Source organism: Streptomyces sp. CBMA29 (assembly GCF_014596445.1).
Taxonomy (GTDB): domain Bacteria; phylum Actinomycetota; class Actinomycetes; order Streptomycetales; family Streptomycetaceae; genus Actinacidiphila.
In genome coordinates this window covers 1-47,062 of record NZ_MECL01000217.1, presented here as the reverse complement: position 1 = coordinate 47,062, position 47,062 = coordinate 1, and the positions used below count along the sequence as shown (strand labels likewise).

Annotated in this window: 37 protein-coding genes; 26 read left to right on the top strand and 11 right to left on the bottom strand. The window is 72.4% G+C overall.

The window, feature by feature from the left end; all coding sequences use genetic code 11:
* Positions 1-75: 75 nt before the first annotated feature.
* From BGM09_RS29285 to BGM09_RS29270, 4 genes are all read right to left on the bottom strand, one after another.
* The gene (locus BGM09_RS29285; protein ID WP_188284733.1) at positions 76-372 is read right to left on the bottom strand and encodes a (2Fe-2S)-binding protein; all 297 of its coding nucleotides are present in this window, start codon (positions 370-372) and stop codon (positions 76-78) included.
* Positions 356-1,597 carry an NAD(P)/FAD-dependent oxidoreductase gene (locus BGM09_RS29280; RefSeq protein WP_188284732.1) on the bottom strand — a complete coding sequence of 414 codons (1,242 nt, stop codon included), beginning with the start codon at positions 1,595-1,597 and terminating at the stop codon, positions 356-358. The genes BGM09_RS29285 and BGM09_RS29280 overlap by 17 nt, the downstream gene beginning before the upstream one ends.
* Before the next feature lie 80 nt (positions 1,598-1,677).
* The gene (locus tag BGM09_RS29275) at positions 1,678-2,679 is read right to left on the bottom strand and encodes a proline racemase family protein (protein ID WP_188284731.1); all 1,002 of its coding nucleotides are present in this window, start codon (positions 2,677-2,679) and stop codon (positions 1,678-1,680) included.
* Positions 2,676-3,584, bottom strand: coding sequence for a dihydrodipicolinate synthase family protein (locus BGM09_RS29270; protein WP_188284730.1), 909 nt, complete (start codon positions 3,582-3,584; stop codon positions 2,676-2,678). Before BGM09_RS29270 ends, BGM09_RS29275 begins: the two co-directional genes overlap by 4 nt.
* Positions 3,585-3,930: 346 nt before the next feature.
* Here BGM09_RS29270 and BGM09_RS29265 point away from each other — a divergent pair, with 346 nt between their 5' ends.
* The 10 genes from BGM09_RS29265 (at position 3,931) to BGM09_RS29220 (ending at position 16,702) form a co-directional block, all read left to right on the top strand.
* Positions 3,931-4,584 carry a GntR family transcriptional regulator gene (locus BGM09_RS29265; protein WP_317452940.1) on the top strand — a complete coding sequence of 218 codons (654 nt, stop codon included), beginning with the start codon at positions 3,931-3,933 and terminating at the stop codon, positions 4,582-4,584.
* Between the two features lie 313 nt (positions 4,585-4,897).
* On the top strand, positions 4,898-5,974 hold the full coding sequence (locus BGM09_RS29260) for an ABC transporter ATP-binding protein (protein WP_317452939.1): 1,077 nt from the start codon (positions 4,898-4,900) through the stop codon (positions 5,972-5,974).
* A gap of 99 nt (positions 5,975-6,073) precedes the next feature.
* On the top strand, positions 6,074-7,255 hold the full coding sequence (locus tag BGM09_RS29255) for a PotD/PotF family extracellular solute-binding protein (protein WP_188284727.1): 1,182 nt from the start codon (positions 6,074-6,076) through the stop codon (positions 7,253-7,255).
* Between the two features lie 103 nt (positions 7,256-7,358).
* The gene (locus tag BGM09_RS29250; RefSeq protein WP_188284726.1) at positions 7,359-9,152 is read left to right on the top strand and encodes an ABC transporter permease; all 1,794 of its coding nucleotides are present in this window, start codon (positions 7,359-7,361) and stop codon (positions 9,150-9,152) included.
* Positions 9,153-9,239: 87 nt separating this feature from the next.
* Positions 9,240-10,835 carry a DUF885 family protein gene (locus BGM09_RS29245; protein WP_188284725.1) on the top strand — a complete coding sequence of 532 codons (1,596 nt, stop codon included), beginning with the start codon at positions 9,240-9,242 and terminating at the stop codon, positions 10,833-10,835.
* Positions 10,832-12,481, top strand: a complete 1,650-nt coding sequence (locus tag BGM09_RS29240) for a gamma-glutamyltransferase family protein (RefSeq protein ID WP_188284724.1) — start codon at positions 10,832-10,834, stop codon at positions 12,479-12,481. Before BGM09_RS29245 ends, BGM09_RS29240 begins: the two co-directional genes overlap by 4 nt.
* A gap of 62 nt (positions 12,482-12,543) precedes the next feature.
* Entirely contained in the window at positions 12,544-13,323 is a 780-nt protein-coding gene (locus BGM09_RS29235; protein ID WP_188284723.1) for an IclR family transcriptional regulator, read from the top strand.
* 142 nt (positions 13,324-13,465) lie between these two features.
* A complete protein-coding gene (locus tag BGM09_RS29230) occupies positions 13,466-14,452 on the top strand; it encodes a succinylglutamate desuccinylase/aspartoacylase family protein (protein WP_188284722.1) in 987 nt (328 codons plus the stop codon).
* 62 nt (positions 14,453-14,514) lie between these two features.
* The gene (locus BGM09_RS29225) at positions 14,515-15,729 is read left to right on the top strand and encodes a metal-dependent hydrolase family protein (protein ID WP_188284721.1); all 1,215 of its coding nucleotides are present in this window, start codon (positions 14,515-14,517) and stop codon (positions 15,727-15,729) included.
* A gap of 73 nt (positions 15,730-15,802) precedes the next feature.
* Positions 15,803-16,702, top strand: coding sequence for an aldo/keto reductase (locus BGM09_RS29220; RefSeq protein ID WP_188284720.1), 900 nt, complete (start codon positions 15,803-15,805; stop codon positions 16,700-16,702).
* Positions 16,703-16,730: 28 nt separating this feature from the next.
* Here BGM09_RS29220 and BGM09_RS29215 read toward each other — a convergent pair whose 3' ends face one another.
* Complete coding sequence (locus BGM09_RS29215; protein ID WP_188284719.1) at positions 16,731-17,051, bottom strand: DUF6191 domain-containing protein; 321 nt, start codon at positions 17,049-17,051, stop codon at positions 16,731-16,733.
* Positions 17,052-17,281: 230 nt separating this feature from the next.
* Here BGM09_RS29215 and BGM09_RS29210 point away from each other — a divergent pair, with 230 nt between their 5' ends.
* Complete coding sequence (locus BGM09_RS29210) at positions 17,282-17,890, top strand: malectin domain-containing carbohydrate-binding protein (protein WP_188284718.1); 609 nt, start codon at positions 17,282-17,284, stop codon at positions 17,888-17,890.
* Positions 17,891-18,004: 114 nt separating this feature from the next.
* Here the strand turns inward: BGM09_RS29210 and BGM09_RS29205 are convergent, their stop codons facing one another.
* Positions 18,005-18,787: a LysR substrate-binding domain-containing protein gene (locus tag BGM09_RS29205; protein ID WP_188284717.1), complete on the bottom strand. Its 783-nt coding sequence runs from the start codon at positions 18,785-18,787 to the stop codon at positions 18,005-18,007.
* Between the two features lie 59 nt (positions 18,788-18,846).
* Here BGM09_RS29205 and BGM09_RS29200 point away from each other — a divergent pair, with 59 nt between their 5' ends.
* The 4 genes from BGM09_RS29200 (at position 18,847) to BGM09_RS29185 (ending at position 23,874) form a co-directional block, all read left to right on the top strand.
* Positions 18,847-19,239: a DUF5997 family protein gene (locus BGM09_RS29200; RefSeq protein WP_188284716.1), complete on the top strand. Its 393-nt coding sequence runs from the start codon at positions 18,847-18,849 to the stop codon at positions 19,237-19,239.
* A 242-nt stretch (positions 19,240-19,481) separates the two neighbouring features.
* Complete coding sequence (locus BGM09_RS29195) at positions 19,482-20,315, top strand: GntR family transcriptional regulator (RefSeq protein ID WP_188284715.1); 834 nt, start codon at positions 19,482-19,484, stop codon at positions 20,313-20,315.
* A 96-nt stretch (positions 20,316-20,411) separates the two neighbouring features.
* On the top strand, positions 20,412-21,563 hold the full coding sequence (locus BGM09_RS29190) for a glycosyl hydrolase family 18 protein (RefSeq protein ID WP_223187762.1): 1,152 nt from the start codon (positions 20,412-20,414) through the stop codon (positions 21,561-21,563).
* 154 nt (positions 21,564-21,717) lie between these two features.
* Positions 21,718-23,874 carry an ATP-binding protein gene (locus BGM09_RS29185; protein WP_188284714.1) on the top strand — a complete coding sequence of 719 codons (2,157 nt, stop codon included), beginning with the start codon at positions 21,718-21,720 and terminating at the stop codon, positions 23,872-23,874.
* Positions 23,875-23,926: 52 nt separating this feature from the next.
* Here BGM09_RS29185 and BGM09_RS29180 read toward each other — a convergent pair whose 3' ends face one another.
* Complete coding sequence (locus BGM09_RS29180) at positions 23,927-25,912, bottom strand: alpha/beta hydrolase family protein (protein WP_188284713.1); 1,986 nt, start codon at positions 25,910-25,912, stop codon at positions 23,927-23,929.
* Between the two features lie 267 nt (positions 25,913-26,179).
* Here BGM09_RS29180 and BGM09_RS29175 point away from each other — a divergent pair, with 267 nt between their 5' ends.
* From BGM09_RS29175 to BGM09_RS29165, 3 genes are read left to right on the top strand one after another with little or no spacing between them, the layout of a single operon-like run.
* Entirely contained in the window at positions 26,180-27,415 is a 1,236-nt protein-coding gene (locus tag BGM09_RS29175) for an ABC transporter substrate-binding protein (protein ID WP_188284712.1), read from the top strand.
* Positions 27,416-27,421: 6 nt separating this feature from the next.
* Complete coding sequence (locus BGM09_RS39000) at positions 27,422-30,187, top strand: ABC transporter permease subunit (protein WP_188284711.1); 2,766 nt, start codon at positions 27,422-27,424, stop codon at positions 30,185-30,187.
* On the top strand, positions 30,184-30,939 hold the full coding sequence (locus tag BGM09_RS29165) for an ABC transporter ATP-binding protein (protein WP_188284710.1): 756 nt from the start codon (positions 30,184-30,186) through the stop codon (positions 30,937-30,939). Before BGM09_RS39000 ends, BGM09_RS29165 begins: the two co-directional genes overlap by 4 nt.
* Here the strand turns inward: BGM09_RS29165 and BGM09_RS29160 are convergent.
* Complete coding sequence (locus tag BGM09_RS29160; RefSeq protein ID WP_188284709.1) at positions 30,901-32,160, bottom strand: helix-turn-helix domain-containing protein; 1,260 nt, start codon at positions 32,158-32,160, stop codon at positions 30,901-30,903. The two genes, BGM09_RS29165 and BGM09_RS29160, sit on opposite strands and share 39 nt — an antisense overlap.
* Positions 32,161-32,308: 148 nt before the next feature.
* Between BGM09_RS29160 and BGM09_RS29155 the strand changes: the two genes are divergently transcribed.
* From BGM09_RS29155 to BGM09_RS29140, 4 genes are all read left to right on the top strand, one after another.
* Positions 32,309-33,916 (top strand): DUF885 domain-containing protein, encoded by a 1,608-nt coding sequence (locus BGM09_RS29155; RefSeq protein WP_188284708.1) that lies wholly within the window; start codon positions 32,309-32,311, stop codon positions 33,914-33,916.
* Positions 33,909-35,213 carry an NAD(P)/FAD-dependent oxidoreductase gene (locus tag BGM09_RS29150; RefSeq protein ID WP_188284707.1) on the top strand — a complete coding sequence of 435 codons (1,305 nt, stop codon included), beginning with the start codon at positions 33,909-33,911 and terminating at the stop codon, positions 35,211-35,213. Before BGM09_RS29155 ends, BGM09_RS29150 begins: the two co-directional genes overlap by 8 nt.
* 144 nt (positions 35,214-35,357) lie before the next feature.
* The gene (locus BGM09_RS29145; protein ID WP_188284706.1) at positions 35,358-37,319 is read left to right on the top strand and encodes a prolyl oligopeptidase family serine peptidase; all 1,962 of its coding nucleotides are present in this window, start codon (positions 35,358-35,360) and stop codon (positions 37,317-37,319) included.
* A gap of 28 nt (positions 37,320-37,347) precedes the next feature.
* Positions 37,348-39,657, top strand: a complete 2,310-nt coding sequence (locus BGM09_RS29140) for a S9 family peptidase (RefSeq protein ID WP_188284705.1) — start codon at positions 37,348-37,350, stop codon at positions 39,655-39,657.
* A 107-nt stretch (positions 39,658-39,764) separates the two neighbouring features.
* Here the strand turns inward: BGM09_RS29140 and BGM09_RS29135 are convergent, their stop codons facing one another.
* Both BGM09_RS29135 and BGM09_RS38075 read right to left on the bottom strand, forming a co-directional pair.
* Positions 39,765-40,619: a CAP domain-containing protein gene (locus BGM09_RS29135; RefSeq protein WP_188284704.1), complete on the bottom strand. Its 855-nt coding sequence runs from the start codon at positions 40,617-40,619 to the stop codon at positions 39,765-39,767.
* A gap of 220 nt (positions 40,620-40,839) precedes the next feature.
* Positions 40,840-41,415, bottom strand: coding sequence for a hypothetical protein (locus BGM09_RS38075; protein ID WP_223187761.1), 576 nt, complete (start codon positions 41,413-41,415; stop codon positions 40,840-40,842).
* 35 nt (positions 41,416-41,450) lie between these two features.
* Here BGM09_RS38075 and BGM09_RS29125 point away from each other — a divergent pair, with 35 nt between their 5' ends.
* From BGM09_RS29125 to BGM09_RS29115, 3 genes are read left to right on the top strand one after another with little or no spacing between them, the layout of a single operon-like run.
* Complete coding sequence (locus BGM09_RS29125; RefSeq protein WP_188284703.1) at positions 41,451-42,149, top strand: response regulator transcription factor; 699 nt, start codon at positions 41,451-41,453, stop codon at positions 42,147-42,149.
* On the top strand, positions 42,146-43,513 hold the full coding sequence (locus BGM09_RS29120) for a HAMP domain-containing protein (RefSeq protein WP_188284702.1): 1,368 nt from the start codon (positions 42,146-42,148) through the stop codon (positions 43,511-43,513). Before BGM09_RS29125 ends, BGM09_RS29120 begins: the two co-directional genes overlap by 4 nt.
* Positions 43,514-43,539: 26 nt before the next feature.
* Positions 43,540-43,914 (top strand): hypothetical protein, encoded by a 375-nt coding sequence (locus tag BGM09_RS29115; protein ID WP_188284701.1) that lies wholly within the window; start codon positions 43,540-43,542, stop codon positions 43,912-43,914.
* A gap of 102 nt (positions 43,915-44,016) precedes the next feature.
* Here the strand turns inward: BGM09_RS29115 and BGM09_RS29110 are convergent, their stop codons facing one another.
* Entirely contained in the window at positions 44,017-45,321 is a 1,305-nt protein-coding gene (locus BGM09_RS29110; RefSeq protein ID WP_188284700.1) for a glycoside hydrolase family 16 protein, read from the bottom strand.
* Between the two features lie 422 nt (positions 45,322-45,743).
* Between BGM09_RS29110 and BGM09_RS38995 the strand changes: the two genes are divergently transcribed.
* Positions 45,744-47,062, top strand: a 1,319-nt coding sequence (locus BGM09_RS38995; protein WP_188284699.1) for a DUF4139 domain-containing protein, incomplete at its 3' end; no start/stop codon positions are given.

Sequence of the window (47,062 nt, the reverse complement as noted above, 5' to 3'; positions counted from 1 at the left end):
GCCCCGCGGGGCCGGCGCCGACCACCGCGACCTCGGCCCGCGCGCCCCCGGCTTGCGCCGTCATGGCCGCTCCCGTCATCGGTCGGCTCCTTCGTACGTGGCAGGCGTCGTCTCCAGCCGCATACCGTCGGCCGCGGGCACCTGGCAGGCGCGCTGGTCGCGGTGGCCGTCCACGGTGATCAGGCAGTCGAAGCAGACGCCGATCCCGCAGAACAGGCCGCGCGGTCGGCCCTCGACCCGGGTCGACCGCCAGGCGACGATGCCCGCCGCCATCAGGGCGGAGCCGACGCTCCGGCCCTCGCGCGCCGGGACCGGCCGGCCGTCGAGGAACACGGTGCAGGGCGCCGCGAGGTCGTCAGCGTGAGGGGGCACGGGGTTCCTCCTGCGGTTCCTCGGTGGGCGGGCTCGTGTCGAAGCGCTCCGGGGCGAAGGGCGCGAGGTCCAGCGGTACGGCCTGACCGGTCATCGCACCGACGAGCAGGCTGGCCGTACCCGCCGACAGACCGATCCCTGCGCCCTCGTGCCCGCAGGCGTGCCACAGCCCCGGAGCCCGCGGGTCGGGCCCGATCACCGGCACGTGGTCGGGGCAGTAGGGGCGGAAGCCGACGTAGGAGCGCAGCGCCGGGACCGAGGCCAGGAACGGGAAGAGCGCGATGGCCTTGCGGGCCAGCGCCGCGGGGACGCCGGGGGAGAGTCGCCGGTCGAAGCCGACGCGTTCGCGCGAGGAGCCGATCAGGACGGTGCCCGCGCGGGTGCCCTCCACCACGGGCGAGGTCTGGAGGGCGGCGTCACCGCTGGCCACATCGGCGACGTACTCGGCGGCGTAGACCTTGTGCCGGATGACGAGGGGGAGCGGCCGGGTGACCAGGACGGCGCCGCGCCGGGGGAGCACCGGCACCCGTACTCCGGCCAGCGCTGCCACGTCGCCCGCCCACGGTCCCGCCGCGTTGAGCACGGCCGGGGCGTGCACGGGACCGCGGTCGGTGTCGACGCCGGTGATCCGTTCCCCGGCCTTGCGGAAACCGGTGACCTCCGTGCCGGTCCTGACCCGCGCGCCCGCCTCACGGGCCAGGCGCAGCAGGTGCGCGACGACGAGCACGGGCTGCACCTGGGCGTCCTGCGGGTAGAACGCGCCGGAGACCAGCGCCCGTGACAGCAGCGGTTCGTAGCCGGGCAGTTCGTCGCCGGACACCTCGACCGCCTCGACGCCGAGGGTGCGCTGATGCCGGACGAGCGCGGCCAGGGTCCCCGAACCCTCCGCGGTGGCCGCCACGACCAGACCGCCCTTCGGTTCGTACTCCCACAGGCCGGCGTGCTCCGCGAGGTCCTCACGCCACACGCGCAGCGAGAGCAGGGCCAGATCGAGTTCGGGGCCTGGCTCCTTGTCGGAGACCAGCAGATTGCCCTCGCCCGCGCTGGAGGTGCCGCCCGCCAGCGGACCGCGGTCCAGGACCGTGACGTCGAGACCGGCGCGCGCCGCGAAGTACGCGGCGGCGGCCCCGATCACGCCCGCGCCGATGACGACGAGGTCCGCGGTGTCGGACGCCGTTGCCGGGCGCGGCGCCGTTCGCGACGCGGGCGGGTGCGGTGTGCGCATGGCGGCCTTCCCGGTCGGAGGTCAGGGGTGGGGCGTGGGGTCTACCGGCAGGTGTGGACGCGGGGTCCCCAGGCAGGGAACTACAGGAGGAATCCCGCGGGAAAGGGGTCGTCGGGGTCGAGCATGTACTGGGCGGTACCGGTGATCCATGCCCGCCCGGTGACGGTCGGTACCACCGCGGGGACGCCGCCCACCTCGGTCTCCTCCACCAGACGGCCGACGAAGCGGGTGCCGATGAACGACTCGTTCACGAAGTCGGTGTCCAGCGGAAGCTCCCCGCGGGCGTGCAACTGCGCCATCCGCGCGCTGGTCCCCGTACCGCACGGGGAGCGGTCGAACCAGCCGGGGTGGATGGCCATGGCGTGCCGGGAGTGGCGGGCGGTGGAGCCGGGCGCGGTGAGATAGACGTGGTGGCAGCCGCGGATGTCAGGGCGCTCGGGATGGACCGGCTCGTCAGCCTCGTTGATCGCCGCCATGACGGCCAGGCCCGCCTCCAGCAGCCGTCCGCCCTCCTGCCGGTCGAAGGGCAGGCCGATCCGCTCCAGGTCGACGACGGCGTAGAAGTTGCCGCCGAAGGCGAGGTCGTAGCCCACCTCGCCGAGGCCGGGCACGGTGACGGTCCGGTCCAGCGCGTGCGCGTAGGAGGCGACATTGCGCAGCGTCACCGACCTGGCGGCGCCGTCCTCGACCGCCACCTCCACGGTGACCAGCCCCGCCGGGGTGTCCAGCCGGATCACGGTGACCGGTTCGCGGACCTCCACCATGCCGGTCTCGACCAGCACGGTCGCCACCCCGATGGTGCCGTGGCCGCACATGGGCAGTACCCCGGACACCTCGATGAACAGCACACCCCAGTCGGCGTCGGGCCGGGTCGGGGGCTGGAGGATCGCACCGCTCATCGCGGCGTGCCCGCGCGGCTCGTACATCAGCAGGGTGCGCAGGTCGTCCTTGTTGGCCATGAACCACGTACGGCGCTCGGCCATGGTGCTGCCCGGCAGGACGCCCACGCCGCCGGTGATCACTCGGGTCGGCATGCCCTCGGTGTGGGAGTCGACGGCGTGGAAGACGCGCCGCGCCCTCATCGGTAGCCCTCAGCCACCGCGGCCTTCGTCAGCTCGGTGATCCGCGCGGCGACATCGTCGGGCAGCGGACCGCGCGGCGGACGGCAGGGGCCGCCGTACCGTCCGGCCACGTCCATGGACAGCTTGATGGCCTGGACGAATTCCGTCTTGGAGTCCCAGCGCAGCAGCGCGTGCAGCGAGCGGTAGAGGGCGATTCCGGCCGGTACGTCGGCGGGGTCGTCCGACGTGATCAGACGGAACATCTCGACGGTGGTGGCCGGGAACGCGTTGGTGTAGCCCGCGATCCAGCCGACCGCGCCCGCGAGCCCCAGTTCAAGCACCATGTCGTCGGCGCCGACGATCAGGTCCAGGCCCGGCGCCGACTCGGCCAGCAGATAGCCGCGGCGCGGATCGCCGCTGAACTCCTTGACCGCCACGATCAGATTCTCGGCGTGCAGTTCGGCGAGCAGGTCGGGGGTGAGGTCGACCTTGGTGTCGATGGGGTTGTTGTACGCGACCACGGGCAGCCCGACCCGCGCGGCCTCGCGGTAGTGGGCGACGACGTCGGAGCGCGAGGCCCGGTAGGAGTTGGGCGGCAGCAGCAGGACGGAGGCGGCGCCGGCCTCCGCCGCCCGCTCGATCCACCCGCAGACCTCCCGCGACCCGTACGCGGCCACACCGGGCATCACCCCGAACCCCTCGGGGGCCGCCTCGATCGCGGTCCGCATCACCCGGGTCCGCTCGTCGATTCCGAGGGTCTGGTACTCGCCGAGCGAACCGTTGGGGCACACGCCGCGGCAGCCGCCGTCGGCCAGGAACCGGACGTGCTCGCCGTACGCGTCGAGGTCGACCGAACCGTCGTGGCGGAACGGGAGCGCGGTGGCGACGTAGACCCCGTGCCAGGGTTGCGCCTGGGTGTCGGACATGCGGTTCTCCTCACGGGAAGGGCGGATGCGCCGCCTCGGCGGTGCGAGGACGACGGGGGCGCCGCGGACCGGCCGCCGGGACCGCGGGCGCCGCGCTGTCACAGTAGCTGTGCAATGGCACTGATGCCAGACCCCGACGGATCTTCGGGCGAACAGCACATGGACGTGCGGCTTTGCCCTTTTCGTACCCGGCTCGCGGGTCCGTGGATATCATTGCGTCACACAATGAAACCTCATTGACTCTCTGCCCCGTCGCTCCCGCGCCCCGACCGGCTGTCATCCTGACCCCGGACAGGCGATGCGTCGGCCGGGCGGCGGGGCGCGGGAGAGCCGAAGGGCGGGGCACGTGAGCGGTGGGCAGAGCGCCGACGGCCGGGAGACGCAGCGGGACCGGGTGCGCAACGAACTGCGCGCCGCCGTGGTCTCCGGGGACCTGATCCCGGGCGCGGTCTACTCCGCTCCCAGTCTGGCGGCGCGCTTCGGCGTGTCCTCCACCCCGGTGCGGGAGGCCATGCTCGACCTGGTCAAGGAGGGGCTCGCGGTGGCCCAGCCCAACAAGGGCTTCCGGATCACGGAGGTCTCCGACCAGGACCTGGACCAGATCACCGCGGTCCGTCTGCTGATCGAACCGCCCGCCGTACGCGCCGTCGTCCCGCTGGTCCCGGCCGCCGACCTGCCCCTGCTGCGCACGCTCGCCGAGCACATCGTCGTCGCCGCGCGCGCCGGTGACCTGGTCGGATACGTCGAGGCCGACCGGATCTTCCACCTCACGCTGCTGGGCTACACCGGAAACCAGCACCTGGTGAACGTCGTCGCGGGTCTGCGCGCCCGGACCCGGTTGCTGGGCCTCGCGCCGCTGCTCGCCGACGGCAGCCTCGTCGAGTCGGCGATGGAGCACCACCAGCTCACGGACTTCGTGGAGTACGGCGACGCGGTGGGCGCCGAACTGATGATGCACCGGCACATCGGGCATGTCCGGGGGCTCTGGGCGGCGCGCTGACGTCCCTTCCGTCCGCGTAACACAGGTTTTACCGGGCGGATCGGACGAAATTTTCTCCTCGCCGCGGCGGCGCTCCGCGCGGGCTCGGCCCGGTGCCGCCGGGGGAGTCAACTCGCAGGTGGCGGGCGGGTGTTGAGCGCCGGGTCGACGAGTTCCCGGCCCGCTCGCGAGCCCGGTCGGATGGCTTGAACGGTGCTCTGTGCGTCGTCGCCGATTCAAGAACTTCGTGATCGACCGTTGACCGCACCCTTGTCGCTCACTTAGCGTCCTGCTCACCCCAGTGGAAGCCAAGTTCCAATGAATGGAAGTTCAGGTGAACGCTGTGAACCCGGACGATCCGTCGGCTCTCGACGCCCGATTGACCAATGTCAGCAAGACCTATCCCGGCGGCGAGACCGCGGTGACCAGCATGAACCTCGGTGTCAGGCGCGGTGAGTTCTTCTCGCTCCTGGGACCGTCGGGATGCGGCAAGTCCACCACACTGCGCATACTCGCCGGTCTCGAACAGCCCACGGAAGGCACTGTCGCCATCGCGGGCAAGGACATGACCGGAGTGCCGCCCAACAAGCGGCCGACCAACCTGATCTTCCAGAGACTGGCGCTCTTCCCGCACCTCACCGTGGCCGAAAACATCGCCTTCGGTCCGAAGATCCGCCGCCAGTCACGGGCGGAGATCCGGTCGACCGTCAGCGACATGCTGGACCTGGTCGACCTCGCGGGTTACGCCAACCGCAAGCCCGCCCAGTTGTCCGGCGGCCAGCAGCAGCGGGTGGCGATCGCCCGCGCCCTGGCCAACAAGCCCGCCGTGCTGCTGCTCGACGAACCCCTGGGCGCGCTGGACCTGCGGCTGCGGGTGCAGATGCAGCGCGCCCTGAAGCAGATCCAGCAGGAGTCAGGGACCACCTTCGTCTTCGTCACCCACGACCAGACCGAGGCGTTCACCATCTCCGACCGGATCGCCCTGATGAACCAGGGCCGTGTCGAGCAGGTCGGCCGGCCCGACGAGCTCTACGACCGCCCCGCCACCGAATTCGTCGCCACGTTCCTCGGCGACACCAACATCATCCGCGGCGCGGTCGACGACCGGGTGCTGCGCGCGGACGGCTTCACCTGCCGCACGCCGGGGCCCGGCACGGCGCTGTCGGTCCGGCCTGAGGCCATCGCCATGCGGCCCCGGCTGACCAGCGGCTTCGACAACCTCTTCACGGCCCGCGTCACGGACCTGACCTTCCAGGGAGCGAGCATCCGCTTCCAGGTGGCCGTGGCCGACTCCAGGCAGGAACTGGTCGTACAACTCCCCGCCAAGGACGCACGGGGGATCGCCACGGGGGACGAGGTCGAGATCGGCTGGCCGTCCGACGCCGCCGTCATGCTCGGCGCCGGCGCCTAGGACTCCTCCGCGCGACAGGCCGCGGGGCCTGTCCGCACCACAGTCCTGGCCGAGCGCGGGCCCACCACCACAAGTGCTGTGACCACCCAGGGAGAGACCATGCACAGCAACACGGGCAGATCGAACGGGGACAAGGCGGCGGCGGCCGGAGCCGCGTCGCCCGCAGGGGAAGGCACCGGCCGTACCCCGGTGTCGCGGCGCTCGCTGCTGACCGGCGGCGGCGCGGTGGCGGCCGGACTGTTCCTGGCCGCCTGCGCCTCGAACAAGCAGCCCGGTACGTCGGCGAGTTCGGGCGCGGGCAAGGGCGCGGGCAAGAAGCTCACCATCACCATGACCCCCTTCGCGGGCGCCGATCTCGGCCTGATGCCCAGGGAGTTCGCCAAGGAGTACCAGGACAAGCACCCCAACGTACAGATCAAGATCGACGACACGCTCAACCTCGCCAAGCAGACCGCCGCCTACCAGGCGAACCCGCACAAGCCCCTGAACAACCTGGTCTTCTCCAACGGCGGCGCGACGGCCACCGGCAAGGCCACCGGTATGTACCTCAAGCTGGACTACAGCAAGATCCCCAACACCTCACAACTGCACGCCCAGTTCGTCGAGCGCGACCACTGCGGTGTGGTGTTCGGGGCCGACCAGATGGGTCTGGTCTACAACACCAAGACCTATCCCAAGGGCTTCACGTCCTGGACGGACCTGTGGTCGCCCGACCAGCGCGGAAAGCTCTGTTTCTTCACCATCCCCTGGTGGGCCATCGGCATGGCCGCCAAGCTCAACGGCGGCGGCTGGGACAACATGGACCCCGGTTTCACGCTGTGGATCGAGCACGCCAAGAACATCCGCACGATCGTGACGGCCAACCCCCAGTTCCTCAACGTGCTCTCCACCAGCGAGGCCCCGCTGACCTCGCACTACCTGGGCACCTCGACGGCCTGGCACGCCCAGGGCGCGCCGCTGGGCTTCAGCCGTCCCACCGAGGGCGCCTTCTTCGACCCGGTCGGCGTCAACATCAACTCCGGTTCCTCCGACGACCAGCTCGAGGTCTGCTACGACATCGTCAACGAGATGCTCCAGCCCAAGTGGAACCAGCGCTGGGTGGACACCTCGGTCGAGATCCCCGCCTCCAGCACCTCGAAGCTGACCCCGAAGCTCCAGGCCATCCCGGCCATCGCCGCCGGCCCCGACCAGAAGTTCGTGGACGTCGACTGGGACACCGTCGGCAAGAACATGGCCGCCTGGACCGCGCGGTGGAACGAGGAAGTCGTCTCCAAGATCTGACGGCCCAGACCTTACGGCCCAGTTCCTACGGCTCAGTTCTGACGGCCCAGCTCTTACGGCTCAGCCCCGACGACGTCCACCCACGACCGGAAGGACCTGCACGATGGCGGACAACCCTCCAGGCGGCATACGAGAAGCCGCCCCGGTGAGCGGGGCGGCGACGGCCACGGCGGAGCGCCCGGCCCCGGGAAGGCCGGGACCCCGCCGAGGACAGCCCAAAGCCTTCACCGGCAAGGGCCGCGACCGGCGCACCGCACTGCTGCTGCTCGCGCCCAGCATCGTGCTGCTGCTCGCGGTGTTCGCCTTCGCCATGGAGTCGCTCGTCGAGTACTCCCTCCAGAAGTACCAGCCCGGTGGCGTCAACACCACCAACACCCTGGCCACGTGGACGAAGGTCCTCACCAGCTCCTACTACTGGTCGGTGATCTGGCAGACCGTACTCGTCGGTCTGCTGGTCACCGCGATCACCGCGGTCGTCGGCTACCTGACCGCCCTGGCACTGCACCACACCAAACGGACCGGCTGGCGCAACGCCGGGTACGCGGTGGTCTTCTCCTCGCTGGTCTTCTCCGGCATCGCCAGCGTCTACGCCTGGCAACTGCTGCTCGGCCAGGAGGGTTTCCTCAACTCCGCGCTCGGCCTGTTCGGCATCGGCCCCGTCCACCTGCTCTACGAGCGCAGCGCCGTCGTCATCGCCCTCGTGCACACCCTGCTGCCGCTGATGGTCCTGCCGATCAGCAGCACCTTCCGGCAGATCGACGGCACCCTCGCCGACGCGGCCGACGACTTCGGCGCCTCCCGCTGGCGCACCTTCCGCTCGATCACCCTGCCGCTGAGCGCGCCGGGCCTGATCGCCGGATGCCAGCTCACCTTCGCCCTGACCATCTCCAGCTTCACCGCCCCCAGCCTCCTCGGCGGCGGGCGGGTCGCGACCCTGTCCACCAGCATCTACTCCCTGGTCGGCACCACGGACTATCCGGGCGCCTCCGTCTGCGCCCTGGTGCTGCTGATCCTGGCCCTGGTCTCCACCGGAGCGTTCGTCCTCCTTCAGCGCCGGTTCGCCGAGGCCGACCAGGGCGGAGTCACCATCAGCCCCTCGCCGCCCCGCGGCATCCGCGGACTCGGCGTGTGGATGGCCGTGCTGTACGCCTTCCAGCTCGTGCCCGCCGCGATCGTCGTGATCAGTTCGCTGTCGTCGGTCTCCTACGGGGTATGGCCGCCGCCCGGCTTCTCCACCCGCTGGTACACCAACCTCTACCACCAGGACGGCGTCATGGACGCCTTCGTCGGCAGCCTGTGGATCGGGGCGCTGGTCGCCGTGCTCGCCGTCCTGCTCGGCTCCGCCGGCGCGGTCGCCCTGGTGCGCTACCGCTTCCGGGGCAGCGGCATGGTCCAGTCGGCGCTCTTCTCACCCGTCGTGGTGCCCAAGATCGCCTTCGGCTTCGCCGTGTTCATGCTGCTCGCACGGGCGGGCCTGCCCTCCGGCCGGTGGGCGGTGGTCCTCGCCCACACCGTGGCGACCGTGCCGTTCGTGATCGTGCTGCTGTCCGCGGCCCTGACCCGCGCCGACCGCACCCTGGACTACGCGGCGATCGACCTCGGCGCCTCGCCGCTGCGCGCCTTCCTGCGCACGACGCTGCCGCAGATCGCGCCCGCCCTGCTGATCAGCGGAGTCTTCGCCTTCCTGGTCAGCTTCAACGAGATCGACCTCTCGATCTTCCTGCTCACCTCCGACCAGCAGACCCTGCCGGTGTGGATGTACGGCTACCTCAACAACTACCAGGACCCGACCCCCGCGGCCCTGTCCACGATCATGACCGCGCTGTCGGTGCTCGTCGTCGGACTCGGCGCCCTGCTCCTGCGCGTCGTCCAGCGCGGCCGACGCCTGGAGCTGTGACCGACCGCCACCACCGCATCGGGCACGGCGCACCCGCGTCCGCGTACCCGCACACCACCCGCCTTCGTACCACCAAGGAGACCCCCGATGGCTGAGCTGTTCCCACGGCTGCGCCACGTCTGCGACCTGGACGCCGCCTACCTGCGCGAATACTCAGGACTGCACGACGAGTACGACGGCACGATCGTCGACCTGTCGCCTGCCGGGGTGGCCTCGGCGCTGGCCGCGCTGGGCGGTCCCGCGCTGGACGACGCGCACGACGAGGCACAGCTCGCCGCCACCGAGAACGCGATGCGGACGCGGTTCGGCCGTATCCGCCAGCACCGCTGGGACCCCTGGGTGCACATCGAGGCGCTGGACCTGTCGCCGTACGACCGGCCCTACGACGACGACGCGGTACGGGCCGAGGCCAGGCGCCGCCACCTGCGGCTCTGGCCGGACGCCGTCGACAACGCGATCGAGGCGCTGGACGAACTGTCCTCCTCCGTCGCCGGGATGTTCCTGCCCGCGGCGCGCGGCATGGCCGCCGAGGTCCGCGCCGACGACGGCGAGGACGGCGTACGCGCCCTGGCCGCGCTGGAACGGCTGACCGCCCACCTCGAACACGCGGCGCGCGAGGCCGCGCCGGCAGCGGGACTCGGCAGGGCCGACCTCACCGCGCTCCTCGGCTGCGAGGACCGCGTCCCGGTGGACCTGGACGAACTGGCCGCCATGGCCGACAGCGAGTACGCGCGGATGAGCGACGTCCTGGACGACGCCGCGGCCCGGCTCGACCCCGCGGGCGCCGACGACCCGGCCGCCAGGACCCGGCGGCTCAGCGCCCGGGTACGCGCCGACCACGGCGACTTCCCGCGGATCCTCGCCGACACCCAGGCCCAGGTCGCGCTGGCCGCGCGCTTCGTGCGCGAGCGGGAGCTGGTGCCCGTCGTCGACGAGGCGTGCGTCATCGAGCCCAGCCCGCCCGCGCGGAGTTGGGCGGCGGGCCGGGTGAGCTGGACCGCGCCGTGGGAGACCCGCGGCCACTCGCTCTTCCATGTGACCGGACCCTCGCCGCACTGGTCGCTCGACGACCACCGCGCCTGGCTGTCCCGGTTCAACCGGCCCGCGATGGCCGTGATGGCCGTCCACGAGATCGGGCCCGGTCACTGTAGCCACGCCCTGATGATGGGCAAGGTCGACCGGCCGATCCGCAAGACGCTCTGGTCCGAGCTGTTCTTCGAGGGCTGGGCGCACTACGCCGAGGAGATGATGTGGGAGGAGGGCTACCAGAACGACAGCCCCCTTTACCAGTTCGGCATGGCGCAGGAAGCCATGATGCGGGTCGTCCGCGTCCAGGCCGCGCTCGGCATCCACACCGGCGCCCTCACCCTCGACGACGCCGTCGCCCTCTTCGAACGCAAGGCGTTCCTGGCGGGCCCCGCCGCGCGGGCCGAGGCGCTGCGCGGTGTGTGGGAGCCGACGTACATCCGCTACACCTGGGGAAAGGTCCTCATGCGGCGGCTGCGCGACCAGGCGAAGACCGCGTGGGGCAGCGGCTTCACGCTGCCGCGCTTCCACCGTGAGCTGATGGCCTTCGGCTCCCCGCCGGTCGGCCTGGTGGCCTCGGCCATGGGCATCGGCCCGGCGCCGCTCCCGCAGCCGGGTCCGGGCGCGCCGGCCGACCAGGGGAGCGGGCCGGCATGACGGCGGGCCGGCGGCCGGTCGTGGACCGGGCACTCGAACAGGGGCGGAAGGACTCCGCCCACGGCGGCACCGCCATGGTCTCCGCCATGCACCCGGCCGTCGCCGACGCGATGCTCGACGTCCTGCGGAGCGGCGGCAACGCCATGGACGCGGTGCTGACCGCCGTCCCCCTGCAAGGCGTGGTCGAACCGCAGATGACCACCCTGGCCGGTGGCATGTCCGTGCTCTACTACGACGCCGCCCGTCGTACGTACGACTACATCGACGGCGAACTCGACCACACCCGCGACAGCCCGCCGGTCTCCGCCACCTGGGACCACTACGTGACGGTGGACGGCGCCCTGGGCGCCTCCTGCGGCCGCCGCGTCGCGGTCCCCGGCGCGGTCGCGGGCATGCACCTCGCCATGGAACGCCACGGCAGCATCCCCTGGGCCGACTACTTCGCGCCCGCGGTCGAGGTCGCCGCGGCCGGCTTCCCGATGTACTCCTTCCTGTACGGCGAGGCTTTCGAGGCCGCCGCGGGCCGGTTGGCCGCACACCCCTCGGGCCGCGCCGAATTCCTGCCCGACGGCCACGTACCGCCCGTGGGGGAGCTGCTGGTCCGCCCGGCGCTGGCCGAGACGATGCGGCGGATCGCCGCGGACGGCCCCGACCACGTCTACCGCGGCGCGTGGGCGTCGCGCTTCGTGACCGCCGTCCGCGAGACCGGCGGCACCGTGACCGCCCGCGACCTGGACGACTACACCGCCCGCGCGAGCCGGCCGGTGCGGCGCGCCTACCGGGACCACGAGATCGTCGGCGCCCCGCCCCCGTCGTCCGCGGGCGTCCTCATCGGCCTCGTGCTCGGCATCCTGGAACACATCGACCTGCCCGCCCTTGGCCACTACACCCGCGACGCCGAAGCCCTCGAAGTGCTGCGACGCGCCATGGCGTTCGCCGAATTCTTCACCGAGCGCTTCGTGAAGGACCCGCTGTCCTTCGACGTACCCGTGGACGAACTCCTCTCGCCCGGCTTCACGGCGTCGCTGGCCGCGCTGATCCGCGGCAACACCCGACGCGATCCGGCGCCCGCGAGCGGCGGTACGGTCCGGCCTCCCGGCGCGCCGCACACCAACAACACCGACCACGTCGTGGCGGTGGACGGCGCGGGCAACATGGCCTCGCTCACCCACAGCGTCTACGGCACCACCTTCGGCACCGGCCTGGTCGTGGACGGCATCCACGTCAACAGCGGCAACAGCTTCCCCGGCACCGGCGACGGCGAAGGGCGGCGCGTCCTGTCGCCCTTCCCGCCCACCATGGTCGCCCGCGACGGGACCCCGCACCTGGCCCTCGGGTCACCGGGCCTGTCCGCGCGCGCCACCGCGATCGTCCTGGCCAACCACCTCGGATACGGCCTCGACCTGGCCGAGTCGATCGACGCGCCGCGCTTCCAAGGCGCCCAGACCGACCAGCCGTTCACCGTCGAGGCACGCGTCGACCCGCGGGTGCTGGACGCGCTCGCCAGCCGCTACGGCGCCGACGTACGACTGACCACCCCCTACTTCTGGCACTTCGGTTCCGTCCACGCGGTGGAAGTCGACGCGGACGGCCACCGCCACGGATACTGCGACCCGCGGCGCCCGGGACGGGCCACGGGATGGTGACCGACCCGCCCGAACAGCCGCCCACCGCAACCGACTTGGGACGACAGGAGACGCACGTACCCATGGCAGAGGACACCGAAGTCCCCGTACCCGCCCCCACCGAGAACACCAAGTCACCCAGCTACATGGGGCGCATCCTCAACCTGCTGGAGCAGTCCGTGGTCGCCGAGGGCGCACCGCTGACCCTCACCGAACTGGCGGCGGCGGCCGACGCGCCGCTGTCCACCGTCTCCCGGCTGACGGCCCAGCTCGTCACCTGGGGCTTCCTCAACGAGACCACCTCGCACCGCTTCGTGCCCGGCCGACGGCTCGCCGCCATGGCCGCGGCCGTCAGCGAACACCTCTACAGCAACGACCGCCTCCAGCAGGCCACCCGGCTGCTCACCGGCGTCACCGGCGAGAGCACGACCGCCGGACGCATCGTCGGGAACAGCATGTTCATTATCGCCCGCACCGAGTCCGAGCAGCCGCTGCGCGCGGTGAACCGCATCGGCGAGTTCATCCCGCCCGACAACTCCGCGCTCGGCAAGGCCATCATGTCCCGGCTGCCGCGCGCCCGGCAGCTCGCGCTGCTGCGCGGCGCCGACGTGGCGGACCCCGAGGCCACGCTGGAGAAGATGCAGCCGGAGCTGGAGGAGGCCAGGCGGCGCGGCTACGCCGTGGACGAGGAGACCTACAGCGTGGGCCTGCGCTGCCGGGCCGCCGCCGTCGTCGGCCCCGACGGCGTCGCGGTCGCCGGACTCTCCATCAGCGGACCCGCCGCCCGCTTCACCCTCGACCTCGCCGAAGGAGCCGTTCCCGCGCTGCGCCAGGAGGCGTCCGCGATCGGCGACATGCGGTGACCCCGCCCGGCCGGGGACACCGTCCCCGGCCCCCGGCGCGTCCCCGGCCTCCGGTGACGACAAGAACCCGGGCACCGATCCCCGTATCAGTGCCCGTACCGATACCGATACCCATATTCGTATCAGCAAGGAGACACAGCGGATGAGCGACACCACAGCCACCGGTACCCCGGCCGCGCAGCCCGGCCACACCGTCGAGACCGTCCCCGTCACCCGCGTGGACAACGGGCACGACCTCGCGCTCACCGTCCACCGCCTGACCGGCGCCCGGCCGGGGCCCACCCTGGTCGCCTTCGGCGGCGTCCACGGCGACGAGGCCATGGGACCCGAGGAGATCCGCAGGTTCGTCTCGTCGGTCGACCCCGCGGAACTGGCGGGCACGATCGTCGCCGTACCGGTGGCCAACCCGTACGCGTACGCGGCGATGTCCCGCTTCACCCCGCAGGACGGCCTCAACCTCAACCGCATCTTCCCCGGCGACCGCAACGGTTCGGTCACCGAGCAACTGGCCGCCGTGCTGGCCGAGATCATGCTCCAGGCCGACTACTTCGTGGACTTCCACTCCAGCGGCCTGTACTCCACGGTCGAGTACGCCTACATCATGGACGACGGCCGGGAGATGGCCACGTCCTTCGGGGCCGCGCTGCTCTACCACCACGAGCCATACGAGGGCACCTCCAACGCGTGGGCGATCAAGAACGGCATCTCCTCGACCGTCTGCGAACTGGGCGGCGGCGGGCAGCTCACCGACGCCTTCCTCGACAAGGCCGTACGCCAGGGCCGCAACATGCTCAAGGGCATCGGCATGCTGGAAGGCGCGCCCGAGGCGATCGTCGAGCAGCAGACGGTGATGACCGAACTCGTCACGCTGCGCCCCACCAAGGGCGGCACGATGATCTCCCACTTCACCCCGGACCGGCTCGGCGAGGTGATCAAGGGCGGCACGGTGCTGGGCGAGGTCGTGGACCCGTACACCTTCGAGACGCTGGAACAGCTCGTCGCGCCGTACGACTCCAACATCCTGGTGCTCAGCCGCGAGGGCTACTCCCGCACCGCGCCGGGCGACTACGGCTTCATGGTCGGCAACGCCGGCACCACGACCACCGTCGACGAGTTGTTCGGCGCCTGAGCGCAGCGGCGCGCGAACCAGCGGGCGACCGGCGTAGCGGAGACGAGGAGCGGCGTACCGGCATGGACATCAGACACGTCCACGTGGTGGACCCCGAGAGCGAACAGATCCTCAGGGACCGGCGGATCACCCTGGAGGGAGACCGGATCACCGCCGTCGCGGCCGACACCCCCGACCCGCTCGCGCCCGGCGACGTGGACGGCACCGACCTGTACGCGGTCCCCGGCTTCATCGACTGCCACGTGCACGTCACCTCGGTGACCGCCGACGAGTGGGCCGACACCGGGATGCCGCCCAGCTACGTCACCGCGCACGCGCTACGGGAACTGCGCGCGATGCTCGAACGCGGCTTCACCACCGTCCGGGACGCGGGCGGCGCGGACGCCGGGCTGGCCGACGCCCTGGACGAGGGGCTGGCGCCCGGACCCCGGCTGTACGTGTGCGGCAAGGCGCTGTCGCAGACCGGGGGCCACGGCGACCTCCGACCCCGGGGCCGGCACCACGCCGACGACCATCCGGCCGTGCCCGGCATCGGCCGGATCGTCGACGGACCCGACGCACTGCGCACCGCCGTACGCGAAGGCGTACGGTCCGGGGCGTCGTTCGTGAAACTGATGCTCTCCGGCGGGATCTCCAGCCCCACCGACCGGATCGACACCCCGCAGTACAGCGAGGACGAGATCCGCGCGGCGGTCGACGAGGCCGCGCGGGCGGGCGTCTACTGCGCCGGGCACGCCTACACCCCGCAGGCGGTGGCCCGCGCGCTGCGCCTGGGCGTACGCACCATCGAGCACGGCAATCTGATCGGCCCGGACGAGGCCCGGCTGTTCGCCGAGCACGGCGCGTACTACGTGCCGACGCTGGTGACGTACACGGTGCTGGCGCAGGAGGGGCCGCTCCACGGGCTCCCGCCCGCGAGCACCGCCAAGGTCGCGGCCGTCCGGGACAGCGGCCTCACCGCGCTGGCCCACGCCCACGCCGCCGACGCCCCGATCGCCTTCGGCACCGACCTGCTCGGCGCCATGCACGTCCACCAGTCGCGGGAGTTCGCGCTGCGGGCCAGGGTGCAGCCGGGCTGGGCGGTGCTGCGCAGCGCCACCACCACCGGCGCGCGGCTGCTCGGCGCGGCCGGTGAACTCGGTGTGCTCGCGCCCGGCGCCCGCGCCGACATCGTCCTGACCCGCCACAATCCCGCTGTCCACGTCGAGCGGCTGGCGGACCCGGACGCCGAGGTCGCCGCCGTCTTCTCACGGGGCCGCCTCGCGGTACGCCGCTAGGGCGTGTCCGGCGGACACGCCCTGGGCCCCCGAGCCGCACGCGGCAGCACCATCACACGAGACAGGGAGCCGTATGCACCACCCACCGCACCTCACCAACCCGACCCGCGCGTGCGGGAGTTCGAAGGTCTTCCCGGTCGGCCTGGGCGGCATGCTGCTGTCCATCGAGGGGCGCCCGGACCGCGTCCGGGCCACGGCGACGATCCACACCGCGCTCGACGCCGGAGTGACCCTCATCGACTCCGCCTCCGCTTACCACACCGGTGCCGACGAAGTAGGGCACAACGAGACGCTGATCGCCGACGCGCTGGAGAGCTGGGACGGCGACGCGGCCGCGGTCACGGTGGTGACGAAGGCGGGCCGGGTCCGGCCGGGCGACGGGCGGTGGCTCACCGACAGCAGCCCCGACCACCTCGTCCGCTCGGCCGCCGCGTCCCGCGACCGGCTCCGCCTGGACCGGATCGAGCTGTTCTTCCTGCACGCCCCCGACCCGGTGGTGCCGATCGCCGATTCGCTGACCGCGCTGCTCCGGCTGGTCGCCGACGGGACCGTCACCTCGGTCGGCGTCTCCAACGTCACCGTCGCCGAACTCGACCTGGCGCACGAGCTGTTGGGTGACGCGCTGGTCGCCGTGCAGAACGAGTTCTCACCCAGCGCCGTACAGCACCGCGCGGTACTGCGCCGCGCGGAGGAACTCGGCCTGGCGTTCCTGGCCTGGCGACCGTTGGGCACCATCGGCACGAAGGACGACGAACTCACCGCCGCCTTCACCGACATCGGCCGCGCCCACGACGCCAGTGCGCAACGCACCGCGCTGTCCTGGCTGTTGTCCACCAGTCCGGCGCTCATCCCCATACCGGGCGCCCGCCGCCCCGAGACGATCCTCGACTCCGCCCGCGCCGCGGAACTGCACCTGGGTCAGGCCGAAGTGAGCCGACTGGACGCGGCGGTCGCGAGCCGCGTGCCGTCGTAGGGGAGAGGCGTTCCGCAAGGGCCGCGCCTCAGGAGCCGGGCCGCGCCATCCGTACGACCGCGGTCCCGCGCTGGAGATCGACGGTCGTACGGTTCGGCGGCGCGCCGTCCTCCTCGTCGTCCCGCAGCACGAGGGCGGACTGCCGCTCCTTCAACTCGTTCTGCTTGCCCGGCGAGAAGCTCGCGTGCAGCATCTCGAAGCCGGTGGACGAGATCTGCCCCTGGCGGCCAGGACCGCGCCACGGCAGGATTCCGGCCCGCCCGGCCCGCATGAGCATCTGATCGGCGAAGGCCACCAGGGTCAGCAGGATGACCAGACCGGGCAGGGTCATGAAAACGACGAACGTCATGCTCCCAGTATCGCCGTCCGGGCGCCGGTGATCCATGGGTCGGCAGGGGCCGGTTCCGCCTTCGCGCCACCGTGCCTTCGCGCCACCGTGCCTTCACGTCGCCCTGTTGCCGCGTCGGCCGCGCAAGGCGCCCGGCGGGAGGCTCCCTTGACGGAGGGTGGTGAGTACATGACACTGATCCGTGCTTGGAGAGCGCTCTCCAAGCGGCCTCCGGACATCTGGGAGAACGCATGACATCAACGCTGAACGGCCTGTCCACCTCGGTGTGGACGCGGATGGCCGCCGCTGCGGCCCTCGTGCTGAGCATGGTGCTGGGCGGTCTCGTGACCGCGGGGACCGCTCACGCCGACGTGGCGCCAGGGGTGTCGATCGACCTCGGCGGCGCGGGCGGCGGCGACTTCATCGCGGACACCGGCACCGGCGGCAGGCCCGACACCATTCCCGCGGGCGCTCCCAGTCTCCCGAACTGGGGACGGACCGTCGCCCACCCGATCCCCGCCGACATCTGGAACACCTCACGCGTCGGGGACTCCTCCTACAGCATCCCCGGTCTCACCCCGGGCGCCGACTACCAGGTCCGCCTCTACTTCATGGACTGGTACTACACCCACTCCGGCCAGCGTGAATTCGACGTCACGATCGACGGTGCCAAGGTCCTCACCGACTTCGACATCATCGGCACGGCCGTGGCGGCGGGCGCGGACGGCCAGGAAGCCTTCGGCGTCGAGAAGGACTTCCCCGTCACCGTGGACGCCTCCGGCGCCGTGTCCATCGACTTCACCCGCGGCTCCGCCAACCAGGCCCAGGTCAACGCCATTGTCGTGACGCCCGAAAGCTGACGATCCGCCGTCGGCGCACATTCCCTACGTGACCGCGGCCGGTCGGCCGGACGGTGCCTCGACGGTGGTCCGGCCGACCGCGCTGCCGTAGGGAGGACCGGGACCCCGGTCCGGCTACGGGCGACGCCGGGGCTTGCCGCGCTTCGCGCCGCCCGTACCGCCGCTCTTGCCGCTCTTGCCTCCGGAACCCCGGCCCGGCGCGGGTTTGCGGCGCACCTCCGACGCCTTGTCCTTGGCCTTCGCGGCCTTCGCTCCTGGTGCGGACCGCTCCGGGAGCGGCCGGCCGCGCGTGCTGTTGACGGTGCGACCGCGCACGATGCCGATGAGGTGTTCCACCAGATCCGTGGTCGCGTCCTGCGGCCAGGACAGGGCGACGCGGGACTCGGGCGCGTCCGGGACCGGCCGGTAGGTGAGATCCCTGCGGTGGTGCAGCCGCGCCAGCGACTGGGGGACGATCAGCAGGCCCACACCCGCCGCGACCAGTTCCACGGCGTCCGCCGTGGTCGCGGGCCGCTCCTTCGCGGGCCGCCCCGGCGGCGTCTCCCAGGCGAGGGTGTCGTCCAGGGGACGCAGCACGATGTCGTCCGCGAGGTCGGCCAGCGACACCTCGTCGACCGCCGCGACCGCGTGGTCCTTGGGAACGAGGACCACCGTCGCCTCCGTGTAGAGCGGGATCGCGCTGAGGTCCGCGCCGTCGACCGGCAGCCGTACGAATCCGGCGTCCGCGCCGGACCCGCCGCCGTCCCGCAGCGCGCCGAACGCCTCGGCGGCGGGCACCGGTACCAGGGTGAGCGGGACCTCCGGCAGGCGCTCGTTCCAGATCCGCACCCACTTGGTCGGCATCACGCCCGGAACGTATGCGAGCCGGAACGAAGGAGGTACTTCCGAACCTGTCACCCCAGCAGGTTATCCGCTGGTGGTCGGAGGTGGCGCACGCGCTCGTTACCCTTGACGGCATGACGTCGCAGCAGACCGCCCAGACCATGAAGCCCGCGACAGCGGCGAAGAAGCTGGGTGTGTACCTCCAGGCCACACCCGCCGCGTTCCAGGAGGGTGTCGTCTCGCGCACCGAGCTCAACGCGCTCCAGGCCGATCCCCCCGAGTGGCTGGTGGAACTGCGGCACAACGGACCGCACCCCCGCCCCGTCGTCGCGTCCAAGCTCGGCGTGTCCATCGCGGGTCTCGCGCGCGGCGGCGTGACCGAGGCGCTCACCACCGAGGAGATCGAGGCGCTGAAGCAGGACCAGCCGCGGTGGCTGGTCGAGGAGCGCGCCGTGCAGGCGGAGGTCCGCAAGGAAGCGGTGCGGATCAAGGAGAAGAACGCGGAGCGCGCCGCCCGCGCCCGCTGATCCGTACCCGCAGCCCCGTTCCCGCAGCCCCGTACACCCTGACCCGTATCCACTGACCCGGGCGCGACAACCGGCCTCCGGTACCGGCTTCGCGTCCGGGACTCCCGCTCGGGCGCGGATTCGTTGACCACATATTGACCAGTGGTAAGAATCGGGTCCATCATCGGTGCGTCGCCGAACACCTCGGCGTCCGGACGCCGAGACACCGGCACCCGCTCCGCGCGGACAGGACTGGTGGGCCCATGGTCAGCAGCGAGAGCCGATGGGAGAAGCGGCAGCGCATCCGTACGCACCTCCTGGACCTGGTCGAGGAGACCGCGACCGGACGGCCGCTGCCCGGTGAGCGCCAGCTCTGCGAGACCCTGGAGGTCTCCCGCCCGACGCTGCGCTCGGTGATGGACGACCTGGTGCGCGACGGGCTGCTGATCCGGGCCCACGGGCGCGGCGTCTTCGTCGCCGAGGACAAGGTCGCCCAGCGCCTGGGTCCGGCCGCGGGGCCGGGACCGAGCATGGGCGTCGGCGGTGTGGACGGCGCGTGGACCAGCCGCACCGTGGAGTTCACCGCCATGGCCGCCGGCCCCAGGATCGGCCGCCGCCTCGGCGCCGCCCCGGCCGACCGGATCCTGCGGATCGCCCGGCTGCGGCTGGTCGACGGCGACCCGATGTGCGTCGAGACGCTGCACGTACCGCTGGCGCTGGTCCCCGGCCTCACCGCCCACGACCTGGAGGCCGACTCCTTCTACCGCCTGCTCGGCAGCCGGTACGGCATCCTGCTCACCCGCGCCTCACAGCTCATCGAACCGACCGTGGTGGACGAGGCCGAGGCCGAACTGCTCGGCGTGCCCGTACACACCCCGGCCCTGCTCTTCGAACGCGCCGCCAAGGACGCGGACGGGCGGGTCGTGGAGTTCACCCGCTCCGTCTACCGGGGCGACCGGTACCGCATCCTCACCGAACTGTCGCTCGCCCCCGAGCCCGACAGCGGACGCGTCCTGGGCGGCTCCTGGTCGGCGGCCTCGCGCGTACCGGGCGCCGACACCCTGGTCCTCGACCCCTACTGGAACGACAACGGGTAGCCCCCCGCGCCCACCTACGACTTCTCCGTCACCCCCCACCCCGCGCCGCCGCCCCCGGCCGGCGCGGTGCACCCCCACGCCCCGAAGGGACGGATCATGCTTCGTCGCAGGCTCATCCTCGCCACGGCCGCCGCCTGTTCGGCCGCCCTCGCCGGTGCCATGGCCGCAGGCGCCATGACGACCGACAGCGGTACGTCCGGCACCGGTACGTCCGGCACCGGTACGTCGGCCGCCGCGTCGAGCGGCGCCCACCGGCAGCCCGCCGCCCGTACCGCCGCCTCCGCCGTACAGCTACAGACCTGGCTCTACCCGGGCTCCTCCGGCGACTCCACCTGCACCGCGCCGAGCGAGTACGCCGACAACCGGGTCAAGAACGGCGCGCTCAAACCCGAGTACTGGAGCGTCACCAGCAAGGGCAAGGTCACCCTGGAGACCACGGCCGCCGGGCTCTGCAACACCTACAGCGCCGCCAACGTCGCCGACCTCAAGGCGCACTCCGCCTACCAGTACCCGACCATCTCCGGTATGACCACCGCCGACGTCCACGCATTGGTCAGCAGCAGCACCAACCGCGCCGACGCCGTCTCGCAGCTCACCTCCTTCGTGGTGACCAACCAACTCACCGGCGTGGACGTCGACATGGAGGACTACTGGTCCTGGAGCGCCGCTGACTTCACCAACTACAAGACCTTCCTCGGCCAGCTCGCGACCTCCCTGCACGCGCAGGGCAGGAAACTCGTGGTCGACGCGCCCGCGATGACCGAGGACGCCGACTTCTACGACTACGCCGCCGTCAGCGCCAAGGGCGTCGACGAACTGGACATCATGGCGTACGACGAGGAGTTCGACACCGCGCCCGGCAGCCGGTGCCTGCCGATCACCCCGCTCGCCTGGCTCAAGCAGGTCACGCGGTACGCGCAGAGCAAGATCCCGGACCCGTCGCGGCTGGTCATCGCCCTGCCCTCGTACGGCATCAGCGCGCCCGACCCGTGCGACCTGGACGCGGTCACCGGCAACATCCAGTTCAGCGACATGAAGCACAGCCCCGGCTTCTCCACCGACCCGAGCACGATCGCGGCCCGTCGCGACGCCTCCTCAGGAGAGATCCGCTGGGTCTCCGGCGGGAAGCTCTACGACTACGTGGACAGCACCGCGCTCAACTCCAAGCTGGCGGTGCTGACCTCACTGGGCGTCACCAAAGTCTCCGTCTGGTCCCTCGGCGGCGGGAACCCCTGGTTCACCGGGTGACTCTCCGTCAGCACGAGTGAAGCGCGCGCCCCGCGGGACCGGCCCGAGTCCGGTCCCGCGTACGCCGTCTGACGCGCCCTCATAAGCCGCTCGCGCCGCGCTTCACCACGACGGCCCGTTTCCCTCCGCGGTCGGTCAGTGTCAGGCTGTGGCCATGAAGGGGCACATTCCGCAGGAGACAACGAGTTTCGTCGGCCGTACGGCGGAACTCGCGCGGCTGGACATGGCGTTGGCACACCGTCGGCTGATCACCCTCACCGGGCCCGGCGGAGTCGGCAAGACACGGCTCGCGCAGCGGGCGGCGGCGCGCGCGTCGGTCGGCCGCGTCGCCGTGGAAGTCGCCGCGGAACAGGAGCCGGGGGCGGACCGGCGAATCGGTTCTGCGGAAGGCACCGACTCCTCCCGCTTCCCCGACGGCACCTGGTGGGCCGATCTCGCCACCCTCGACAGCCCGCACCTGCTGCTCGCCACCGTCAGCGACGCGGTCGACCTCGCCGACCACTCACCGCGGATGCCCGTCGAGGCGCTGTGCGAATGGCTCGCCGACAAGCGCCTGTTACTCGTGCTCGACTCCTGCGAGCACCTGATCGAGGCGTGTACCCACCTCGTCGGAGAACTGCTGACGGCCGCGCCCGGCCTGACCGTACTGGCCACCAGCCGCCGCCCGTTGGCCTCCGCCGTGGAGGAACTGATCGACGTCGCACCGCTGTCGGCCGAAGGACAGGACGCGCTCGCGCTCTTCAACCAGCGAGTCACCGGCCGCCTCGGCCACGCCCCGCTCGCGGAGCCGGGCGCGGCGCAGGCCGCCGCGGCCATCTGCCGCCGCCTCGAAGGGATACCGCTGGCCATCGAACTGGCCGCGGCCCAGGTCGGCCCCGCCACTGTCGCCGACGTCGCCGACCGCCTCGGCTCACGCTTCGACGTCCTGTCCCGCACCGACTTCGTCTGGCCCCGGCGCCACCAGACGCTGCGCACCGCGATCGGCTGGAGCCACGAGCTGTGCACCCCGCAGGAACGGCTGCTCTGGGCCCGGCTCAGCGTCTTCCGCGGCGCGTTCGACCTGGCCGCCGCGGAAGCGGTCGCCACCGGCGGCCCGCTGCGCGCCGCGGACATCGCGCCGACCCTGGAACGGCTGGTCACCCAGTCGGTGATCATCAGGACGGCCACCGCCGACGACGCGGCGAGCGGCGCGGGACACCGCGAGCGCTACCGCATGCTCGACACGATCCGCGAGTACGGCGGTGAGTGGCTGCGCGAGCTGGGCGAGTCCGCCGCGACCGCCCGCCGTCACGCCGACTACTTCACCGGCCTCGCCCGCTGGGCGGACGAGAGCTGGTCGAGCCCCGACCAGCTCCTCGGCTACCGCGTGATCGAGGACACCCACCCCGACCTGCGCTCCGCCCTCGATCACTGGCTCGTCCACGACCCGGCGCGGGCCGCCGAACTCGCCGGGCTGCTGGTGTACTTCTGGACCTGCTGCGGCCACCTCAAAGAGGCCCGCTCCTATCTGGAGCGCGCCCTGGAACTGCACACCGCGCGGGACCGGGCCCGCGCCCGCGCGCTCACCGGCCTCGGGGCCACCGTCACCCTCCAAGGGGACTACGCCCTGGCCACCGAGATCAGCGCCGAGGTGGAGGCCGCGGCCGAAGCGGGCGGCGACGAGGAGGAGCAGATCGCCGCCGCCTGCCTCACCGGCCTGCTCGGCCTGCTCATGGGCCGGCCGCGCAAGGCACTGGACGCGGTACGCGCGGCGCTCGGCGCCGCGCCCGGCTTCGCCTTCGACTCTCCGGACCGGCTGCGCTGCAACCTCGTCGAAGTGCTCTCCCTCACCGCCCTCGGGGACTTCGCCGAAGGCCGCGAGCGGGCCCTCGAACTGCGTGAGCACTGCGTACGCACCGGCGAGGTCTGGACCCGCTCCTACCTGGACTACCAGCTCTCCGTCGTCGCCCTCTTCGCCGGCGCCCCCACCGAGGCCATCGGCTACGCCCGCACCATGCTGGAGAGCAAACGCCTCATCGGGGACGCCTTCGGCATCGCGCTCGGCCTCGACCTGCTCGCCGCGGCCCTGGCCGCCGAGGGCCGGGCCGAGCAGGCCGCCTCGGTCTACGGCACCGGCGGCGCCTATTGGCGCAGCGTCGGCCACCCGCAGCGCGGCGCCCCGGAACTCCAACTGGTGCGCGAGCGCTGCGAGGAGACGGCCCGCGCGGCGCTCGGCGACCAGGCGTACGCCGCCGCGTACGCCCAAGGGTCCACCGCCCACGGCCCGACCGCCCTGGCCGCCGCCCTCCAGCCGGACAGCCACACCGCGTGAGCGGCCCGTTCACCCCCCACCGCACACCCGCGCCCGGCGCGGACCTCGGCCGTCACACCGCGGGCATGTGGCGCTCGAACCAGTCTGTCACCCGGGTGAGGAAGTCGATCTGCGCCGGGTAGGTCCGTACCCCGTGGCCCTCCTGCGGATAGATCACCAGCGTCGACGGCACGCCGTGCGCGCGCAGTGCCTGGTGGAACTCCTGGGCCTGTCCCGGAGGCGTGCAGTTGTCGAGCGCGCCCGCCACGTTCAGACACGGGGTGCGGGCCTTGCTGGCGTGCAGCACGGGGCTGCGCGTGTGGGCGCGGGTTCCGTGCTGCTCCGGGTCGGCGTCGAGGAAGCGGTTGCCCCAGCCGGCGATGTTGCTGGTGAAGCTCTGGCTGTACCAGTCGGTGACGGGGGAGATCGGGACGGCCGCGGCGAAGCGGGTGTCCTGCGTGACGAGCCACGACGACATGAAGCCGCCGTAGCTGCCGCCGATCAGGCCGACCCGTGAGGCGTCCGCGATGCCGCGTTCGACCAGCGCGTCGATCCCGGAGAGGTAGTCATAGGTGTCCGCGCCGCCCATGTCGCCCACCACCAGACCGGCGAACGCCTGCCCGCGCCCGCTGCTGCCGCGCGGATTCGGGTTGAGCACCGCGTAGCCGCGCGACACCAGCAGCGGCACCCACGCCGCCTTCATCGACCAGGAGTCGCGGAAACCCCAGACCGGCCCGCCGTGGATGTTCACGACCAGGGGAAAAGGACCGTCGCCGGGGGGCGTGCACACGATGCCCTCGATCCGGGTGCCGTCGGGCGCGTCCCACTCCACCGGCCGGGCGGAGCCGCCCACGGACAGCAGATAGTCGGTGCCGGGATGCGCGACCGAAGCGAGCACCCGCTCGCCGTCCGCGCCGGACAGCACCAGTTGCTGGGGGAGTACGTACGACTCCTTGATCGTCACCACCTCGCCGTCGGCGGTGAAGACACCGTCCGGGTGGAACGTACCGCCGCCGCGCGCCTCGGTGGTCGAGAAGACCTCGGACACGCTCTCGTCGCCGATCCGCACGACGCCCGCCACGGAGTGCAGACCGCGCACTCCGAGGTAGCCGATCCGCTCGGTGTCGATCCACTGGAGCCGGGTCACGTCCGTGCCACCGGTGTCGATCCGCCGCGTGCCCCCCGACGCGGGGTCGACCACCAGCAGATCCCCGGCGACCACCCAGCGGTCGCTGCACACCGCCTCCGCCACGGCCAGCAGCGTGCCGTCCGGCGAGCCGACCGGCAGCCCGAGCTGGACCTTGCTGCCGAGCACCCTGCGCACCGCGCCGTCGAGGCCGATGAGACCGAGCGACGCGGCGTACCAGTCGTCCTCGCCCGGCGCGTCCGAGGTGATCGCCGCCACCCGCTCGGGTCCGCACCACCCGGCCTCCCAGCAGTTCAGCCCCTCGGGCGAGAGCCGTTCGACCGTGCCCGTGCTCAGCGTGTACAGCCACAGGCCGCGCCACGCGTCGTCCGAGTCGCCGTTCACGTCACCGTCGGTGCTGGGCAGCCAGGCCGCGGCCTCCCCCGCGCTCGTGCGGTTCGTCCCCGAGCCCTGTCCACCGGACAGGTCCGCGCCGAGACCGGCGACACCCAGCAGAATCCGCAGGCCGTCCGGCGACCAGTGCAGATACTCGACCGTGCCCGGTACCGCGGGCGCCGCTTCGGCCTCACCGAGGCGGCCGTCGCGCAGCAGGTGCAACTGGAAGCTGCCCTTCTCGGCGCGGTCCGCCAGGAACGCCAGCGTGTGCCCGTCGGGCGAGAAGCGCCCCGACCGCGCGGTACCGCCGACCGCGGAGATCTGCCGGAGCGCGCCGTCCGCCGCGGTGAACAGGGCGGTCCTGGGCGGCCCTTCGAGGCCGTCCATGATGTCGCCGGTCACCACGGTCCGGGCGCCGTCCCGCGTCACGTCCGCCTCGCGCAGGCCGAAGGCCCGGCCGAACGCGGGCCCGTGCAGGGCACGCAGGTGCTCTTCCACCTTCCGGTACCGCGGTGTCGCCCTCAGATCCGCTGACATGGGACTCCCTCTCCTCCGGTGCCCGCACCGTGTGCGCCGGTACCAGCGTGCCGGACGGGCAAGGCGCCCGGCGACCTGCGGATGTCGACAGTTTCAGCCCGGCCGGACGACAACCGTCGCGTGCCGTCCCCCGAGCGGCGGCTCGCCATCTGTTGCGTACGGCCCGGCCGACGCCCGACTCCTGTCGGGGGTCCTGGCGGCTGAACTGCCGCTTACATGGCCGTGAACCGCTACCTCTCGCGGGCCGAGCGCCAGGAGGACACGACCATGAGAACACCCCCTGCCAGAAGTGGAAGGGCCATCCTCGCGCTCGTCGCGGCCACGGCTGTGCTCGCCGGATGCGGGAGCTCCGACACCGGAGCGAGCACGTCGAGCGGACCCGACCCGGCCACCGGCGCCCCGATCTCCGTCGGCTTCGTGAACTCCGACAGCGGAAGCATCGCACTGCCCGAGGTCACCGCGATGGCCAAGGCGGCGGCCGACTGGATCAACGGCCACGGCGGCGTCGACGGCCGCCCGCTGAAGCTGGAGACGTGCTCGACCGACGGCACCCCGGCGACCTCCACGAGCTGCGCCAACGACCTGGTCGGCAAGAACGTGCTGGCCGTGCTCAACGGCGACGACGGGAGCCTGGACTCCGCGCTGCCGATCTTCAAGAAGGCGGGCCTGCACATCTTCGGCGCCATGGCGGGCCCCGCGGTACAGAGCGACCCGGACAACACCATCATGCTGGCGCCGTCCGCGGCGGCGACGGCCGCGACCGGACCCGTCCAGAAGCTCATGGGCATCCACAACGGCGTGTTCGTGCTGCCGAACATCGGACCCGAGATGAAGACGGCCTTCGACGGGATCAAGGCCGCCTCCGCCAGCGCGGACGTGCGCCTCACGCTGTCGCTCGTCGCACCGGCCAACCCGGACATCACCGCCGCCGTCAACGCCGCCAAGTCCCAGCACGCCGACGGGATCATCCTGGCCCTGTCGGAGAACGACTGCACCAACGCCGTCCGCACGGCCAGATCGATGAACTGGACGGGAGAGCTGGTCGTCGGCCAGTGCACCCAGTTCATCAAGGACCTGGGACCGCAGGCCGCCGGAGTCAAGACCGTGCAGAATCTCTTCCCCTACGGCTCGCGCGCCTCGGCCGAGAAGTACGACGGCTCGCTGAAGCAGGACTTCGACACCTACGAGGCCGCCGCGAAAGCCGCCGGGGCGCAGAAATACCTCGACTTCGGATACGCGCCCTACGGCTACTCCACCGTCATGACCTTCGTCGACCTCCTCAAGGGCCTCGGCGGTGACATCACCCGGACCACGGTGAACAGGGCCATGGCCTCGTTCAAGGGGCGCCAGGTGCTCGGCACACCCCAGGACTGCACGGCGAAGCTGATGCCCGGCGGGGCCTGCGGCCGCGATCTCATCGCCCTGGAGACCCAGGCCGACGGCAGCCAGACGCTTGTCGGCGGCAAGCCCCTCGACCTTGGCACGATCGCGGGCGGGAAGTAGACCGACGTGGACGAGTACCTCGTATTCGCCGTCCTCGGCCTCGGCGCGGGCGCCGTGACCGCCGCTCTGGGCATGGGCCTGGTGATGACCTACAAGGGCACCGGCTTCATCAACTTCGCACACGCGGCGGTGGCCCTGTGGGGAGCCTTCGCCTACGACGAACTGCGCAGGTCCGGCGATCTGGTCCTGCCCGTCGTGCTGGTGCCCTGCCGGATCCCGCTCGGCGGCCCCGAGCCGCTCCGGCTGGCGCTGCCCCTCGCGCTGCTGCTGGCCGCCGCGATCGGCGCCGCGACGCACCTGCTGGTCTTCAGACCGCTGCGCCGGGCGCCGCTCGTGGCGAAGATCATGGCCTCGCTGGGGCTGCTGACGCTCTTCCAGATGCTGCTGACCCGGTGCTTCGGCACCGGCTCGCGCGCCGTGGCTCCGGTGTTCACCGCGCACCAGATCCAGCTCGCCGGCCTCAGCCTCCCCGAGGACCGGCTGTGGATGGCGGGCCTGGTGCTGGTCCTCGCGGCCGGTCTGGCACTGGTCTACCGGCGTACGGCGTTCGGCCTCGCGACCAGGGCGCTGCGTGAGGACGAGGTCGCGCTGACCCTCAGCCGCTGGTCACCGAGCCTGCTCGCCACGGCCAACGTGACGGGCGGTGTCGTCCTGACGACGGCGGTGATGATCGCCTCGGCGTCCGTCAGTCCCTTGAACCCGCTGTCCGTCGCCCTGCTCATCGCGCCCGGACTCACCGCGATGCTCTGCGGCCGTCTCGTCCACGTCGTCCCCGCCGCCCTGACCGGACTGGCGCTGGGCATCGCGCAGGGGCTGCTCTCGTTCGTCACGACCAAGACCTGGTGGCCGACATGGCTGTCCACCGCGGGCGCCACCGACGCCGTACCGCTCATCGTCATCATCTGCGTGCTGGCCTTGCGCGGCCGTACGCTGCCGACCCGCGCGGGCATCGTCCTCGACGCGCTGCCGCGCGTGCCACCGCCGATGCGGCTGCGCACGCTCGGCGCGGTGGGCGCGGCCGTCGCCGTCGCGGCCTGCTTCCTGACCCCCACCCTGCGCCTGGGCGTCGTCACGAGCATGGTGTTCGCGGTGCTCGCCTGCTCGCTGGTGGTGCTCGTCGGACTGATCGGGCAGATCTCCCTCGGCCAGCTCGCCGTCGCGGCCGTCGCGGCGTTCGCGCTGGCCAAATACCTCGACTCCTGGCCGTTCCCGACCGGCCTCGTCCTCGCGGGCCTCGTCGCAGCCGGGGTCGCGGTGCTCATCACGCTCCCCGCGCTTCGGGTGCGCGGCGCGCAGCTCGCGGTGATCACCTTCGCGGGCGCCGTCGCCGTACAGTCCCTTGTCCTGAACAACGCGCGGTCCAGCACCGTCGACTCGCCCCGGATCGGCCCGCTCGACCTCGGCCCGCAAGTGGGCGCCCACATCGGGCGACTGCCCTTCGTCCTGGCCGTGCTGGCCGTCCTCCTGCTGGTCTGCGCCGGGGTGGCCAAGCTCATCGGCGGCAGAACGGGCCGGACGTTCCTGGCGGTGCGCGGCAATGAGCGGGCCGCCGCCAGCGTCGGCATCGACGTCGTCCGTACCAAGGTGCTGGCGCTGGGCATCTCGGGGTTCATCGCGGGAATCGGCGGCGGGCTGCTCGCCTACAACAGCCAGGCCGTCTCGGCCGGCGCCTTCGACGTCTTCGTCGGCATCTCCCTGCTGGTCTACGCGTACATCGGCGGCATCACCGGCGTCGGCGGCGCACTCTACGCCGGTGCCATCGCGCCCGGCGGGGTGCTCTACGTCCTGGTCAGCTCGCTGTGGAGCCCCGACTCGAAGGGGGACTTCGGGTCGGTGTACGCGGCCGTCGCGGCCGTCGGGCTGATCACGATGGCCATCCAGTACCCGCACGGAGCCAGCGACGGGATGCGCGTGTCGCTCGCGGCGCTCAGGCGCAGACTCCGGCCGGCCGACCGGCGGACCGAGCCGACGGTCACCCTTCCGACCGGCCCGGTCGACCCGCCCGCCCGTGCCCACCTGAGCGCGCGGGAGATCACCGTCCGCTACGGCGGCGTCGTCGCGGTCGAGGGCGTCTCGCTCGACGTCGGCCCCGGCGAGATCGTCGGTCTCATCGGCCCGAACGGCGCGGGGAAGACCTCCCTGCTCGACGCGCTGACCGGCTTCGCCCGCTGTGAGGGATCGGTCGATCTCGGCGGCCGGGCGCTGACCGGCGCGGGCCCGCACCGCCGCTACCGGGCCGGGCTGAGCAGGACCTGGCAGGCCGGGGAACTCTTCGACGACCTCGGCGTCTTCGACAATGTGCGGGTCGCCGAACGCCGCGCCGCCGCGCACCCACGAGGCGGCGCGGCGGACGCCGACGCCGCGTGGGCGATGCGGCTGCTGGGCATTGAGGACCTCGCCGCCAAACGCCCGTCGCAGATCAGCGTCGGCCAGCGCAAACTCGTCGGCCTCGCACGGGCCCTCGCCGGCCGCCCCAGCGTGCTGCTCAGCGACGAGCCCGCCGCCGGTCTCGACAGCCTCGAAAGCCGCGGGCTCGGCGAACGCCTCAAGTCGGTGGCGGCGCAGGGCATCGGTGTCGTCCTGATCGAACACGACCTCGCCCTGGTCCTCGACGTCTGCGACCGGGTCTACGTGCTCCACGAAGGGACGGTGATCGCCGTCGGCACTCCGGACCGCGTCCGCCGCGACGAGGCCGTCATCCGCGCCTACATCGGCGGTACGGTGCCGCTGCCCGACCCCCTTTCCGACCCCATATCCGAGGCGGGCGTGTGAAGGCGACAGCACCGGCGGCGACGGCGCCAGGATCAGCGGGGCCGTCATCGGCGGCCCTCGAACTCGACGGCCTGACCGCGGGACACGGCCAGGCGCCCGCCGTGCGCGAACTCGACCTGCGTGTCGCCGCGGGCGAGATCGTCGCGCTGCTCGGCCCGAACGGAGCGGGTAAGACGACGACCCTCGACACGGTGTGCGGCGTCCTGCCACCGCTCGCCGGGCAGGTCAATGTCTTCGGCCACCCGGTCCGCGACCTGCGCCAGGCAGCACGGCAGCGCATCGCGTACGTCCCCGAGCACCGAGGTCTCTTCCGCGACCTCACCGTCGAGGAGAATCTGCGGCTGCGCGCCAGGACCCGCCGGAAGGTCCAGGCGGTCTACGACCGCTTCGACGTGCTCGGCGCTCTGCGCGACCGGCAGACCGGCCTGCTCTCCGGCGGCGAACAGCAACTCCTCGCACTGGTCTGCGCGCTCAGCCTCGACGCCCGGCTGCTGCTCATCGACGAGATGACGATGGGACTCGCTCCCATGGTGGTGAGCGGACTCGTCGACATCGTCAAGGAGGTCGCGGCCGAAGGCGTCGCCGTCCTCTTCGTGGAACAGCACCTGCACATCGCGCTGGAACTGTGCGACCGCGCCTACGTCCTCAGCCACGGGCGGTGCGTACGCGAAGGCACCGGAGGCGAACTGCGGCACCGCGTCGACGAACTCGCCTCACTCTACTTCGCCGGAGATCCCTCCCTCGGACGGTAGCGGCGGGCTGAGCCGCGCCATCTTCAGACCGAGGTGCGCGGCCAGCCGGTCGTCGCCGCTGTCCAGCCGAAGACCCGTCAGTTCCTCGAGCCGGTGCAGCCGCTGGTACAGCGTGGAGCGGTGCACGTGCAGCGCGGCGGCGGCGCGCTGGGCGTCACCCGCGTGATCGAGATACACCCGAAGCGTCTCGACGAACACCTGATTCGCCGGGTCCGAGGTCAGCAGGCGGCGCAGGCCGGGATGGATGCCCTCGGCCAGCTCCTCCGGCGTCAGCTTCGCCAGCAGCGCGTAGACACCGAGCTGCGGATAGGCGGCCACCTGGCCGAGCACCCCGGAGACCCGGGCGACATCGGCGGCCCTGCGCGCCTCACGGTAGGAGGCGTGGGCCTCCGCCAGCCGCCGGCGCACACCGCCCACGCCCACCCAGCAGGGAGTGTTCCGACCCGCACCCAGCTCAGCCGCCAGCTTCTCGCGGAGCACGTCGGCCAGATCGCCGATGTCGCGTTCGATGCCGTCCGAGCGGGCACCCGGCCACACGGTGAGCAGCAGCGCGTGGTCGGGCCGGGTCAAGGCCAGCGCGCGGGCCGGCGGCAGCCGCCGCCGGGTGTGGTCGACGGCCAGGTCCAGGGCCAGCCGCTGCCGTTCGGCCAGCGGCTCCCCGCGCTCGTGCGTCACCGTCGCCACCAGGGCGATCACCGGGCCCGCCACCAGGTGCCCCTCCTCGACGAGCGCGGCGGTGGCCTGCGTACGCAGCGCCTCGTCGGGAGCGACCAGATCGCGGACCAGCTCACGGGCGTGGCTGAGCGACACCTCGGCGGCCAGGCTGTCGCGGTGCAGGATCAGCGCGGCCTGCCCCGCCGCCTCACGCAGCGCCTCGACGGCCCGCTCCGAGGCCGGGCCGTCGGAGCCGATCAGCCAGACGTACCCCAGCAGCGCCCCGTCGTGCCGGATCGGCATCCCGATCCGCTCCACCGTGAGGCCGATCTCCGGGCACGGCGCGACGGTGAAGACGCCGCTGGCCCGTGCCGCGCCCTGCGCGACGATGTAGCTCGCGAGCATGGGCGACACCTCGCGGTGCATGATCGACTCGATGCGGGCGTCGTCGACCACCCCGGTGTGCCCGTTGTACGCGAGCAGCCGGATCCGCGAGTCGTCGATGGCCATCGACCGGCCGAGCCTGGCACCGAACGCGTCGACCAGCCGCTGCAGCTCAGAGACCATCTCCGCACCGTAGGGCAGACCGGGACACCGGGCAACGGGTCCGACGTCTGTTCTCCCGGCGACGGGGGAGACGCGACGGACGTCCTGGGCCCGGACCGCCCCCCGGCTCCTAGAGTCCGAAGTGATCCCACCGGCGAAGGAGCCCGTGATGACTGCGACATCCGACCTGGCGGACGCCTATCAGGCGCTGCTGATCCGGGACGACCCCGTCTACGCGGTGATGGCGGGCACGCCACCGCAATCGCTGGCACCGCTGGACGAGACGACGGTGCGGGAGCGTGCCACGACCGCCCGGAATCTGCTAGACCGCCTCGACGCGACCGGGGCCGACGTGACTGAGGCCGACACCACCGGGGTCGACGGCAGCGAGGCCGATCTCGCGTCCGTGCTGCGCGCCATGCTGACCGCGGACATCGAACAGTCCGACCTCATGTGGCAGGACCACCTGACGGCGCCCTACCACGCCAACTTCCTGTTCGCGATGGTCGCCAGGATGGCCATCGCCCCGCGCACCGGCGTCGAACGCACCCGCCTCACCGCCGAATTCGCCGAACGCGTGCGGTCCGCCGCGAAGGTGCTGCGCGAACAGCGCAAGCGCGGCTTCGCCCTGCCGGAGCCCGCCGTGGACGGCGCGCGGCGGACCTGGACGGCGCTGACCGCGGAGATGTCCGCGCTGCTCGACAGCCCCGCCGTGGACGCCGCGATGGACGCGGTCGGTACCGAGATCGAGACCGCCGCCGGGACCGGGGGCGACGCGGTCGGCATGGCGCACGTCCCCGGCGGCGAGGCCGCCTACCGCCTCCTGGTGCGCCAGCACACCACCTTGGACCTCGGCCCCGAGGAACTGCACCGGCTGGGCCTCGCGCAGTGCGCCGAACTCGCCGAGCGGATGGCCGAGATCCGCGCGAGGCTCGGCGGCCCCGCGGACGAGGACCGGGCCCGCACCTGGCTGTCGGCGCAGGAGCACCTCTACGCGTCGACCCCCGACGCCGTGGCGGCCGCCTACCGACGCCACATGGCGCGGGCCGAACCCGGCATCGACGCCCTGTTCCGCACCCGGCCCCGCGCCGGATACGACGTACAGCGCCTCGACCCGGCCGACGAGGACGGCATGACCTACGGCTACTACGCGCAGCCCACCCTCACCCAGCCGGTCGGCCTCTACCGTTTCAACGGCTCCGACCTCGCGGACCGGTCCCTGCTCACCTCCGCGGCGCTGATCCTGCACGAATTGGTGCCCGGCCACCACTTCCACCTCGCCGTACAGGCCGAGAACACCGCCCTGCACCCGCTCCAACGACACGCACCACTGGGCGCCTTCACCGAGGGCTGGGGCGAGTACGGCTCCCACCTCGGCTGGGAACTCGGCGCGTACGACGACGACTGGGACGCGTACGGGCGCCTCGCCCACGAGCGGTTCACCGCCCAACGGCTCGTCGTGGACACCGCGCTCAACCTCGGCCACTGGGACCTGGCACGGGCCCGCGCGTTCATGCGCGCCAACACCCTCGACAGCGACCGGCAGATCGCGTCCGAGACCCTGCGCTACGCCACCGACCTGCCCGCCCAGGCGCTGGCCTACCGCAGCGGCTTCCTGGCGTTCCAGCAGGCCAGGGAGTCCGCCGCGGGCATCGACCCGCGCGTCGTGCACGACGCCATGCTCACCGCGGGCGCCGTTCCGCTGCCGCGCATGCGTGAACGGGTGGCGCTGGCCGTGCGCCGGGAGACGGCCGCGAGCGGGGTTCGCCGTGACTGAGACCGTGGACGCCGTGGTCATCGGCGGCGGCGTGATCGGCTGCTCGACAGCGTACGAACTCGCCAGGACGGGCCTGCGCGTCGCCGTCGTCGACAGACTCGGCGGGGCGGGCCAGGGCTCCACCGGGGCGTCGAGTGCCGTCGTGCGGTTCAACTTCTCCACCCTCGACGGCGTCGTCGCCGCCTGGGAGTCCAAGCACTGCTGGGAGAGCTGGGCCGACCACCTGGAGACGACCTCGTCCGACGGGCTGGCCGCCTACGTCCGCACCGGGGTGGTCTTCCTCGACGCTCCACAGGCACCGCGCGACCGCGTCACCGCGCTGTTCGACCAGGTGGGCGTCCCGTACGAGGAATGGGACGCCGCCCAACTGGCCCGGCACCTCCCGGCCGTCGACAACGGCCGTTACTGGCCGCCCAAACCCGTGGACGACGAAGCGTTCTTCGCCGACGCCACCGCGCGCCTGGGCGGGCTCCACACCCCTGACGGCGGCTACATCAGCGACCCGCAGCTCGCCGCGCTCAACCTTGCCTCGGCCGCCGCGAAGCGCGGCGCGCACTTCTCCTTCAACACCGAGGTGACCGAGGTGATCCGGACCGGCGAACGGGTCGGCGGCGTACGCCTGTCCGACGGTACGACGCTGTCCGCGCCCGTCGTCGTCAACGCCGCGGGACCGTGGTCGGGCGCCCTCAACCGGCTGGCCGGGGTCGGGGCCGATTTCACCGTCCAGGTACGGCCGATGCGGCAGGAGGTCCACCAGGTCGCCGCACCGGCCGGCTACCACCCGGCGGGCGGTCCGGGACCGGTCATCGCCGACCTGGACCTCGGCACGTACATGCGCCCCGAGGGCCGGGACTTCCTGCTCGTCGGCGGGACCGAGCCCGAGTGCGACCCGCTCGAATGGATCGATGAGCCGGGCGCGGCCGACCCGCGCGCCACCGTGCCCCGCTTCAACGCCCAGGTGACCCGCGCCGCCCGCCGCCTGCCGGGACTGCGCGTCCCGAGCCGCCCCAGCGGCATCGCGGGCGTCTACGACGTGGCCGACGACTGGACCCCCATCTACGACCGCACCGAACTCGACGGCTTCTACGTCGCGATCGGCACCAGCGGCAACCAGTTCAAGAACGCCCCGCTCGTCGGCCGCCTCATGGCGACGCTGGTGCACGCGGTGGAGGCGGGCCACGACCACGACCGCGAACCGGTCCACCACATCTGCGAACACACCGGCCACCGCGTCGATCTCGGCGCCTTCTCCCGCGCCCGCCCGCCCACCGCCTCGACCGGCACGGTCCTGGGCTGACAGTCCGGCAGCAGAGCCCGTACGTCACCGGGAGAGCCGCACCGCCGTACCGACGCCCACCCGGCCATCAACCCACCACCGCCAGTCGGCCGAACGCCGCAGTGACCCACTCCTACGGCGGGAGCGCCGCGAAAAGAGGACGCCTTGGACCTCCACCTCGACACCCCGGAATCCCAAGCGTGGCAGACCGAGCGGAACACCGACGCCGCGAAGTACCTCGCCGCCCTGCCGTCCCGCGACCTCCTCGCCGACCGCATCGCGCGGCGGCTCAAGGACATGCGCCACTCGCCCGTCATCCGGCGAGGAGACCGGCTGTTCCAGCTCGCCGTGCTGGAGCCGGACGCCGACCACGCGGCACTCGTCGTCCGGGACACCCCCGGCGCGGAGCCGCGCGTGCTGGTCGACCCCAACGCGCTGACCGCCGAGCGCGGCACCCCGGTGGCGCTGTACTCCTTCGCGCCGTCCCCCGACGGCCGGACGCTCGCCTACTGCGTCATGGCCGCGGGCACCGAGAAGTTCGAACTCGGTCTGATCGACGTGGAGAGCGGTGAGCCGCTGCCCGACGACATCCCGTGGAATCTCGCCTCTCCGGTGTCCTGGCTGCCGGACTCCTCCGGATTCTGGTGCGCCGCGAGAGAGTTGGCCGACGGCGCACTGCGGGCGGTGATCCACCTGCACCGGCTCGGCACGGTCCCCGGCCCGCCGATCGAGGCGCCCGAGGGCCTGATGGACCCCAGGCCGCTGGTCTCGCCCGACGGGCGCTATGTCGCCCTCGCCTCGGGCAACACCGAACAGCGGCTCGACTGGATCCTGCGCGACGGCGCCTTCCGCCCCCTGCTGAGCGGCGTACCCGGCTCGGCCGCGGGGGTCTTCGCCGGCGACGACCTCATCGCGATCGTGGACGACGGCGCCCCGCGCGGGCGCCTGGTCCGGATCCCGGTCGCCACCGCCGTCGACTCCGGCACCTGGACCGAACTCGTACCCCAGACCGAGGACGTGCTGAGGAACGTCGAGGTCGTCGACGACACCCTCGTCCTCGGCAGCCTGCGCGACGCCGCCTGCCGGATCAGACTGCTCGACCTCGACGGCACCCACCGCGCCGAGGTCGAACTGCCGGGCGCGGGCAACTGCAGCGCCGCCGCCGTCGCGGTGGGAGCCGCGTCGCACCCGGCGATCGCGATGTTCACGGCGGGCGAGGGCGAGATCTCCTTCGTCCACTCCAGCCCCGACACCTCGCCCGCCGTCTACCGCTACGTCATCGCCGAGCGACGGCTGCTGGTCGTCACCCCGCCCGCCGTCCGGCTCGACGGCATCGTCGTGACCACGATCCGGGCGACCGCGTCGGACGGCACGGTCGTCCCCGCACACGTCGTGCACCGCGAAGGTCTCGACATATCGATACCGCGTCCGACCCTGATCAGCGGCTACGGCGGTTTCAACATCGCCTGGCTGCCGTCCTACCTCGCGGAGTACGCGGCCTGGGTCGAGGCCGGTGGCGTCTTCGTGCTGGCGCACCTGCGCGGCGGCAGCGAATTCGGCACCCAGTGGTGGCGGGAGGGCACGCGCGAACGCAAACAGCACACCTTCGACGACCTGTACACGATCGCCGAGGAACTGATCAAGAGCGGCCGTACGACGGCGGACCGGCTCGCGCTCAAGGGCGAGAGCAACGGCGGACTGCTCGCGGGCGCGGCGATCGTGCAGCGCCCCGACCTCTGGGCGGCGGTCGTCGCCGATGTCCCGATCCTCGACCTGCTCGGCCTGGACCGCGACCCGCTGACGTACGCCATCGGGCGGGTCGAGTACGGAGACCCGCGCGTTCCGGCCGAGGCGCGGTGGCTCAGAGCGGTCAGCCCCGTCGCCAACGTCCGTCCGGCGGCGTACCCCCCGGTCCTCGTCACCGCGGGGGCGAACGACCCGCGATGCCCGGCCTGGCACTCACGCGTCTTCGTCGACCTGCTGGAGCGCGCCCAGACGGGTGACGCGCCGATCCTGCTCCGTGTGTACGGCGACCAGGGCCACCACGCGCCGGGTGTGTCGGCTGCATCGGGAAAACACGCCGACTGGATCGCCTTCGCCGCGGCCGCCACCGGCCTCGCCCTGTGACGGCCCCGCTCACGAGGAGGGAGTCCCCATGACCGAGACCTCGCACCTGCCCGCGCGGGACGCCGGGCACGAACCGGAGCCCATGCTCAGTCGCTACGAGCGGGCCGCCCGGCTGGCGCCCGAGTCGCTGTTCGCCCTCATGCGCAACCGCCACATCGACCCGGTCTGGACCGGCGACGGCGACACCTTCTGGTACCGGCGGCAGACGGCCTGTCATCCGTCTTCGGGAGCGGATGACAGGCCCGGGAACAAGCAGGGAGAGGAGCCGGGGAAGAAACCGGGGGAGGAGTACGTCCTGGTCGACCCGGCGACCGGTGAGCGACGTGTCGCGGCGACTCTCCGGGACCTCGGCGTCCACGTACCCGCCGCGGCCGACGTCCGCCCCGGAGTGCTGTACGCGCCCGACGGCGGACGCGGGCTCTTCCTCCGCGCGAACGACCTGTGGCTGCTCCAGACGGCGACCGGCGACGAGCGGCGACTGACGAAGGACGGCACGGACGGCTTCGCCTGGGGCGCGCTGGCGGACGACAGCAACATGGTGCTCCCCTTCCGGCGGCTCGACGTCGTGCTGCCCCCGGTGGGAACCGCCTTCTCGCCGTCCGGCCGCCTGGCTCTGACCACGCGCACCGACCAGCGCCGCATGCCGCGCCGGCACCTGGTCGAGCACGTGCCCGGCGACCGCGCGCGGCCCGTCTGCCACGAGTACCACGCGCATCTCGACGACGAGGGAACGCCGCCTCCGCCCGAGTGCCGAATCCTCGACCTCGACACCGGCGAGTCCGTGGACGTCGACGCCTCTGACGACCTGCTGACTTCCCTGATCATGAACGGCCCGCACCAGATCGTCTGGAGCGCCGACGAGGCACACGCGTATCTCCTCGACCACGCGATGGGCGCGGCGGGCGCGTCGCTGGTCGAGATCGACACCCGTACCGGCGAGCGCCGGGACGCGCTCCGGATCGACGAAGCCCCCTTGTACGAGGCGAATCAATTCCTGTACGGCCTCCCCCTCGTACGCGTGCTGCCCGCCACCCAGGAGGCGGTCGTGTTCTCCCAGCGGGACGGCTGGGGCCACCTCTACCTGTACGACCTGCGCACCGGGGAGTGCGCCCACCGCGTCACCTCCGGCGAGATCGTGGTGCGCGACATCCTCCGACTGGACGAGGAGCGACGCGAGATCATCTTCCTGGCCGGAACGTCGGCGGGCGGCCACAACCCGCTGTGGCGCAAGGTGTACCGCGCTTCGCTGGACGGCGAGCGGCAGGAGCTGCTGACCCCCGAGCCCGCCGACCACGAACTGCCCGCACCGCAACCGGAGTTCTTCCACCTGGTGTTCGGGCAGGGCAAGCCGCCGGTGGACGCGGTCAGCCCCGGCGGCCGGTATTTCGTCGACCACCAGTCGACCGTCTCCGATCCCCCCGTCATCCTGCTGCGCGACGCCGCGCACGCGGGCCGGGTCGTCCTGGAGCTGGAACGTACCGATGTGAGCGCCCTGTCGGCCGCGGGCTACACCGCGCCGCGCGAATTCTGCGTCACGGCCGACGACGGGGTCACCGACCTGTGGGGAGTCGTCGCGCTGCCCGCGGACCCGGTCGACCCGGCCGCGATCCCCGTCGTCGACCACATGTACGCGGGCTTCCAGACGTCCTGGACCCCGATGTGCTACCTCGCGGGGGCCAGGACCACCGGCGCCCACTGCGTGTTCCCCGCCTACAACGCGCTCGGTCTCGCGACGGTGATCGTGGACGGCCGGGGCACACCCGGCCGCGACCGTACGTTCCGGCAGTGGACGCACCGCGCGAACCACCGGCCCCGCGGGCTCGCCGACCACGTCACCGCGATCCGCGCGCTGACCACCGAATACCCCATGCTCGACATCGACCGGGTCGGCGTCATGGGCCATTCCTACGGCGGCTACAACGCCGCCCGCTCGATGCTGATGTTCCCCGACTTCTTCAAGGCCGGGGTCAGCAGCGCGGGCGTGCACGACCCGCGCAAGATGTCCTACGGCAGCTGGCGGTGGTTCCTCGGCGAGCGGTACGAGCGCGACGCCGACACGTACACCCACCTGGGCAATCTCCACCTGGCCGACCGCCTCGAAGGCCAACTGCTGCTCGCCTGCGGCGAACTCGACGAGAACGCCACCGTCGATCACACCTATGCACTCGCCGACGCGCTGCTGAAGGCCGGGAAGCGCTTCGACCTGAAGATCTGGCCGGGGCTCAACCACTACCAGACACCGCCGTACGTCCGGTCGGCCTTCTGGGACCACTTCGTGACCCATCTGCTCGACCGGCGGCTCCCGCGGAATGTCTCCCCGGTCGCCGGGGCGTGGTGAACATCCGTCGGCCGGGGCCGGGGGGAGGTCGGCCCCGGCCGGCGGGAACGTGCCGCGCTGTGGGGGTTCGCGGCACCGGGCGGGAAGGAAGTACGAGGCGGCGAAGGTCAGTTGGAGAAGTCCTGCGTCATCCAGACCGTGCCGGAACTGTCGCGGTAGACGTCGATGCCGACGTGCGTGTAGCCGCTGCTGAGGATGTTGCGCCGGTGGCCGTCGTCGGGGGCCTTCTCGTCCAGCATCATCTGGGTCAGACCGACGGCGCTCGCGGCGATGGCGGAGGCGGAGGAGCCCACGCCGCCGCCCTCGCCGATGTTCTCGCCCGCCGACGTCCAGTGCACCCCGGCGGCCGTCTCGCGGTCGCCGAAGGCCGGTTCTCCCGGGCACTGGTGGGACAGGCCGCAGCCGGACGCCATCACCTGATTGTGCGCGGCGGCGCTCTTGTTGAGCCCTTCGAGCAGCGTGTACGGGGCGAGGCCCTCCGCGGCGCGGTTGCGGTTGATCAGGTCGAGCACCTGCTGCACGGCGTCACCGGCGCTCGGCGGGTTCGTCGTGGCGGGCGGCGCGGGAGTCGTCGCCGAGGGGCTGGGCGCGGCCGTCGTGGGCGAGGTGGTCACCGGGGCGCCGGTCGGCTTGGCCGTCGGCTTGGGGCTCGGCCGCCCGGGGCGCGGGCGGTGCGTGGTGGAGATGGTCGCGGCGGGCGCCGTGGGCCGGAAACCGGCCGGCTTGCCGCCGGGCTTGTGCCCGGCCGACGCGCTCGTGTCGCGGGAGCCGGAGCCGGAGTCGCTGTGCCCGGCGGAGGGCGCTCCCTGATGCGGGGCGCCGAGGCAGGCGAAGGCGGTGCCGCCACCGAGTACGGCCAGGGCCGCGGCTCCGGTCACCGCCATGCGTATCCGCGGCTTGCGCCTCGCCCTGTGCTGGCCATGGGCGGAGTTACGGGAGTGGGCACGGCGGGACGAACTCATCGCTGGCACCTCGTGGTGGGGAGACGTGTCGTGGGGGGACCCGCTCACAGGAACGGTCCGGCGGGCACGACACTAGGCGGCCGGAGCCGCCCGATCGGCGGCCCGAGCCCAACTTCACGTTCCCCTAAGGAAAGCCGCAGATTCCGCTGAGGCCCGCCCCCGGACGGACGGACGGGCGGACGGGCGGGCGAAGGGCCGCATCTCACCAGGACGCCGCGCCTCACCAGGACACCTCGCTGGTGACCTCCTTGGCCTGCGGACGCAGCGTCGCCGTCAGCTCCGAGCGGTGGCGCGCCCCGGTGAAGGTGATGGTGAGGGTGTCCGGCGCGCTCTGCCGGGTGCTCGTGGTGAAGCCGATCGCGGGTACCGCCGAGACCAGGCACACCGCGTCCGCGCCGAACCGTATCGACGCCTGACCGCCGGTCGACTCGAAGCTGTGCGTCCCGGCGCCCCCTTCGCAGTCCGGCGGCCGGGAGGCGGTCGGCGGCGGCGCGGCCGGCGCGGAGGACGGGCTGGTCGCGGTCGCGGTCCCGGTCGCCGTGGGGCGACGGGTCGACGGGGAGGGCGACACCGTGGGCTTGCGGGTCCGGGTCGGCGACTGCCGGGGCGTGGCCGTCGGCGAGCCGATCACCACGGAACTGGGCGAGTTGGTGGCGATCCCGGCCGCCACATCCCGCGCGGACGGCGGCAGCGGCGCCGTCGAACCCACCACGAAGCGCACGGTCAACGACACCGCCGTGACGGTGAGGACCGTGCACGACAGCCAGATCAGGAAATGGCGCAAGGACCGGGGCACCGGGCCATCATGGCCGATCCGTTACGGTGTGCCGCATGGCGAGCGTCCTTGTCGTAGAAGACGATCCCGGCATACGTGCCGAACTGATCGGGATACTCACCCGCGACGGGCACGAAGTCCGCAGCGCCGCCGACGGATTCAGCGGACTGCGCGAGGCGACCAGAACGCCGTTGGACGCGGTGATACTCGACCTCGGCCTGCCCGACCTCGACGGCGGCGACGCGCTGCGCATGATCCGCGGCATCTCCCGCGTGCCGGTCCTGATCGTCACCGCCAGGGACGACGAGGCCGAGATCATCCGGCTCCTCAACGCGGGCGCCGACGACTACCTGGTCAAACCCTTCTCCGGCGGACAGCTCACCGCCCGCCTCGGCGCCGTCCTGCGCCGCTCCGGGGGTCCCGACGGCCGGACCGGCGCGCCCAATCCGCGCGAGCCCATTGCCCTCGGACCGCTGCGTATCGATCCCGGACCCCGCACCGTCCACCTGCACGGACGCGAAGTCCCCCTGACCCGCCGTGAGTTCGACCTGCTGGCCTTTCTCGCCGCCAACGCCGACACCGTCGTGTCCAAACGGCACATCCTCACCGAGGTCTGGCGCGACCCCTACGTCGAGGACCAGACCATCGACGTCCACCTGTCCTCCCTGCGCCGCAAGCTCGGCGAGAGCGCGGCGGCACCGAGCCTGCTGCGCACCGTGCGCGGCGTCGGCATCAAACTGGTGACCCCGCGGTGAGAGGGACCCTGGCCAGGGTCGCCCTGGCCGTCACCTCGATGGTGGCCCTGTCCTTCCTCATCCCGCTGGGCCTGCTGGTCCGCTCCGAGGCCCGCAACCAGGCGATCACCGCCGCCGAGCAGCGCGCCGCCGCCCTGGCGCCGGTCCTCACACTCACCGACGACCCGGCCGCCGTACGGCAGGCCGTCTCGGGCCTCGACCCGTCGGGGAACCTGGCGGTCCACCAGCCGAACGGCCGCTCCATCGGCGCGGGCCACGCACCCCGCTCCCTGCTGGTGCGCGCACAGCACGACGGCGAGTCCCTGGCGCAGGACCTGCCGGGCGGCGGCTGGGTCTACCTCCAGCCGGTCGTACTGCCGCAAGGGCGGGTCGCCGTCGTCGAGGAATTCGTCCCCGAGGCCGAGCTGAACCGCGGGGTGAACGCGTCGCTGACCGTGATGGCGCTGCTCGCCGTCGGCCTGGTCGTCGGCTCCGTCCTGGTCGCCGACCGCCTCGCCTCCCGTGTCGTACGGTCCTCCCGCAACCTCTCCTCCGCCGCCAACGCGCTCGGCCGCGGCGACCTGGAGTCCCGCGTCGACCCCATGGGACCGCCGGAACTGCGCGAAGCCGGGCAGGCGTTCAACGCCATGGCCGACCGCATGTTGGAACTCCTCGCCGTCGAGCGGGAGTTGGTCGCCGACCTGTCCCACCGGCTCAGGACACCCCTGACCGCCCTCCAGTTGGCCACCGAACGTATGGGTACGGGACCGGACGCCGCCCCGGTGGCCGCCGCGGTCGCCCAGCTCGAGACACAACTGCACGCCGTCATCACCGCGGCCCGTACACCGCTGGCCGTCGGACACATGGGCGCGCCCCAACTCGACCGGCGTGACCAGGTGTTGTGCGCCGCCACGGTGATCGTCCGCCGCCGCGCCGGATTCTGGACGACGCTCGCGGAACAGCAGGGCCGCCCCTGCCTGGTGGAAGTGACCGGCGAGGACGCCCTGATCGACCTGCCGGAGGACGACCTCGCCGCCGTCATCGACGCGCTCGTCGGCAACGTCTTCCGGCACACCGCGCCCGGCACCGCCTTCGCACTGCGCCTGGTGCGCGCCGCCCAGTCCGTCACCCTCACCGTCGAGGACGCGGGCCCCGGCATCCCGGACCCCGACGACGCCCTCGTACGCGGCGCCAGCACCGCGTCCACCGGCCTCGGTCTCGACATCGCCCGCCGCGCCGCCGCCGCGACCCGCGGCGCGCTGGACATCGACCGCGGCCCGATGGGCGGCACCCGCGTCGCGGTCCGCTTCGGCCTCGCCTCACCGCCGCCCAAGCGCGGACCGCTGCACCGCAGGCGGGCCCGCCTGCGCAAGTCGCCCGTCTGACGCGGCGGCCACGAAGGAGGCAGGACGTGCTCGCCCTCGCGGACCTTGACCCCGGCGATCTCGTGGTCGGCGGCGGCCACCCTCATCAGCCGCCACGCGGTCGGATACAGGCGCAGCGCCTCCCTGACCAGCTGGTGGACCTGGTCCTGCCGCACCGCCGGGGTGTTGTAGCCGTGCCGGACACCGAGCAGCACCACCCACTCGAGCGTCACGCCGGTGAAGCCGACCGTGGACAGCACGAGGCGTTGCAGCACCTGCGCGCGATCGGCCACGGACAGCTCGCCGGGCAGCCCAGCACCAGGTCGACCAGATCCCGCGCCCCGCCCTCCCGCGCGTACGGCCGCCCGTCCCGCCCCCGCGCGCAGAAGACGTCAGGCGTCGTGCCCGTACCCGGATGGTGACGCTACTCCCACGGGCGAACCGGGCGAACCGCCGAAACCGGCCAAAGGCGGCGTGGGGCGCACCCGGTGGACCGGGCACGCCCCACGCCGTCGGACCAAGGGTCAGCCGAAGATCCACTTCTGGTTGGCGGCCCCGCCGCACGTCCCGGTCTGCAACCGCGTCCCGTCCGCCGACGAATTGTCCTTCGCGTCAAGGCACTTGTCCGCGCCCGTGTTCGTCAGGTCGTGTGCGTCGGTGTACTTCCACTGCTGCGCCTTGGTGCCGTTGCACGTGTAGAGCTGCACGGCCGCGCCGTCCGCCGTCGAACCGCCGTCCACGTCGAGGCACTTGCCCAGCGCCCGTACCGTCCCGTCGGCGCCGAGCGTCCACTGCTGGGCCACATTGCCGGTGCAGTCGTGGAGCTGGACCGGCGTGCGGTCGGCCGACGAACCGCCCGCCACGTCCACGCACATGCCGCCGATGCCCTTGATCGAACCGACCCGGTCCGAGCCGCCAGACCCGCCGGTGCCGCCGCCCGCCGTCGTACCGGAACCGCTGTCCGACTCCGACACCCGTACGTAGTCGACCGTCATCGTCTGCGGGAAGGACGTCGAACCGTCGGGCGAGCCAGGCCAGTCACCGCCGACCGCCAGGTTGAGGATCAGGAAGAACGGGTGGTCGAACACCCACTTGTTGCCGCCCGCGTCTGACGGCGTACGCGTCTGGTAGACCGTGCCGTCCACCGTCCAGGTGATCGCGCTCGGGCTCCAGTCCACACCGAAGGTGTGGAAGTCGTCCGCGAAGGTCGCGCCGCCGGGCAGCGTGTACGGGGACCCGATACCGGCCGCGCCCGAGTAGCCGGGCCCGTGGATCGTGCCGTGGACGGTGCCAGGCTCACGCCCGATGTTCTCCATGATGTCCAGCTCACCGCTGTTGGGCCAGCCGACGCTGCCGATGTCGCTGCCCAGCATCCAGAACGCCGGCCATATGCCCTGGCCGCGCGGGATCTTGATGCGGGCCTCGAAGTGACCGTACGCCTGCGTGAAGGTCGAGGCCGTGTTCAGCCGCGCCGAGGTGTACTTGCACGGCCCGTACCAACAGGACAGTCCGGTATCGGAGTTGGGCCGTGCGGTGATCACCAGGTGCCCGTCGCCGTCGAGAGCGGCGTTGGAGGTGCTGTCGGTGTAGTACTGCAACTCGTTGTTGCCGTTGCCGGAACCGCCCGTCTCATGCGTCCACTTGGCGGGGTCGGGCGCGCTGCCCGCGGGGCCGTCGAACTCGTCGGACCAGGTCTGCCGGCCCTCGGCGGCGTCCGCCCTCGACGTGCCGGGGCCGGTCGTCGCCACCAGGACGGCGGCCACCAGAGCGGCGGCGACCAGGACGACCAGTCCGCCGAGCGACCATCTGCGTGCGCGGTGTGCAGCCATGAGTTACGTACCTTGTCTGTGGGGGAGATCAGGGTTCGGGTCGGCGGCGGCCGGGCGTACGGCGTCGGGGGAGGCGGGGGCCGTGGCCGGGGGAGCGCTCTCAGGGGAGCGACGACCGCCGCCGACGGCCCCGATGCTACGCACGGTCACCCTGCCCGCCAACCCGCCCGGACAGCCGCCCACACGCCCGTGACGTGCCCGAACTGCGAGGACGCCGATCGACCCGAGGCGCTGATAAGCCGCCCTTAACCGGCCCTTAAGACACGGCGGTCGCGATCGTCCGTCACCGGCCGGACATCCCGCGCCGCCGGACCGGCACCGACCCTCGGCGGGCCCAGGAGGACTCGGCTAGGGTACGGACGAGTCCGGGCCCTGAGACGTTACGGGCAGACCGGCCGCGGGCCGAACGTGGGGGAGACAAGGTGGGCGCAGCCGTTGCGAGCGGCACGGACGGGCCGAACGCGCCGTCCGCCGCCGAGTCCGAGGTGACCTCCGTCGTCGTGCACGCCTCCGGAGCGGTCGTCACCCGCCGCGCGCGCGTCACGGTGCCGGCCGGAGCCGCCGAGACCACCGTCCGCGTCGAGGGCCTGCCGCCCACGCTCTACGAACAGTCGCTGCGCGGCCGGGTGGTGAACGGCCCGCACGGGCTGCGCGTGACCGACGTACGCCTGGACGTCGGCGCCACCGTGCACCGAGGCGAGCAACTGCCCTCGCTGCGGCTGGACCTGGAGGACGCCGAGGACCAGCAGTCCCGGCTCCAGGACCGCAAGTACCGTCTGGAGAGCGAGATCGAGGAGGTGGCGACGCTGCGCGCCGAGCCGCCACAGCCGCGCAGGGGCGACCCGCCCCGCTGGGCGCCGGTGGAGTCCTTCCTCGCCCTGGCCGGATTCGTCGACACCCGACTCGGCGCCCTGCACGAGCGGTTGCGTGCCACCGAGGACCAACTGGCGCGCGCCGACCACGACGTGGACGTCCTGCGGGCGCGCATGCACCAGTCGTCCACCGCCCTGAGCGCCGAGCGCACCGACCCGGCCGTCGGCGCGGTCGTGACGCTGGGCTCCGGCACGAGCGACGCGACCGGCACGACCGACGCACCGGACGCGGCCGAAACCCGCGAGGACTCCTCCCCGACCGGCGAGGCCGGGACACCCGCCGACGCCCCGACCGAGATCGACGTCGAGATCGACGTCGACGTCGAGTACCACGTCCCCGGCGCCACCTGGGTCCCCACTTACCAACTCCGCCTGGACGGCACCAGCGGCGCGGGCACGCTCGTCCTGCGCGCCTGCGTCGCCCAGCGCACCGGCGAGGACTGGTCGGGCGTACGCCTCGGGCTGTCCACCGCGGACCTGCTGCGCCGCTCCGACCTGCCCGAACTGCGCTCGCTGCGGATCGGCCGCGCCCAGCAGGAACCGCAGGCCCCGGGATGGCGCGAACCGCCTCCAGGGCTCGCCGAGTTGTTCACCGGCTACGACGGAGCCGCCGCGTCGCACGGTCCGGTCCGGCAGTCGGGCCCGAGCGCCCCAAGGTCCATGAACGTGTGGCTCGGCGGCGTCGAGGACGACCGGGAAGAGACCGACTTCTCGCCCGACCGGTCGGCGGGCGGCGCGTACGGGCCCGCTGAGCCCGGCGGCGCGGCCGAGGCCGTCGGCTACGGCGGTTCGTTCGGCGCCCGTATGCCCGCACCGGGAGCGGCACCGCCCCCGGCCCCGCTCGCCGCGTCGGCGCCCCTGCCCCAGGC

Coding starts and splice junctions, on each gene's coding strand:
- BGM09_RS29280 (WP_188284732.1), bottom strand. CDS start 1,597: ATGCGCACACCGCACCCGCCCGCGTCGCGAACGGCGCCGCGCCCGGCA.
- BGM09_RS29275 (WP_188284731.1), bottom strand. CDS start 2,679: ATGAGGGCGCGGCGCGTCTTCCACGCCGTCGACTCCCACACCGAGGGC.
- BGM09_RS29270 (WP_188284730.1), bottom strand. CDS start 3,584: ATGTCCGACACCCAGGCGCAACCCTGGCACGGGGTCTACGTCGCCACC.
- BGM09_RS29255 (WP_188284727.1), top strand. CDS start 6,074: ATGCACAGCAACACGGGCAGATCGAACGGGGACAAGGCGGCGGCGGCC.
- BGM09_RS29250 (WP_188284726.1), top strand. CDS start 7,359: ATGGCGGACAACCCTCCAGGCGGCATACGAGAAGCCGCCCCGGTGAGC.
- BGM09_RS29245 (WP_188284725.1), top strand. CDS start 9,240: ATGGCTGAGCTGTTCCCACGGCTGCGCCACGTCTGCGACCTGGACGCC.
- BGM09_RS29240 (WP_188284724.1), top strand. CDS start 10,832: ATGACGGCGGGCCGGCGGCCGGTCGTGGACCGGGCACTCGAACAGGGG.
- BGM09_RS29235 (WP_188284723.1), top strand. CDS start 12,544: ATGGCAGAGGACACCGAAGTCCCCGTACCCGCCCCCACCGAGAACACC.
- BGM09_RS29230 (WP_188284722.1), top strand. CDS start 13,466: ATGAGCGACACCACAGCCACCGGTACCCCGGCCGCGCAGCCCGGCCAC.
- BGM09_RS29225 (WP_188284721.1), top strand. CDS start 14,515: ATGGACATCAGACACGTCCACGTGGTGGACCCCGAGAGCGAACAGATC.
- BGM09_RS29220 (WP_188284720.1), top strand. CDS start 15,803: ATGCACCACCCACCGCACCTCACCAACCCGACCCGCGCGTGCGGGAGT.
- BGM09_RS29215 (WP_188284719.1), bottom strand. CDS start 17,051: ATGACGTTCGTCGTTTTCATGACCCTGCCCGGTCTGGTCATCCTGCTG.
- BGM09_RS29210 (WP_188284718.1), top strand. CDS start 17,282: ATGACATCAACGCTGAACGGCCTGTCCACCTCGGTGTGGACGCGGATG.
- BGM09_RS29200 (WP_188284716.1), top strand. CDS start 18,847: ATGACGTCGCAGCAGACCGCCCAGACCATGAAGCCCGCGACAGCGGCG.
- BGM09_RS29195 (WP_188284715.1), top strand. CDS start 19,482: ATGGTCAGCAGCGAGAGCCGATGGGAGAAGCGGCAGCGCATCCGTACG.
- BGM09_RS29190 (WP_223187762.1), top strand. CDS start 20,412: ATGCTTCGTCGCAGGCTCATCCTCGCCACGGCCGCCGCCTGTTCGGCC.
- BGM09_RS29185 (WP_188284714.1), top strand. CDS start 21,718: ATGAAGGGGCACATTCCGCAGGAGACAACGAGTTTCGTCGGCCGTACG.
- BGM09_RS29180 (WP_188284713.1), bottom strand. CDS start 25,912: ATGTCAGCGGATCTGAGGGCGACACCGCGGTACCGGAAGGTGGAAGAG.
- BGM09_RS29175 (WP_188284712.1), top strand. CDS start 26,180: ATGAGAACACCCCCTGCCAGAAGTGGAAGGGCCATCCTCGCGCTCGTC.
- BGM09_RS29160 (WP_188284709.1), bottom strand. CDS start 32,160: ATGGTCTCTGAGCTGCAGCGGCTGGTCGACGCGTTCGGTGCCAGGCTC.
- BGM09_RS29155 (WP_188284708.1), top strand. CDS start 32,309: ATGACTGCGACATCCGACCTGGCGGACGCCTATCAGGCGCTGCTGATC.
- BGM09_RS29140 (WP_188284705.1), top strand. CDS start 37,348: ATGACCGAGACCTCGCACCTGCCCGCGCGGGACGCCGGGCACGAACCG.
- BGM09_RS29135 (WP_188284704.1), bottom strand. CDS start 40,619: ATGAGTTCGTCCCGCCGTGCCCACTCCCGTAACTCCGCCCATGGCCAG.
- BGM09_RS29125 (WP_188284703.1), top strand. CDS start 41,451: ATGGCGAGCGTCCTTGTCGTAGAAGACGATCCCGGCATACGTGCCGAA.
- BGM09_RS29110 (WP_188284700.1), bottom strand. CDS start 45,321: ATGGCTGCACACCGCGCACGCAGATGGTCGCTCGGCGGACTGGTCGTC.